We start from the raw sequence: 57671 nt of genomic DNA, 5'->3' as shown, positions 1-57671 counted from the left end.
GAATGCCGATCTCACCACCACCAGCGCGCCGAAGGGCACGGTCTATTACATCAGCCTCAATCAGAAGAACCCGAATCTCGCCAAGCCCGAGGTTCGGCAGGCCTTCAAATATCTCGTCGACTACGATGCCTTGAGCTCGACCATCCTCAAGGGCATCGGCGAGATCCACCAGACCTTCCTGCCCAAAGGCGTGCTCGGCGAACTGGACGAGAACCCGTTCAAATTCGATCTCGCCAAGGCCAAGGAACTGCTCGCCAAGGCCGGTCTCGCCGACGGTTTCAGCGTCACCATGGACGTGCGCAACACCCAGCCGGTGACCGGCATGGCGGAATCGTTCCAGCAGACGCTGGGACAGGCCGGCGTCAAGCTGGAGATCATTCCCGGCGATGGCAAGCAGACGCTGACTAAATACCGCGCCCGCAACCACGACATCTATATCGGCCAGTGGGGCCAGGATTATTTCGATCCGAACTCCAATGCCCAGACCTTCGCCAGCAACCCCGACAATTCGGATGAAGGCAAGACCAAGACACTGGCCTGGCGCAACGCCTGGGACATTCCGGACTTGAGCAAGGAGACGGAGGCGGCCCTGCTCGAGAAGGATCCGGCCAAGCGCGCCGCAATGTACCAGGATCTGCAGAAGAAGATCCTCGAAACCAGTCCCTTCATCATCGTTCACCAGCAGCTGGAAGTGGCCGGCCTGCGCAAGAACCTCAAGGGGTTCGCGCTCGGCCCGAGCTTCGACACCAACTTCGTCGGCCAGATATCCAAGGAATAATGCCGGCGGACGCGCCGCATGAGCATTGTTGAAAGCGAAGCGACGGCAGGGCGCGGCAGCGCCCGTGCTGTCGCTGTCGCGTCGTCGATCGCCCGCTTCCTGGTCATCGCGATAACCACCTATCTCGGTCTTCTCGCGGTGACCTTCTTCATCGGCCGGGTGATCCCGATCGACCCGGTGCTGGCGGTGCTCGGCGACCGGGCGCCGGCCAATGTCGTCGAGCGCACACGCCGCGAGATGGGGCTCGACCTGCCGCTGATCGAGCAGTTCTACATCTATGTGAAGAATGCCCTGAACGGCAATTTCGGCACATCGGTGCTGACCACCAATCCTGTCATGACCGACATCCGCCGCGCCTTTCCGGCGACGATCGAGCTGGCGACGCTGGGGACGCTGATCGGTTCGGTGATCGGCGTGCCGCTCGGCGTGCTGGCCGCCGTCAAGCGCGGCAGCATCATCGACCAGATCGTGCGCATCATCGGCCTGGTCGGCTACTCCGTGCCGATCTTCTGGCTGGGATTGCTGGCGCTTGTGCTGTTCTATGCCAAGCTGCAATGGGTGGCTTTTCCCGGCCGCCTCGACATCGTCTACGAATACACCTTCACGCCGATCACCGGCTTCTATCTTCTGGATGCTCTGTGGCAGCGGCAGTGGGATGTGTTTTTCGATGCCTTTCGCCACATCATCCTGCCGGCCTCGTTGCTCGGCTATTTCTCGCTTGCCTATGTCAGCCGGATGACTCGCTCGTTCATGCTGAACGAGCTTGCCCAGGAATACATCGTCGCAGCGCGCGCCAAAGGCCTGTCGGAGACACGCATCATCTGGGGGCACGCGCTGCGCAACGCGGCGGTGCCGATGGTCACCGTGATTGCGCTTTCCTATGCCGGCCTGCTCGAAGGCTCGGTGCTGACCGAGACCGTGTTTTCATGGCCGGGTATCGGCCTCTACATCACCAATTCCCTGCAGAACGCCGACATGAACGCGGTGCTCGGCGGCACCATCGTCATCGGCTCGGTCTTCATCGGCATCAATCTCCTGTCCGACCTGCTCTACCGAGTGCTCGATCCGAGGACCAAAGTGAGATGAGCGCAGAGGCGATACAAAGCCGTCGCGACTGGCTGCTCAGCGAGCGGCCGGCATCGCGCATGCAGGCAAGGCTCGGCCGCGCCTATGTGGCGTGGCGGCGCTTTTCCGCCAACCGGCTGGCGTTTCTCGGCCTGCTCATCATCATCGCTTTGCTGGTGGTCGCGGCCTTTGCCGATGTGCTGGCGCCCTATTCGCCGACAATCGGCGACCTCAAGGGCTCGCGCCTCCTGGCGCCGAGTGCCGAGCATTGGTTCGGCACCGACGACCTCGGCCGAGACATCCTTTCGCGCGTCATCTTCGGCTCGCGATGGACGCTCTACGTCGTCATTCTCGTCGCCGTCATTGCCGCCCCTATCGGCCTGCTGGTCGGCACGGTCGCCGGCTATGCCGGCGGCTGGATCGATGCGATCCTGATGCGCATCACCGACATCTTTCTGGCCTTTCCGAAGCTGATCCTGGCGCTGGCCTTTGTCGCCGCACTTGGCCCCGGCATCGAGAACGCAGTGCTCGCCATCGCCATCACCTCGTGGCCGCCTTACGCGCGCATTGCCCGCGCCGAAACGCTCACCGTGCGCAATTCGGATTACATCAAGGCGGTGCAATTGATGGGTGCCTCGCCGTTCCGCATCGTGCTTCGCCACATCATGCCGCTCTGCATCTCGTCGCTGATCATCAGGGTGACGCTCGACATGGCCGGCATCATCCTGACCGCCGCCGGTCTCGGCTTCCTCGGCCTCGGCGCGCAACCGCCGCTGCCGGAATGGGGCGCGATGATCGCGTCGGGCCGCCGCTTCGTGCTCGACCAGTGGTGGGTGGCCGGTGCGCCGGGCTTTGCCATCCTCATCGTCAGCCTCGGCTTCAACCTGCTCGGCGACGGCCTGCGCGATGCGCTCGACCCCCGGAGTGGTGATCAATGAGTAGCGACCAATGAGCACGCTGCTGGAGGTCGACGATCTGCGCGTCACCTTTCCGACGCGCACCGGCCTGATCGAGGCAGTGCGCGGCGTCTCCTTCTCGCTTGGTCGCGAGCGGCTCGGCATCGTCGGCGAGAGCGGTTCCGGCAAGTCGCAGACCGGCCGCGCCATCATGGGCCTGACCCCGCCGCAGGCCGAGGTCACTGCCAACAAACTTGCCTTCGACGGCATCGACCTGCTTGCAGCGCCGCCCCGCGACCGCCGGGCGCTGCGCGGAAAACGCATCGCCATGATCCTGCAGGATCCGAAATACTCGCTCGACCCGGTGATGAGCATCGGCCGCCAGATCGTCGAGACGCTGCGCACGCATGAGAAGGCCGGCAAGGCCGAAGCCCGCGACCGCGCGCTCGCCATGCTGGAGGCCGTGCAGATCCGTGATCCGGCCCGTGTCTTCGACCTGCATCCGCACGAGGTCTCGGGCGGCATGGGCCAGCGCGCCATGATCGCCATGATGCTGATTGCCGGGCCGGAAATGATGATCGCCGACGAGCCGACCTCGGCGCTGGACGTCACCGTGCAGCTCGACGTGCTCGGCATCCTCGACAAGCTGGTCAGCGAGCGCGGCATGGGGCTGATCTTCATCTCGCACGATCTGCGCCTGGTCTCGTCCTTCTGCGACCGGGTGATCGTCATGTATGCCGGCAAGGTGGTCGAGCAGCTGGCGGCGTCGGAGCTCGGCCGCGCCCAGCATCCCTATACGCGCGGGCTGCTCAACTGCATGCCCAAGATCGGTGCCGACCGCCACCCGCTGCCCGTGCTCGACCGCAAGCCGGAGTGGGCGGCATGACTTCGGCCCTTTCCGTCGACAGGCTGGAGGTGATCTTCGACCGTTTTCGCGCGCTGAAGGGCGTCAGCCTCGACGTGCTGTCAGGCGAATCCTTCGGCCTGGTCGGCGAATCCGGCTCCGGCAAATCGACGCTTCTCAGGGCAATCGCCGGCCTCGCACCGGCCGCTTCGGGCAGCATCACCGTCAACGGAAAAAGACTCGGCGCGCGCCGTGACAAGGCTTTCTATCGTGAGGTGCAGATGGTCTTCCAGGACCCTTACGGCTCGTTGCATCCGCGCCAGACCGTCGACCGCCTGCTGCAGGAGCCGCTCGCCATCCACGGCTTTGCGGATGGTGAGAAACGCATCCAGCGGGCGCTGGACGAAGTCGGCCTAGGGACCGGCTTCCGCTTCCGCTATTCGCATCAATTGTCGGGCGGCCAGCGCCAGCGCGTCGCCATCGCGCGGGCGCTGATCCTCGAGCCGTCGATCCTGCTGCTCGACGAGCCGACCTCTGCACTCGACGCTTCGGTGCAGGCCGAAGTGCTCAACCTGCTGGAAGAGATCCGGCGTCGGCGCAAGCTGACCTTCCTGATGGTCAGCCACGACCTCGCCATCATCACCCATATGTGCGAGCGGCTGATGGTGATGCAGAATGGCGAGGCGGTCGAACACCTCACCGCGGACGATCTCGTCCGGCGTCACGTGACGAAGGACTACACGCGCAACCTGCTCAGGGCGAGCGAAGGGTTTGTGAGGGTGTAGTTTTCTGCGTCGAGCTCCGTCGCGCCCCCCTCTGTCCTGCCGGACATCTCCCCCACAGGTGGGGAGATTGGCCGTCATCGATGGCTTCGCCTATCGTCACAGGAGTGAGCGCGGCGCCGAAACCGCAGATCTCCCTCCTTGTGGGGGAGATGTCCGGCAGGACAGAGGGGGGCGCGAAGGAACGCGACGCAATTCGCAAGCGCCCTGTCAGGCCACGCTGCCTGTAGGAACCTCGTCGCCACCGTTTGCGCTCGTGTCGTCTTCCGGCGTCGTCTTAGGCTCCTTGATCCTGAACCACGTCACATAAAGCGCCGGCAAGAACAGCAGCGTGATCGCCGTGCCGGCGATGATGCCGCCCATCATGGCATAGGCCATCGGCCCCCAGAACACTTCGCGCGCGATCGGGATCAGCGCCAGGCTGGCGGCCGCCGCCGTTAGCGCGATCGGCCGCATGCGATGCTCGGTCGCCTCGATGACGGCTGCCCAGCGGTCCTTGCCCTCGGCGACAAGTTGCTCGATCTGCACGATCAGGATGACCGAGTTGCGGATCAGGATGCCGATCAGCGCCAGCACGCCAAGGATGGCGACGAAGCCGAGCGGCGCCCCGCTCGGTACCAGTGCCGCCACCACGCCGATCAGGCCGAGCGGCGCCACCGCCACGACTAGGAACAGACGCTGGAAGCTCTGCAACTGCACCATCAGGATGGTCGCCATGACAAACAGCATCAGCGGCACCACGGCAGCGATCGGCCCCTGGCTGTTGGCGCTTTCTTCGACCGAGCCGGCGGTGGCGATCGAATAGCCCGGCGGCAATTTGGTGATGAAGGCGTCGACAGACGGCTTCAACTCGTTGACCACGGTGGCGGGCAGCACGTCGCCGACCAGACCGGCGCGCACGGTGATGGTCGGGATCCGGTCGCGGCGCCACACCGTCGGCTGTTCGAGCTCGTAGCGGAAGTTCGCCACCGCAGCGAGCGGGATCGCCTCGCCTGTCCCGGTCGGCAACTGCATGTTCTGCAGCGTGCCGATCGAACCCCGTTCGGCCTCGCGCGAGCGGGCCACCACGTTGATCAGATAGGTCGCGTCGCGCACCTGGGTGATGGTGGAGCCACCTACCGTGCTGTTCAGCGCGCTGGCAATGTCCGAAGAGGTGATGCCGAGTTGCCGTGCCTTATCCTGCAGCACGTCGACCCTCAGCACGCGCTCGGGCTCGTTCCAGTCGAAAGTGGGTGCGGCCAGCTTCGGATTGGCGGAAATGATGCCGGCGAATTCCTGCGCCAGCGTCCGTACCGTCTGGACGTCAGGACCGCCGACGCGGTACTGCACCGGCCGCCCGACCGGCGGCCCGAGCTCGAGCGGCTTGACGAAGGCGTCGGTGCCGACGAACTCGTCGCGCAGCAGCTTTTCCAGGGCCGGCTTGACCCGGTTGCGCGCCTCGATGCTCTTGGTGACGATGACGGTCTGGCCGAAATAGGGATTGCCCGGCTGCACATCATAGGTCAGCACGAAGCGAACCGCGCCCTGGCCGATATAGGAGCTGAAGCGGTCGACATCGGAATTGCCGACCAGAGCCCGCTGCTCGAAGCGCTCCATCTGGTCCCGGGTCTCGGCGATCGAGGAGTTCTGCGGCAGGTTCCAGTCGACGATCAGTTCCGGCCGGTCGGATGGTGGAAAGAACTGCTGCTGGACGAGGCCGAAGCCGGCCAGCGAAGCCCCGAACAACAGCACGGTTGCGATGATGGTCAGCCAGTGATGACGCACCGAGCCGACGAGGATGCGTCGGAACAGCGCGGTGAAGCGGCCGGGCTTTTCATGATGCTGCTTCATCGTCGCCGGCAGGATGGTGACGCCGAGCAGCGGTGCAAACAGCACCGCGACGATCCATGACACCAGCAGCGACACGGCGATGACGACGAACAGCGTGAATGTGTATTCGCCGGCGGCGCTGTTGTTGAGGCCGATCGGGATGAAGCCGGCGACCGTCACCAGCGTGCCGGTCAGCATCGGGAAAGCGGTCGAGGTGTAGACATAGGTCGCCGCCTTGCGCAGATTGTCGCCGACTTCCAGCCGCGCCACCATCATCTCCACCGCGATCATGGCGTCGTCGACCAGCAGGCCGAGCGAGATAATCAGCGCGCCGAGCGAAATGCGCTGCAGCGATATGCCGAGATAGGCCATGACCGTGAAGGTGATGGCCAGCACCAGCGGGATCGACAGCGCCACCACAAATCCGGCGCGCATGCCGAGGCTGATGAAGGACACGGCAAGCACGATGGCGACCGCCTCGAACAGGGCGCGGGTGAAGCCTGAAACCGCCTCCTCGACGATGACAGGCTGGTCGGCGACCAGATGCACGCCGACGCCGATTGGCAGGTCGGCCAGCACCTTATTCATCTCCTCGTGCAGGGCCTCGCCGAACTCCAGCAGATTGGCGTTGGGCTTCATGCCGATGGCGAGGCCGATCGCGTCCTGCCCGTTGAAGCGGAACAAGGCCGTCGGCGGGTCGACATAGCCGCGCGAAATCGTCGCCACGTCGCTCAGCCGGAAGAAGCGATCGTTGACGCGCAAATTGATGGCGCGAAGGCTCTCTTCCGAGGTGAACTGGCCGCTCACACGCACGCTGATGCGCTCCGGCCCGGACTGGATGACGCCGGACGGCGTGATCGCGTTCTGCGCCTGCAGGCTGGCCACGATCGCCTGCTGGTTGAGGCCGAGAGCCGCGATCTGGCGGGTCGAGAATTCGAGGTAGATCGCTTCGTCCCGGGCACCGACCAGATCGACCTTGCCGGCATTCGGCACGGCCAGGATCTTTGTCCTGACATCCTCGACATAGTCGCGTAACTGGCGCGGCGTCAGCCCGTCGGCGGTGAAGGCATAGATGTTGCCGTAGACGTCGCCGAAGCGGTCGTTGAAGAACGGTCCCTGCACGCCTTGCGGAAACTGCGCCCAGATGTCGTTGACCATGTTGCGCACCTGCAGCCAGGTCGGCACGACATCGCGCGCCCTGGTCGTCGGCTTCAGGTTGACGAAGATGACGGTCTTGCCGGCTGAGGTGACGGATTTGGTATAGTCGAGGCTGTCGAGCTCTTCGAGCTTCTTCTCGATGCGGTCGGTTACTTGCCGCACCGTCTCGTTGACCGATGCGCCGGGCCAGTTGGCCTGGATGACCATGGTCTTGATGGTGAAGGCGGGGTCTTCCTCTCGGCCGAGATTGAGATAGGCAAAGACGCCGGCCACGACGAAGACCAGCATGAAATACCACACCAGCGAACGATGGCTCAGCGCCCAATCGGAGAGGTTGAAGCCCTTCACGTAGCCCCTCCCTCAGGGATCTTGACCTTCTGTCCCTCGGTCAGGCTGTGGACGCCGGCGGTGACGACGCGCATGCCGGCATCGAGGCCCTCGGCGACGGTGAAGGTGGCGGCGCCCTTGGCTGCAATTTTGATGTCGCGGGCACTCACGCTCGATGTCTGCTGGTCGACGATCCAGACTTTTTGTCTGCCGTTCTTCTCCAGCAGCGCCGAAAGCGGCAACTCGATCGTCGGCGCGATCTTGGCCATGCGGGTCGCCGTCACCGTCGAGCCAAGCCTGAATGCCGGCGGCGGATCGATGAGCGTCAGCCGGATGCGGCGCGTTCGGGTCGAACCTTCGGCTTGCGGGGCGATCTCGCGCAGCCTGGCTTCGCTGCGTATCGTCGGCAGCGATTGCAGGATGATCTGGAAGGGCGTGCCGACGGCGAGATCGCCGGTCAACTGGTCGGGAATGTCGACGACTGCTTCACGCGGGTCGGAGCGCGCCACCGTGACGACGGTCTGGCCGGGCGAGACCGTCTGGCCGACCTCGGCGCCGACGGCGGTGACCACGCCATCGAAGTCCGAGAACAACCTGGTATAGCCAAGCTGCTCCTGCGATTTGGCAAGGGCCGCATTGGCCCGCTCGATGCCGGCCGCGGCGGCCTGCCTGGCTTGCTGCGCGGCGTCGAAGACGGCTTGCGAGGTGTTGGCGGCGGCAAGCAACTGGCGCTGGCGCTCCTCGCTGGCGGCGGCATTGGCAAATTGCGCCTGCGCGTTGGAGAGTTCCGCCTTCGCCGCCTGCTCGGCAAGCTCCAGCGCCGTCGGATCGAGCGCCGCGATCGTCGTGCCCTTGGTGACGATATCGCCGACCTTGACATCGCGGGCGACGACCCGGCCAAGCAGGCGGAAGGCAAGATCGGCGCTGAATTGCGGTTCGACGGACCCGGCGAAGCCGAAGGTCTCTATGGTGCGTGGCTCGACCACCACCGACAGCACCGGTCGGATGATCTCGGGCGGCTTCTCTTCCGATTGCGAGCAGGCGCCGAGCACCAGCCCAAACAGGGCAGGGACAAGCGCGGTAGCGCTGCGCAGGAACCGGTTCATTGCCCCGCTCCCGCTATCTCGACGGTCTGGCCGGGGCTGAGCAACTGGCCGCCGGCGGTGACGACGGTTTGGCCTGCCTCCAGTCCCTTGTCGATGACGACCGAGCCGGATCCAAAGGCAAGCACCTCCACCTGGGCCGTTGTCACTGCCTTGGTCGATTGATCTACGACCCAGACGGCCGGCTTGCCGTCGCTCAAGGTCAATGCCTGCCACGGCAGAATCACTGCTTTCAACGGCTGGGCGCTGACCGAGCCGATGACGGCCGCGCCCAGCGGCATGCCTGCGGGCGTGTCGGGAATGGCGACCTTGACCCGGATCGAGCCTGAAGCCGGATCGACCGCTGGCGAGATTTCGCGCACCTTGCCCATCGCCTTGATCTGCGGATCCGACAACAGTGTGATTGTCACCGCCGGTGCTGCCGGCGTCTTGGCGACCAGCGTTTCCTCTACGTTGAAGACCGCATCGCGGTCGCCGTCCTCGGCAAGGGTGAAGACGGTCTGCGCCGCCTGCACCACCTGCCCTGCTTCGACCTGGCGCACTGTGATCACGCCTGCCGCACCCGCCTTGAGTTCGGTGAAGGAAAGGTTCTCTTTTGCATTGGCGAGCGCGCTTTGAGCGGCATCGACGCTACCTCGCGCCACCTTCGACGCCTGCTCGGCCGCATCATAGTCGCGCCTGGTGGTGTAGCCCCGGGCAAGCAGTGTCTTTTGCCGTTCGAAGGCGGCGGCGGCCTGGGTCAATTGCGCCTGCGCGGCGTCGAGATCGGCTTGCGCCGAGCGCAGGTCAAATTCCTGTTCCTGTGGATCGATGCGGGCAAGCACGGCGCCTTGATCGACATGCTGGCCGACATCGACAAGCCGTTCGGCGACGCGGCCGCCGACTCGGAACGACAGATTGTTCAGCGTGCGCGCCGCGATCGCGCCGGTGAGCGAAGTCCTTGGCGCATAGTTGGCGATCGCCACCGTCTCGGTGCGCACCATGACCGGCAATTTCTTCGCCGCCGCCTCCTGCTTCTGGCAGCCGGCCAGAAGCAAAGGCAGCGTTGCCATCGCGCAGGCAAGAATTGTGGATGCAGGAAAAGACAAATGGCTGGGGGTTTTGACCGATGGCGGCGAGGCGGACGATGTCGCGTTCCTGCTCATAGCTCCCTCAACCGCGGGCTGCTCTACCGCAAGACAACGCGGACAAGGGCGAGGATAATTGATCCCCGCAAAAAGGAAACCTCTTCTCGTACGCGTATAGGCGGTTTGTTTAAGTCGCCAGTTAACGCATGGGTGGCAGGCCCAATCGCCTGCCGTCGGTGCCAACTTGAGGAAAACGTGAAATAAGGTCAGAACAGATCTTGGCACACACCAAACGAGAACGGGCGCCGGCCCGGTGAGGGACATCATGAAGAACTCTGCCATTTCCGAACGCAAGAACCAGTCGATTTCGCGCGGTGTCGGCATGACCACGCAGATCTATGCCGACCGCGCCGAAAACTCGGAAATCTGGGATGTCGAGGGCCGTCGCTATATCGACTTCTCGTCCGGTATCGCCGTCGTCAACACCGGCCATCGTCACCCAAAGGTGATCGAGGCGGTCAAGGCGCAGCTCGACCGTTTCACCCATACCTGCCACCAGGTGGTGCCCTATGAGAGCTATGTCAGACTGGCCGAACGGCTGAACGGAATGCTGCCGGGCAAGTTCGACAAGAAGACGATCTTCGTCACCACCGGCGCCGAGGCGGTAGAGAACGCCATCAAGATCGCCCGCAACGCCACCGGCCGCCCGGCGGTCATCGCCTTTGCCGGCGGCTTCCATGGCCGCACCTTCATGGGCATGGCGCTGACCGGCAAGGTCGTGCCCTACAAGGTTGGCTTCGGCGCCATGCCGGCCGATGTCTTCCACGCGCCGTTCCCGGTGGCGCTGCACGGGGTCTCGGTCGCCGATTCGCTGGCCGCGCTCGACCGGCTGTTCAAGGCCGATGTCGATCCGGCCCGTGTCGCCGCCATCATCGTCGAGCCGGTGCAGGGCGAGGGCGGCTTCTACGAGGCACCGCGCGACTTCATGACGGCACTGCGCAAGATCTGCGACCAGCACGGCATGCTGTTGATCGCCGACGAGGTGCAGACCGGCTTCGCCCGCACCGGAAAGATGTTCGCCATGGATCACCATGAGGTGGCGCCCGACATCACTACCATGGCCAAGAGCCTGGCCGGAGGCTTCCCGCTGTCGGCGGTCACTGGCCGCGCCGAGATCATGGATGCGCCGAACCCCGGCGGGCTCGGCGGCACCTATGGCGGCAGCCCGATCGGCGTCGCCGCGGCGCATGCCGTGCTCGACGTGATCGACGAGGAAAAGCTCTGCGACCGCGCCAACACGCTGGGCAACCGGCTGAAGCAGCGGCTGCAATCGATCCGCGACGACACGCCGGAGATCGTCGATATCAGAGGCCCCGGCTTCATGAACGCCGTCGAGTTCAACGATGTGAAGAAGGGCTTGCCGTCGGCCGAGATCGCCAATGCGGTCAGGCTCAAGGCGCTCGACAAGGGCCTGATCCTGCTCACCTGCGGCGTCTATGGCAATGTCATCCGCTTCCTCGCGCCGATCACCATCCAGGACGGCGTCATGAACGAAGCGCTCGACATCCTGGAAAGCTCGATCCGCGAAGTTCGCGCCGCCTGAGCGATACGACTATTCAGCGGCGCGGACAGTCTCTTCCTGCTGGAAGACGGCGAGCGCCGCCTTCAATCCGTCCGGTCCTGTCGCAACCGTCTGCGGCGTCGGCGAGAAGCCGGCGCCGAGCATCTTGCGGCCAAGCATATGGTCGCCCGGCCGGTTGACCGATTCGATGCCGAGCAGACGATTTCCAGCATAGTGGTAGATCGAGAATTTGTTCTCGTTGACGTCACCCAGCACGACATGGCTGTCGCCGCCCGAAATCAGGCCGACCATCTGCAGCTTCATGTCGCCGATGTCGGACCAGAACCATGGCACCGCCGCAAACGCGTCTGCATGGCCCAGCATGGTGCGCGCGGCAAGCCGCGCCTGATCGGTCGCATTCTGCACCGATTCCAGCCGCACATCGCCGCCGGTGAGCCAGTGCCGGTAGGAGGCGGCATCGCCGATGGCGAGGATTTCGGGCACCGAGGTGCGCATTTGCTGGTCGACGCGGATGCCGTTGGCGATGGTGATGCCTGCAGCTTGCGCCAGCTCGACGTTGGGCACGACGCCGATGCCGATTACGACCATCTGCGCCGGCAGGCGCTCGCCGTTCGAGCTGACAGCGGCCGAGACATGGCCGCTCTCACCTTCGAGCTGCGCAATGGTGGTTCCGGTGAGGATGCGCACACCAGTCGCTTCCAGCCGCTGCCGCACATGGCTCGCGATGATCGGCGCCACCGCCCGGCCAAGCAGCCGGTCGATCGCCTCGACCACGGTGACCTTGCGGCCGGCCGCTTTGAGCGTCGCGGCGATCTCCAGCCCGATGAAGCCGCCGCCTAAGATGACGACATCCTCGCTCTGCGCGCTCAATTCACGGATCAGGCGCGCGTCGGCGAGCGAGCGCAGCGACACAACGCCTGAAAAATCCGAACCCGGCAGCGGCAGGAGGCGCGGTCGCGAACCGGTCGCCAGGATGAGCCGGTCGAAAGGCAGCACGCCACCACCTGATATTTCCAGCCTGCGTCCGCCGGCATCGATGCGATCGATGCGGACACCCGGCCGGTAGTCGATCGCGCTGCCGGTATAGAAGGCCTCGCCGCGCAGCGGCTGCGGTTTGGCTTCTTGATCCTTGATGAAAGTCTTCGACAGCGGCGGCTTGTGGTAGGGCAACTCGTTCTCGTCGCTGACGAGGATCACGGGTCCGTCGTAACCGTCCTCGCGCAGGCTGGCGGCCGCTTGCACGCCCGCATGACCCGCACCGACAATGACCACACCGTTTTTCATCGCAGCCCCAATTCCTTGATCCAAGTCTAGGACGTCTCGCCAAGTGGCAATTGTCTGACGCCGCCGCAAGACCGCCTTTGCGGGTCGCACCCGGAACGGCGGTCCGCGAATAGTGCTGTTCAATGGCGGCACTATATATGCGGATAAAGTTGACACTTGCAGTTTAGAATTATTCTAAACTGTTGTTTCGATTGGCTTTTCTTTCTGAAATTGATTGACTTCCGGCGCCTTCATCGCTTTATGGAAGCTTGCGTGTCAAGCGCATCCCTTTGATGTCTGGGCCTTGAACCCTTTCGATTGGAGGCATTTCGATGTCTTTCTTCCGCGAACCGCGCTATGTCGCGGCCTGTTTTTCGCCCAATGCATGGGCTTGCCATGGCGCCGATTGCCTGCCGACGCGCCTTTGGCGCCGGCATTTCACTGAATTCCCGAGGGAGATGACAATCATGAGAGCGATGATCACGGCGCGATATGGTAGCAGGCTTGCAGCGATCGGCGCCACGGCGGCATTGACGGCGGCGATATTCGTGTTGCCTGCCAAGGCCGAGACCGATGCCAAGGCGGTCATCAAGACCTATTCCGATATTGCGCTCGCCAAATATGAGGATTCGCTGACCACGGCACAGGCGCTCGACAAGGCCGTCGACGCGCTGATCGCCAAGCCTTCGGTGGAAACGCTGACTGCCGCCCGCGAGGCCTGGAAGGCGTCGCGCGTTCCTTATCAGCAGACCGAAGTCTACCGCTTCGGCAACGCCATCGTCGACGACTGGGAAGGCAAGGTGAATGCCTGGCCGCTGGACGAAGGCCTGATCGACTATGTCGCCGCCGGCTACGGCACCGAGTCGGACGCCAATGCGCTCTACACCGCCAATGTGATCGCCAACAAGTCGATCGAGATCGACGGCAAGAAGATCGACGCCACCAATCTTACTCCGGAATTCCTCTCCTCAACGCTGCAGGAGGCCGGCGGCATCGAGGCCAATGTGGCGACCGGCTATCACGCCATCGAATTCCTGCTGTGGGGCCAGGACCTGCACGGCACCGGCCCGGGCGCCGGCGAACGGCCCTACACGGACTATGATCTCACCAACTGCACCGGCGGCAATTGCGATCGTCGCGGGCAGTACCTGAAGTCGGCCAGCGACCTTCTGGTTTCCGATCTGCAGGACATGGTCAACGACTGGAAGGAAGGCGGCGCCGCCCGCAAGAACCTTGCCGATGGCGAGCCGAAGACCGGCATCTCGACCATCCTCACCGGCATGGGCTCGCTGTCCTATGGCGAACTCGCCGGTGAGCGCATGAAGCTCGGCCTGCTGCTGCACGATCCGGAAGAGGAGCATGACTGCTTCTCCGACAACACCTATGATTCCCATCTCTACGATGCCGTCGGCATTCGCGCCGCCTATCGTGGCAGCTACACGCGCCTTGACGGCACCGTCGTCGAAGGGCCCTCGGTATCCGACATGGTCAAGGAGGCCGATCCGGCGATCGACAAGGAACTGTCGGACAAGCTGGATGTCACCGTCGCCAAGATGGAAGCCATCAAGGCGCGGGCGCTTGGCGGCGAGGCCTATGACCAGCAGATCGGAGAAGGCAACACGGAAGGCAACGCCACCGTGCAGGCGGCGATTGACGCGCTGGTGGACCAGACCAAGTCGATCGAACGCGCCGTCGGCACCCTGAAACTCAATGCCATCGCCTTCGAGGGTTCGGACAGCCTCGATGCGCCAGACAAGGTGTTCCAGTAGGTCATCGATGCCCCGAGCCCGAACCGAGGGTCCGCATAGCAAATGAAAAACGGTTTTCGGAATCAGGCTCGACCAAGAAAATAAGCCACACGGCGCCGAGCAAGCGCCGTCAGCCATACAGAGCAAACAATGCTGATCTGCCATTGCAACATCATCACCGAGAAGGAGATTGAGCAGACGATCGTCGGGCTGCTGGATCAGGATCCCTGGCAGCTTATCGTGCCGGCGAAGATCTATCATGCCATGCAGAAGCGTGGTCGCTGTTGCGGCTGCTTCCCAAATGTGGTCGAAACGATCATTCGGGTAACCGAAAATTACCACACCCGCTCGGAGGCGAGCGGCGTGGACATCGTTTCACACCTGGATCGCGTCAGAGGCCTGCGCGTCCAATACGGGAGCAGAACCCATGAAAGGCGAACAGCAGATCATAGAGCGGCTTAACGAGGCTCTATTTCTGGAACTTGGAGCAGTGAATCAGTACTGGGTGCATTTCCGGCTGCTGGAAGACTGGGGCTACGCCAAGCTGGCGAAGAAGGAACGCGCGGAATCGATCGAGGAGATGCACCATGCCGACCGGCTCGTGGCCCGCATCATCTTCCTTGAAGGTCATCCGAACCTGCAGTCGGTAGCGCCGCTGCGCATCGGACAGAATGTCAAGGAAGTGCTCGAATCCGACCTCGCCGGCGAATATGACGCGCGCACCGCCTACAAGCGTTCGCGCGAGATTTGCGAAGAAGCAGGCGACTACGTGACGATGAAGCTGTTCGAAGATCTGCTGTCCGACGAGGAAGGTCACATCGACTTCCTCGAGACGCAACTCGACCTGCTCGCCTCGATCGGCGAGGAAAAATATGGCCAGCTCAACGCCGCATCGGCCGACGAGGCGGATTAGGGACATGCGGGAATGCGGCGCCCCTTAGATTTCTTGCGCCGCTTGCGGCGGGCCGAGGATTACGGCCTGCCGTCCCAGCAAAACCCGCGATACGGATGGCTTCGCGGGCTTTCGCTCGCCGTGGTGGTCGCGCTGCCCGCCTCGGCGCTGGCCGGCGCGCCCGAACCGGCGGGCCTCGCCACCAGCCGTACCGATCTGACGCCGAAGGATCTGGCGCGCGTCATCGCCATCACCAAGCCGACATCAGATTTTTCCAAGCCTGAGCAGTTCGAGCCGATGCAGGGCGGCGCCGGCACATCGCGGAAGGATGCCAACAAGGACGCCTTCTCGCAATCCTCAACCAATATCACCTTCGAGGAAGAGGGCACCTTCAAGCTCGGCAATGCCCTTTTCCGCAAGAACTGGGTGTCGTCGCCCTCGTCGACGCAGGCATCGGACGGGCTTGGGCCGCTGTTCAACGAGCGTGCGTGCCAGAATTGCCACCTGAAGGACGGCCGCGGTCATCCGCCGGAAGGCGACACCGGCACCACCTCCATGTTCCTGCGGCTGGCGCGGCAGGCGAGCACCGAGGATGAGACGGCAGCGCTGGCCGCTCGCAAGGTGCTCAACTTCCCCGATCCGGTCTACGGCTCGCAATTGCAGGACCTGGCCGTTCCGGGGCTACGGGGCGAAGGCAGGATGCGTGTCGACTATCAGGAGCAGAAAGTCACGCTGCCGGACGGCACCGTGGTTTCGCTGCGTAAGCCGAGCTATTCGGTCGATGATCTTGCCAACGGGCCGCTCGATCCGCGCACCACGCTTTCGCCGCGCTTAACGCCGCCGATGATCGGTCTCGGCCTGGTCGAGCAGATCGCCCCGGCGGACATTCTCGCCAATGCCGATCCGGACGATCGGAATAGTGATGGCATTTCCGGCAAGCCCAACATCGTGCGCGACGGCCAGAGCGGCGAGCCGACGCTCGGCCGCTTCGGCTGGAAGGGGCAGACCCCATCGATCCGCCAGCAAGCAGCGGACGCATTCGCCGGCGACATCGGCATTTCGACGCCGGAAGTGCCGAACCACTGGGGCGATTGCAGCGCGGCCGAAAAGCCATGTCTTGCCATGCCAAACGGTGTGCAGGAGCGCCTCGGCCCGGTTGAGGCGCCGCCGCCGGTCATGGACCTCGTCACCTTCTATTCGCAAAACCTCGCCGTGCCGGCGCGGCGCGATCTCGACAAGCCCGAAGTGCTGGCCGGCAAGAAGCTGTTCTACGACATGGGCTGCATTTCCTGCCATACGCCGAAATTCGTCACCCGTCGCGGCACCCCCAATAAGGCGCAGGCCTTCCAGTTGATCTGGCCCTATTCCGACTTTCTGCTGCATGACATGGGGCCGGGGCTCGCCGACGGGCAGGCGGTGGGCGAGGCTACCGGCAGCGAATGGCGCACGCCGCCGCTGTGGGGCATCGGTCTTACCGAGACCGTCAACGGCAACAGCTTCTTCCTGCATGACGGGCGCGCGCGCACGTTGGCCGAGGCGATCCTGTGGCATGGCGGCGAGGGGCAGAAGGCGCGCGACCGCTTTGCCACCGCCGATGCGGCCGATCGCGACGCACTGGTCAAATTCCTGGAGTCGTTGTGATGTCGAAGCGTCTAAGCAGGTTCCGCAAAAGTGTCCCACGGTGTTGCGGCAAGAACCTGCGACAAACAAAAGAATCTAAGCAGGCATTCGTGGGCCAGCCCACGAATGCCTGCTTAGCGCTTGCTGTGATTCTCCCGCTGGTGCTCGCCGGCGCATTGCCGGCAACCGCCGCGGTCAAGGCCTCCGACGTGATCCAGCGGGCGATCGACGGCTTTGTCCGCCCGGCCTACGCACGCCTGCATGACCATGCGGACAGCTTGACGGAGGCAATGCGCACGCTTTGCGACGCGCCCTCGCAAGACCATCTCGATGCGGCGCGCACCGAATTCTCCGGCACCGTGGATGCCTGGTCGGTCGTGGAGATCATCCGCATCGGACCGATCACGCAGGACAACCGGCTGGAGCGCATGCTGTTCTGGCCGGACCGCAAGAGCATCGGCCTGAGGCAGGTGCAGGCGGCGCTGGCCAATAAAGATCAGACCGCCGCCGATCCGGCCCAACTGGCGACAAAGAGCGTCGCCATGCAAGGGCTCGGCGCGCTGGAATTCGTGCTTTACGGCGATGGCGCCGAGCAACTTGCCGGCAAGGACGATCCCTATCGCTGCGCTTACGGCGCCGCCGTCGCCGGCAACATCGAAACGATTGCCGCCGACGTCAGCGACGCCTGGAACAAGCCAAACGGTTTTGCAGCGCTTTGGGCCAATCCGGGCCCGCAAAACGCGCTCTACCGCGACGGCACCGAAGCGGTGACCGAACTGGTCGGCGTCTTCATCAACGAGCTGGAAATGGTCCGCGACGTGCGCCTGAAAGGCTTTCTGGGCAGCAATCCGCAAGCCGACAAGCCGAAACAGGCGATCTACTGGCGTTCGCAAAACACGGCGCGTTCGCTGACCGGCAATCTTTCGGGCATGGACGCGCTGTTCCAGGCCTCGCAGCTTGGCGATGCGCTGTCGCCTGACGCGCGCTGGATGGCGGAATCGATCCACATCCAGCTCGTCAACGGGGCCGCCGACGCCACGGCCATCAGAGGTCCGATCGACAAGGCGCTCACCGACCCGGCGCTGCGCCAGAAGCTCGATCATTTCTCGCTGGTGACATCCAGCCTGACGACCCTGATCGGCACCAGGCTGACCGCCGAATTCGGCCTGACCGCTGGCTTCTCGTCGTTGGACGGGGACTGACTCTGAAGACGCCGCTGATCGATCGTCGTGATTTCCTCAGGGCCGCAGGCGTTGGTTTTGTCGCCGCGATGGCGCCTTCCGCATGGGCGAAGACGCTTAGCACGGACGCCGTCTTCGCCACCGCCTTCGTCAAGCGCGACGGCAGCTATGGCGCGGCCATCCTGTCCGAAGCCGGCAAGGTCCTGCACGTCATCGACCTGCCCGCCCGCGGTCACGACGTCACCTTCGATCCGGTCTCGAAGCGCTCCGTGGTCTTTGCCAGGCAACCCGGCACCTTCGCGGTGGTCTTCGACCACACTGGCCGCGACGAGCCACTGACCATTGCCAGCGTCAGTGGACGGCATTTCTTCGGCCACGGCGTGTTTTCGACCGACGGTGCGCTGCTCTACGCCACCGAGAACGATTTCGACAATGCCGCCGGCGTGGTCGGCGTCTATGACGCGCGCGCGAAATTCAAGCGCATCGGTGAGTTCCCGACCTACGGCATGGGTTCGCACGAGCTTCTGCTGCTGGGCGACGGCAGGACGATCGCCGTCGCCAATGGCGGCATCGAGACCCATCCGGATTACGGCCGCGCCGAACTCAACATCGCAACGATGAAGCCTTCCTATGTGCTGGTCGACCGCCTCACCGGCGACCTCATCGAAAAGCACGAACTGCCGCCGGAGCTGCACCAACTGTCGATCCGTCACATGGATCTCGACCGATCCGGCACGGTCTGGTTCGGCTGCCAGTACAGGGGGCAGGGCACCGATCGTCCGCTGCTGGTCGGCCGCGCCGCGCGTGGCAAGGATCTGCAACTGCTCGACATGCCGCAGGACGTCCTCTCCGGCTTCCGGAACTACATCGGCTCGGTCGCCGCCAACCCCGCCGCCGGCACCGTCGCGGTGTCCTCGCCGGAAGGCAACTCGCTTGCGGTGATCGATGCGGCCAGCGGCCGGATCGTCACCACCAACGCATTGGCCGAGGTCTGCGGTTTGGCGCCCGATGGGGCGAACTTCATGGCGACGACGGGCACCGGCGAAATCGTCGAAGTGGGCGGCGCGACACGGTCTGAGCCGGACTATGTCTGGGACAATCACATGCTGCGCATCGAGCAGGCCGGATAAGCGCTTCCGGCACCGGTTCCCTAACGGTTGCGCTCGCTGGAAGTTACCGTCTTCAGGCGAGGCCGAAGCGAAGCCGTCAAACGATTTATGCATTATCCCCTTGCGGGGATGAGCCATGGCAGGCACAGGGAAATTGTTTTTCGAACCCTGTGCCCAAGCGGGTGCTCCAACCGGCCGTCTCATGAAGTTGCTTGCCATCGACTGTGCCGCCAATCTCTGCGCCGCCTGCGTCTACGACGCAGCGGCCGGGAAGGAGCTCGGCCGCTCGGTGCTCGATCTTGGCAAAGGCCATGCCGAGCATTTGATGGCCGTGATCGAAGAGGCGTTGAAGGCGGCCGGAACCGACTATGCCGGCCTCGGCGCTATCGCCGTCTCCACCGGTCCGGGCTCCTTCACCGGCCTGCGCGTCGGCGTCTCGGCGGCGCGGGGCCTAGCGCTGGCGCTGAAAATCCCGGCAATCGGGGTGACGACGCTGGAAGCGCTGGCGGCGCAAGCGAGAGCGACATTTCCCGGCCGCGCCGTGCTGGCCGCGCTCGACGCCGGCCGCGAGGAGATCCATGCAGCACTTTACGACGAAGTGTCGGTTCTGCGCTATGGTCCGGCCGTGAGCACGCTTTCGCAAGCCGCGACTATCGCGGCGGACAGTTCTCCGGTTCTGGCCGGCACAGCGGCCACGCAAATCGCCGCGTCGGCCGGGCGCGCCTTCGACATTGGCCCGACAAGTGCCACGGCCGACATTGTCGTCTATGCCCGTCTGGCCGCTGCCAACGGCGAGGGCGAAAAGCCGAAACCGCTCTATCTGCGCGGGGCGGACGCCAAGCCTCAGGCAGGGTTTATTCTATCAAGGCAAAAAAACTGATGCGCATTCCTTTCCTCCAGCCGCGCCGCAGGGACTTTGCGCTCGAACCACTGACGATTGCCGACAGCGCGGCCATGTCGGTGCTGCATCGCGAGGATTTCGTGCGGCCGTGGACCGACGACGAGTTCGCCACGCTGCTCGAGCAGGACACGGTGTTCGGTTATGCTGCGCGACAGACCGGACAGGGTGCCAAGCCGCCGGTCGGCTTCGTGCTGGCGCGCCTGGCTGCCGGTGAAGGCGAGATCCTGACTGTCGCGGTGGCGCGCTCCCATCGACGCCAGGGGCTCGGCTGGCAATTGATGGATGCGGTGCTGCGCGAACTGCACGCGCAACGCGCCGAGGCGCTTTTCCTCGAGGTCGACGAGACCAACATAGCTGCGATCGCGCTCTACCGGCGGCTCGGATTCCGCGAGGTCGGCAAACGTGCCAACTATTACAGATCGCCAGAGCACGGCCCGACCGGCGCGCTTGTCATGCGTCGCGATCTTCGCTAGCGCAGATTCAAAATTGCTAGAGCGTGCTTGTGCGCTCTAGCCAGAACTCGGGGCAGGGCCAAGAGCGGATGATCGGAAAAATCAGGATTTTCCTGGCGCTGGGCCTCGTTGTCGCCGGCTCGTTGATCCTCGTGCCGTTGCAGATCCTATCGATGAAGACCGGGCTCTGGCGCGAGACGTTCATCCTGAAGATCTGGCACCGGCTCATCATCCGGGCGCTGGGCATGCGCATCCATGTCAAGGGAACCCTGTCCAGCCAGCGCCCGCTATTGGTTGCTTCGAACCACGTCTCCTGGACCGACATCATGGTGCTGGGGTCCATGGTCGACGTGACATTCATCGCCAGGGCCGACATGGCCGGCTGGCCATTGATCGGCATGCTGTCGAAGCTGCAGCGCACGGTCTTCATCGAGCGCGAGCGCAAGCGTTCGTCGGGCGTCCAGGCGAGCGAGATCGCCAGCCGCATGGCCAAGGGCGACGCCATGGTGTTGTTTGCCGAAGGCTCGACCGGCGACGGCAACATGGTCCTGCCGTTCAAGAGCACGCTGTTCGGCGCCGCCTCGATGGCGATTTCGGAAGGGGCGGCCGAAAAGGTCTTCATCCAGCCGGTGGCGATCGTCTACACGCGCCTGCATGGCGTGCCGCTCGGCCGCAGGCACCGACCGATTGCCGCCTGGATCGGTGACGAGGATTTGATGCCGCATCTCAAGGTTCTGATGGCAGAGGGCGGGCTCGACGTCGAAGTGCATTTCGGCGAGCCGGTCGCCTTTTCCAAGGGCTCCAACCGCAAGGAAACGGCACGGCTGATGGAAAGTCGGGTGCGTGATATGGTGCACATGGCGCTCGCCGATCCGCGCCCGAGCCGATAGGTCGGAAAGGCTCACGTGCTCCATAGTTCTTTGCGCATCCAAGAGGACACGCGGCGCTAGAGCATTTTGCAGCCAAGTGGAATCACTGGGCGTCGCACAAATGCGGCTAAAACAAACAAATAGAGCGGGATGCCCCGTCCAATCCAAATGCATCCCGCTCTATGGAGCAGAATCGTCTGTTTTTTGTCTGGGAAAGGCGTTAGAAGCCGCCGGATGGAACTGAATACGATAGAACGGGACGACATAGAAAGTGCGGCCGAAAGTGCGGTCGTACCATCTGCCGCGACCAGGAAGGTCTTCGTCAAGACCTATGGCTGCCAGATGAATGTCTATGATTCGCAGCGTATGACCGACGCACTGGCCGCTGATGGCTATGCGGCGACGGATGCTATCGGCGAGGCCGATCTGGTGCTGCTCAACACCTGCCATATCCGCGAGAAAGCCGCCGAAAAGGTCTATTCCGAACTCGGCCGCATTCGTGAGATGAAGGCCGAACGGGCTCTGGCCGGCCGCGAGATGCTGGTCGGAGTCGCCGGCTGCGTGGCGCAGGCGGAAGGAGCCGAGATCATCCGTCGCTCGCCGGCCGTCGATCTGGTCATCGGCCCGCAGACCTATCACCGGCTTCCGCATGTGCTGGCACGGGTGCGCGGCGGCGAAAAGATCGTCGAGACCGACTACGCCATCGAGGACAAGTTCGAGCACCTGCCGCAGCCGAAGCGCGCCGAGATCATCAGGCGCGGCGTCACCGCGTTCCTGACCGTGCAGGAAGGCTGCGACAAGTTCTGCACCTTCTGCGTCGTGCCGTACACCAGAGGCTCGGAAGTGTCGCGGCCGGTGGCGCAGATCGTCGCCGAGGCCGAGCGGCTGGCGCAAGCCGGCGTACGCGAGGTGACGCTGCTTGGCCAGAACGTCAATGCCTGGCATGGCGAGGGCGAAAACGCCGAGGAATGGGGTCTTGGCCGCCTGCTGTTCCGGCTGGCCGAGATTCCCGGGCTGGCGCGGTTGCGCTACACCACCAGCCACCCGCGCGACATGGACGACGAATTGATCGCCGCCCACCGTGACTTGCCGGCGCTGATGCCTTATTTGCACTTACCTGTGCAATCCGGCTCCGACCGCATCCTCAAGGCGATGAACCGCAGGCATACGGCAAAGGACTATCTGACGCTGCTCGACCGGATCCGCGCCGCGCGGAGCGATATAGCGCTTTCGGGTGACTTCATCGTCGGCTTTCCCGGCGAGACGGAAGCGGATTTCGAGGCGACGATGGAACTCGTCCGCCAGGTGAACTATGCCTCGGCCTTCTCGTTCAAATATTCGCCACGCCCCGGCACGCCGGGCGCCGAGATGGCCGATCATGTGCCGGAAGCCGTCAAGGACGAACGTCTGCAGCGGCTGCAGGCACTGCTGCTAAAGCAGCAGCAGGATTTCGGTGCGAGCCTGGTCGGCAGCATCATCGACACGCTGATCGAGAAGCCCGGTCGTCAAGCTGGCCAGAAGGTCGGCCGCTCGCCATGGCTGCAGCCGGTTATTGTTGATGAAAAGTCCGGCGAAATCGGTGAGATTATCCAGGTACGAATCACGAAGACGGGTTACAACAGCCTGTTCGCCGAATTGGCCTGAAGGTCTCGGCAGATGAGGAGAGACGGTTGAGCGCTGCGGAAGTGAAGAACCTGCCCCAGAACCTACCATCGGGGGCTTCGGATATGGCGCACATCGTTCTGACTTTCGACAACAACAAGCTTGCCAGCGCCCTTTATGGCCAGTTCGACGAGAATCTGGCCAGGCTCGAGCAGAAGCTTGGCGTCGATATCCGATCCCGAGGCAACCAGCTGACCATCAAGGGCTCCGCCTCGGCCGCCGAGCAGGCGCGCCGCGCCCTGGATAATCTCTACGGCATTCTCCAGAAAGGCGCTGACATCGGCCAGTCGGACGTCGACGGCGCCGTGCGCATGGCGATCGCCGCCGACGACCAGCTGACGCTGCCGACGCTGGAGCGCAAGGGCAAGGTGTCCGCCGCCCAGATATCGACGCGTAAGAAGACGATCTATGCCCGTTCGCTCAACCAGGACGCCTATATGCGCGCGCTGGAGCGGTCCGAACTCGTCTTCGGCATCGGCCCGGCCGGCACCGGCAAGACTTATCTGGCGGTAGCGCATGCGGCGATGCTGCTCGAGCGCGGCATGGTCGAGCGCATCGTGCTGTCGCGGCCGGCCGTCGAGGCCGGCGAGCGGCTTGGCTTCCTGCCCGGCGACATGAAGGAGAAGGTCGATCCCTACCTGCGGCCGCTCTACGACGCGCTTTACGACATGATGCCGGCCGACAAGGTCGAACGGGCGATTGCCGCCGAGGTGATCGAGATCGCGCCGCTAGCCTTCATGCGCGGCCGCACGCTGGCGCACGCCGCCGTCATCCTCGACGAGGCGCAGAACACCACACCGATGCAGATGAAGATGTTCCTGACCCGGCTCGGCGAGAATTCGCGCATGATCGTCACCGGCGATCCGACCCAGATCGACCTGCCGCAAAACACCAAATCGGGTCTGGTCGAGGCGCTCCGGATCCTCGACGGCGTCACCGGCATGGTGACAGTGCGCTTCAACGAAGGCGACGTCGTCAGGCATCCGCTGGTCGCCGAGATCGTCAAGGCCTACGACCGTGACGGCAAGCTGGCCCGCGGCCTGGGCACCGAAGGCTGATGTGAAGATACGGCCATATGGCTGAGGACAAAAAGTCTGTAGGCGGGAATCTTCCGGTTCCCGTCGATATCGACATAGCGGTCGAAGCAGGCGACTGGCCGGATGCGGCCGCGCTGACGCGGCTGGTCGATCGTGCCGTTGCCGCTGCGTTTGCCGAAACCGGCGTGGCCGGCCGTTCCGAGCTCAGCATAGTCTTTTCTGACGATGCCCATATCCGCAGCCTCAATGCCGGCTGGCGCGGCAAGGACAAACCGACCAACGTCCTGTCTTTTCCGGCGTTTCCGCTCGCCAAGGGCGGTCCGCTGCCGCCCATGCTGGGCGACATCGTGCTGGCCGCCGAGACGGTCGCGCGGGAAGCCGCACTGGAAGACAAGCCTGTCGACAACCATATCACCCATCTCGTCATTCACGGCCTGCTGCATTTGCTGCGCTACGATCACGAGACCGACGCCGAGGCCGAGGAAATGGAGGCTGTCGAACGCGCAGCGCTTGCGAGGCTTGCCATTCCCGATCCCTACGCGTAACTAAAAAGATCAAATGACCGGACGACGATGAACGACAAACCAGAGACTGCCGCCCGCCCAGACGCCGGCAGTGCGACCAAGCCATCCGAACAGACGGAAGAGGGCTCTAGTCCGAGTACCACGACCGGCAGCTTCGCCAGCGAGCCATCGCCTGCCGGTCCTTCCCTGTTCGATCGCGTGCTCGGCCTGTTCAGGCAGCGCAACGGCACCAGCCTGCGTGAGGAGATCGCCGACGCGCTTGCCGAAACCGCGAGCGATGCTGGCGCCTTTTCGCCCGGCGAACGGGCCATGCTCAACAACATCCTGCGCTTGCGCGAGGTGCGCGTCGAGGACGTCATGGTGCCGCGCGCCGACATAGAGGCGGTCGAGATCACGACGAACCTTGGCGATCTTCTGGGACTGTTCGAGCAATCCGGCCATTCCCGCATGCCGGTCTATTCGGAGACGCTCGACGATCCGCGCGGCATGGTCCACATCCGCGACGTGCTCGCTCACATCACCAAGATCGCCCGCGTCAGAAAGGGCAGGACGACCAGGAAAGCCGCCGCCACCACGCTTCTCGATCTTGCCAAGGTCGATCTCGCGCGCACCATCGGCGACCTGAACCTGATCCGCCCGGTGCTTTTCGTGCCGCCGTCGATGCTCGCCTCCGATCTCATGGGGCGGATGCAGGCGATGCGCACCCAGATGGCGCTGGTCATCGATGAGTATGGCGGCACCGATGGCCTGGCCTCGCTCGAGGACATCGTCGAGATGGTGGTTGGTGACATCGAGGACGAGCATGACGAGGACGAGCCGATGATCACCCAGACCGGCGAGGGCGTGTTCGTCGTCGACGGCAAGGCCGAGATCGACGAAGTCACCAAGATGATCGGCGAGGATTTCGCCGCCGGCGAGCATGGCGAATATGTCGACACGATCGGCGGCATGATCTTCAACACGCTTGGCCGTGTTCCGGCCCGCGGCGAAGTGGTGCAGGCCATACCTGGTTTCGAATTCCTTGTGCTCGACGCCGATCCGCGCCGCGTCAAGCGCGTGCGCATCGTGGAGACCCAAAAGGGCGAGCGCCGCCGGCGCGCGGTGCGCGCCGAGCAGGCTTGAAGACGCCGCTCGACCGATGACGGTCGACGATCCGTTCAAGCACGCAACCCTGGGCTCTGATCCCGCGAACTTCTGCACGGGTGGTAAGCGGCCATTTGCCAGCCGTCTCAAAACGCTGTAGCGGAAACTTGTCCCGCGCCGTGCTATACTGACCAAGCCGACTTGCACTGCACCGCAGTTAGGGAAATGCCTCTCGGCGCGGACACCTGCGGGAGTCGCCAGTCCAGATCAGAAGATAAAATGACATGGTGGATGACATGTCCCTCGACGCCAATGATTTCGCTCAAGCAGTTGAAAAATACCACCTCGCTTTGGATGAGTTCATGAAAGGAAACCCCGCGCCTGCGAAGAAGCTCTTTTCTCAACGAGACGATGTAACACTGGGCAATCCCTTTGGCCCTTTCGCGCATGGATGGAAGCAGGTCGTTGAGACGATGGAGCAAGCGGCATCGAATTATAGGGACGGCGACGCTACCGGTTTCGAGAACATAGCGACATGTGTGACGTCTGAGCTGGCATACCTCGTCGAAGTAGAGCGGCTCAGGTCCAAGGTTGGCGGTCGCAGCGATGTCACGCCTCTTGCGTTACGCGTGACGAGCGTCTTTCGTCCAGAAGATGGTCTCTGGAAGATTGTGCATCGTCATGCCGATCCGATAACGACGGCTCAGCCGGCCAATTCGGTACTCCGCCGATAGGCGCGGTTGTGGTTTGGGGAGGCGGTCGATATCGCAAACCCTTGCTGCGGCAACGCGGCTATTCTTCATTCCGTTCTCGGCGAAGGTTGGCCCGCGTCATCGGGCTCGTAGCATCAGGCGTCCGCAAGGAGTCGTGAGCCGAATTCAATCCGGCACGTTGGCTGAAGCGGTGGCCGTTTGGAGCGCGGACCGCGGCCTGATAAATCTTGCTCCGTGATTCGCACGACTCGGAAGCATCGATGAAGCGCCTGGCCGGCCGGATAATTCTGCTGTGGGGCTGGCGCCGCGCGCTTGTGGCGTTTCTTGCCGGGGCGCTGGCGGTTCTTGCCCAGGCGCCTTACGATTTCTTCGCCGTCTGTTTCGTTTCGTTCCCGCTGCTGGTCTGGCTTCTCGACGGCGCGACCGGCGAAGCCTCCGATGGCTGGTTCCGGCGTTTGCGGCCTGCTTTCGCCATCGGCTGGTGGTTTGGCTTCGGCTATTTTCTCGCTGGCCTGTGGTGGATCGGCTCGGCACTTCTGGTCGAGGCCGACAGCTTCGCCTGGGCGCTCCCCTTCGCAGTGGTCGGAATTCCGCTGGCGCTCGCCTTTTTCTACGGCTTCGCGACAGCGGTTGCCCGGTTGCTGTGGAGCAACGACATCGGCCGCATCGCTGCCCTTGGCTTCGGCTTTGCCCTGGCGGAATGGCTGCGCGACTTTCTATTCACCGGCTTTCCCTGGAATGCCGTCGGCTACGCGGCGATGCCGGTGCCCTTGCTTATGCAGAGCGTGTCGGTGACCGGCATGGTTGGCATGAACGCGCTGACGGTCTTCGTCTTTTCATTGCCGGCCCTGCTTGCGGCGCGCCGGCATGTCCGCCTGGGGGCTGCACTGCTTGTCGTTCTCGTCTCGGCCCATGTCGGCTTCGGCTATATCAGGCTTGCTGCTCCGGAGAAGCCTGCGGAACGCAGCCTCGATGTCCGCATTGTGCAGCCGGCCGTTGACCTCAGCGAGAAGTGGGACGCTTCGGTGCCCGACCGGATCTTCGCCACGCTGATGGGACTTTCGGCCAAAGCGCCGGAGACTGGCCATGACAAGCCGCAGTTGATCCTATGGCCGGAGACCTCCGTGCCGTTCTTTTTCGCCCAGCGTCCCGATGCGCTGACCGCGCTGGGCGAGATGCTTGGCGACGGCCAGATGCTGATCGCCGGTGTTGTCCGGGAGGAGGGTGGCTCGGCGGCAAATGCCGACAGGCGGTATTACAATTCGGTGGTGGCGATCGACGACAAGGGTGAAATCGCAGATGCCGTCGACAAGGTTCATCTGGTGCCCTTTGGCGAATATCTGCCTTTTGCCGACCTGCTAGGCCGCTTCGGGCTCAAACAGCTTGTCGCCGGGCCGATGACCTACGCGGCGGGCAATGAGCGACATCCGATCGCGCTGCCCGGCGGCATCCGCGCGCTTCCGTTCATTTGCTATGAAGTCATCTTTCCCGATCTGGTGGCGGTTGACGCTACGTCAGCCGAGCTTATTGTGAACGTCACGAACGACGCGTGGTTCGGTGACACGCCGGGTCCATACCAGCATTTCAGGCAGGCGCAGATTCGCGCTGTGGAGAATGGGGTGCCCTTGTTGCGCGCAGCCAATAACGGCATCTCCGCTGTAGTCGATCCGCGCGGACGCATCCTTGACGCGCTGGCGATCGACGCACGCGGAGCCATCGATGTCCATGTGCCGATTTCCAATCAGGCCGTCGTTTCTTCCAGCCAAAGGCGCATTAACGGACTGCTGATCATGTTGCTGCTTGGCCTGGCCGCTTTCGCATTGAATGTAAGGCAAAGGCTACGGGTGAATTGACAGTCGACACATTAGAAACTCATACTGTAACCGCCTGAAATTTCTCGAAGTCGGTACGTCGTTCTGTTGGGGCACAGGCCGCCGGCTTCGTTTGGGCAGAAAAACACAAAAAGCCGGAAAAATTCGGCGAGGAAAAAATGGCAGAAGAAAACAAGAAGAAGCCGAATCCTATCGACATCCATGTCGGAAGTCGCATCAGGCTTCGCCGCAATATGTTGGGAATGAGTCAGGAGAAGCTGGGCGAGAACCTCGGCATAACGTTTCAGCAGATACAGAAATACGAGAAGGGAACCAATCGCGTCGGCGCCAGCCGTTTGCAGGCAATAGCCTCGATACTCGGTGTTCCTGTCGCTTTCTTTTTCGAGGACGCGCCGGGCCAGGAGGCCGTGGGCAACCGCGGATTTGCCGAGGATGCATCAATGACTTTTGCGGTCGAATTCTGCGGCAGTCCTGAAGGGCTTCAACTCAACCGGGCCTTCGTCAAGATTGGCGACGTCAAGATACGCCGCAAGATCATCGAGCTCGTGAAGGCCCTTTCAACCGACGAGGTCGATTGATTGGGCCGATTGAGTTGGCAGGCAGTTTAAAGCCGGAAATGGCGAGGATGTCGTAGCCGGGCACGACCTCGCTGATCGCGGAATTTACATCCTGTAGGCAGGCCGGAGAGGAAATCGATTTTGCTCGACGCCCAACGTGTTGGAACTAAGCTCGCCGGCGGCATCCTGCCGCTGGTCGCAGTGGTGCAAGATAATAGCGCGATTTTCATGCCAGAATGGCCGCGCCGCTTGACGAGCGCCGCCCGGCACAGCTAACACGTGGCGCGCCAATCGGCAGCGTGCCGATATTTTTTCAAGAGGGGACACCCGTGACGCGGCAAAACTATTTATTCACCTCGGAATCCGTTGCCGAGGGTCATCCCGACAAGGTTTGCGATCGTATCTCCGACGAGATCGTCGATCTGGTCTATCGCGAGGCCAGAAAAACCGGCATGGACCCCTGGAAGGTCCGCGTCGCCTGCGAAACGCTGGCGACCACGAATCGCGTCGTCATCGCCGGCGAGGTGCGCGTCCCCGAGACCCTGCTCAAGAAGGACAAGGCTGGCAATATCCTGATGGATGCCGCCGGTCATCCGCTCGTCAATCCGGCGAAGTTCAAGTCGGCCGCCCGCAAGGCGATCCGCGAAATCGGCTATGAACAGGCCGGTTTCCACTGGAAGACGGCAAAGATCGAGGTTCTGCTGCACGGCCAGTCGCCGGATATCGGCCAGGGCGTCGACAATGCCTCCGACCGGCAAGGCGAGGAAGGGGCCGGCGACCAGGGCATCATGTTCGGCTATGCCTGCCGCGAGACACCGGATCTGATGCCGGCGCCGATCTACTACAGCCATAAGATCCTCGAACTGCTGGCCGCCGCGCGCCATGAGGGCAACGGCGATGCCGGCCGGCTCGGGCCGGACGCCAAGAGCCAGGTCACCGTCCGCTATGTCGACGGCAAGGCGGCGGAAGTGACGCAAATCGTGCTGTCCACCCAGCATCTCGACGCCAGCTGGGATTCGAAGAAGGTCCGCAACGTCGTCGAGCCCTATATCCGCGAGGCGCTGGGCGAGCTGAAGATCGCCGACAGCTGCAACTGGTACATCAACCCGACGGGCAAGTTCGTCATCGGCGGCCCCGACGGCGACGCCGGCCTGACCGGACGCAAGATCATCGTCGATACTTACGGCGGTGCTGCGCCCCATGGCGGCGGTGCTTTTTCCGGCAAGGACACCACCAAGGTCGATCGTTCCGCGGCCTATGCGGCACGCTACCTGGCCAAGAACGTGGTGGCGGCGAAGCTCGCCGATCGCTGCACCATCCAGCTTTCCTATGCCATTGGCGTCGCCCAGCCGCTGTCGGTCTATGTCGACCTGCACGGCACCGGCAAGGTCGATGAGGCGAAGCTCGAGCAGGCGCTGCGCACCGTGATGGACCTGTCGCCGTCCGGCATTCGCCGTCACCTCGATCTCAACAAGCCGATTTATGCCAAGACGTCGTCTTATGGCCATTTCGGCCGCAAGGCCGGCCGCGACGGGTCCTTCTCCTGGGAAAAGACCGACCTCGCCAAGGCGCTCAAGGATGCACTCGCCGAAGCGCCCGCCGAAGCAGTCGCGGCCTAGCCGCGGCGTCCATAGATCCGAAAGACGTGGATCCGAAAGACCGGCCAAGCCGTGCGACCGAAGCATTTTTCGGTCGCCGGCGCGGCAAGACCATCCGTCCGCAGCAGGCGGCGGCACTGGAAAGCGGCTTCCGCACCTACCGGCTCGATCTGATGGCCGGACCGCCGGCCGAACTGCGCAGCCTGTTCGAAGCGGATGTCTGCGCCATTCATCTCGAGATTGGTTTCGGCGGCGGCGAGCACCTGCTGCATCGGGCGACGGCAGCTCCTGAGACCGGCTTTATCGGCGTCGAGCCTTTCGTCAACGGCATGGCCAAGATGATGATGGCGGTCAGGGAACGGCCGCTGGCCAATCTTCGGGTCTATGACGACGATGCCACGCGCCTGCTCGACTGGCTCCCGCAAGCCTCGCTCGACGGCATCGACCTTCTCTATCCCGATCCCTGGCCGAAAAAGAAACACTGGAAGCGCCGCTTCGTCAGTCCGGTCAATCTCGACCGTTTCGCGCGCGTCCTGAAGTCAGGCGGAAAATTCCGCTTTGCGTCCGATATCGATAGCTATGTGAACTGGACGCTGCTGCACTGCCGGGCGCATGATGCGTTTGAATGGCAGGCTGAAGAGGCAGCCGATTGGCATCGGCCCTATGAGGGTTGGCCGGGTACGCGCTACGAGGCGAAGGCCATTCGCGAAGGCCGTCGGCCTGCCTATCTCACCTTCGTCCGAAGATAGGCGACCAAGTTAAGCAGCGCCCCATCGCGCGCTTTGCCGTCGACGAGGACCAAGGACGTCCTCGTCCTGCTTCGCAGGTCTTAGAAGCGGCCGATCTTGTCGAAGGCGGCCGGATCCACGCCGAGATTGCGCAGATCATGCGCGCGCGGCTTGCGGCCGGCTTCGACGGCGTGCGAAGCGGCCACGGCGCTGCCGAACACAGTGAAGAAATCGCCGATGGCCGAGAAAACCTTGCGGTTGGTCATGATTATGCCCTTTCGCCTGCTGCAATGTGACTGAATTTGTGCAGCGCAACATAGATAGGCGCGTATTGCCTGATATCACAGGGACGTTGCCGCATGGCCGCCATGCGTCCTGTGCAACGCTGCTGCCTCCTCATGGAGACAGAAAACCGGACAACTGGTGTGCTACCTAATCCGGACAACTCATCTGCTTACGACAGACCCCGCATGCGGACTTGAAACGACGGCTGCGATCGTCTATATCAAGCTCAAATTCTTGGTCGGTATGGCGAAGAGTGGGTCCACCCGGTCCCGCTCTTTTTTGTTACCTTCCGACCGCACAATGAACCGACAGGAAACGAATGACCGCAACGGCAACCGACAGCGACGACCGCATCATCCGCGAAAGCGGCATCGATGCTCGCGTCGCGCTGATCGTTCAGCCGGTGCTGCGCGCCATCGGCTTTCGCCTTGTCAGGGTGCATCTGACGGGCCAAAACGGGCTGACGCTGCAGATCATGGCCGAACGCGAGGACGGCACCATGACCGTCGAGGATTGCGAAGAGGTCAGCCGGGCGGTGTCGCCGGCGCTCGATGTCGATGATCCGATCGAAAAGGCGTATCATCTCGAAGTGTCGTCGCCGGGTATCGATCGGCCGCTGGTCCGCAAGTCGGATTTCGCGACCTGGACGGGCCACCTGGTGAAGATGGAAACGTCGGTCCTTGTCGCCGACCGCAAGCGCTTCAAGGGCAAGATCGCCGAGAGCGATGCGGACGGCGTGCTGATCGAGCGCGACAAGGCGGCCTATGGCGAGGAGCCGACGGTGCGCGTGCCCTACGATGCGATTGCAGAAGCGCGGCTGATCCTGACCGACGACCTTATCCGCGATGCGCTGTCGAAGGACAACAGGGCGCGCAAGGAAGCCAAGAAGCGCCGCGGCGAACCCGAAGACGCGCCAGAGGGCGTAGAAGCGGGCGCGGAAGACGAAACCGAACAGGAAATGTGATTGGGCTGCCGGGCGCAAAGGCTCGGCAACAAGCTCGGGAGAAAAAAGATGGTTGTAAGCGCCAACAGGCTTGAACTGCTGCAGATCGCCGATGCGGTCGCGCGTGAAAAGTCGATCGACAAGTCGATCGTCATCGCCGCCATGGCCGATGCGATCCAGAAGGCGGCGCGATCGCGCTATGGCCAGGAAACCAACATCCGTGCCGACATCAATCCGAACACCGGCGAGATGAAGCTGCAGCGGCTGATGGAAGTGGTCGAGAAGGTCGACGACTATGCGACGCAGATCGCCATTTCCTCGGCGCGCGAGCGCAATCCCGACGCCCAGCTCGGCGACTTCATTGCCGAGCAGCTGCCGCCGATGGATTTCGGCCGCATCGCCGCCCAGTCGGCCAAGCAGGTCATCGTCCAGAAGGTGCGCGAGGCCGAGCGTGACCGCCAATATGACGAGTACAAGGACCGCATCGGCGAGATCGTCAACGGCACCGTCAAGCGCGTCGAATACGGCAATGTCATCGTCGATCTCGGCCGTGGCGAGGCGATCATCCGCCGCGACGAGCTGATCCCGCGCGAAAACTACAAATATGGCGATCGCGTCCGCGCCTATGTCTACGATGTGCGCCGCGAGCAGCGCGGTCCGCAGATATTCCTGTCGCGCACCCATCCGCAGTTCATGGCGAAGCTGTTCACCATGGAAGTGCCGGAAATCTACGACGGCATCATCGAGATCAAGTCGGTCGCCCGCGATCCGGGCTCGCGCGCCAAGATCGCCGTCATCTCGCGTGACAGTTCCATCGATCCGGTCGGCGCCTGCGTCGGCATGCGCGGCAGCCGCGTTCAGGCGGTGGTCGGCGAATTGCAGGGCGAGAAGATCGACATCATTCCGTGGTCGCCTTCGGCCGCTTCCTTCATCGTCAATGCGCTGCAGCCGGCGGAAGTCGCCAAGGTCGTGCTCGACGAGGACGCCGAACGCATCGAGGTCGTGGTGCCGGACGACCAGCTGTCGCTGGCTATCGGCCGCCGCGGCCAGAACGTCCGGCTTGCCTCGCAGCTCACCGGCTGGGATATCGACATCCTGACCGAGCAGGAAGAGAGCGAGCGCCGCCAGAAGGAGTTCGTCGAACGCTCGGCGCTATTCATGGATGCGCTCAACGTCGACGAGATGGTCGGCCAGGTGCTTGCCTCCGAGGGCTTCACCAGCGTCGAGGAAGTCGCCTATGTCGACGCCGACGAGATCGCATCGATCGACGGCTTCGACGAGGACACCGCCTCGGAAATACAGGCCCGCGCCCGCGAGTATCTGGAGAAGATCGAAGCCGAGCACGACGAGAAGCGCAAGGCGCTGGGCGTCGAGGACGAGTTGCGTGAGATCCCTGGCGTGACCACCGCCATGATGGTGACGCTCGGCGAGGATGGCGTGAAGACGATCGAGGATTTCGCCGGCTATGCGGCCGACGACCTGACCGGCTGGAAGGAACGCAAGGACGGCGAGACGAAGGTGTTTCCCGGTGTGCTCGCCAGTCACGGCGTGTCGCGCGCCGATGCCGAGCAGATGGTTCTGGCTGCCCGCCTCAAGGCCGGCTGGATCACCGAAGACGAGCTTGCAGCCGAAGACGTGCCGGCTGACGAAGCCGTTGGTGCGTGAGGTGAAACCGCATCGCACACAACCCGCCCTTGGACGAGATGAACGATCGCACTTGCATCGTCACGCGCAGACAGGCCGAACCGGATGAACTGATCCGTTTCGTCGTCGGCCCGGATTCGGCCGTCGTTCCGGATATCAAGAAAAACCTGCCCGGCCGCGGTTGCTGGGTGACGGCCGACCGCCTACATATCGACAAGGCGGCAGCGAAAAACCTGTTCGCTCGCGCCTTTAAGGCGCAGGTGATCGTGCCGACCGATCTCGGCGGCATGGTCGACGGGCTGCTTTCCAGATACGCTCTGGGCATGCTCGGTCTTGCCCGCAAGGCAGGCGCGATCGCGCTCGGCGCCACCAAGGTTGAGAGCGCGGTGCGTGGTGGGCTGGCGCTTTTCGTGTTGCATGCGACCGAGGCGTCAGATGACGGCGTCCGCAAGATCAGCCAGGCGCGACGGGCAACCGTCCACCTTGGTGGCCCCGCCATCCTTGCCTACAAACTTTTCTCCGAGGCCGAGTTGAGCTTGGCATTGGGGGGTACAAATGTGATACATGCTGCCGTTCTCGCGGGAGACGCGGGCAGGGCGGTCCAGAAGCGCATGGTTGCGCTCGACCGGTATCGGGGCGGTTCCCCGGACGATCTGGCAATGCTTGCGGCCGTTGCTGACGAAGATGATGCCGCAGAGGATATGGAATGAGCGATACGAAATCGGGCGACGACAAGACGTTGAGTGTGACGCCGAAGAAGACCTTGACGCTGAAGCGCCCCGGTACTGAACAGGGCACCGTGCGCCAAAGCTTCTCGCATGGCCGCACCAAGGCGGTCGTGGTCGAGACCAAGAAGCGCAAGTTCTCGCTGCCCGGCGACAAGCCGGAGCCGGCTGCTGCCCCTGTGTCAGTCTTCACGCCGAAGCCGCCGGTCGCGGCAGCGCCCGTTGTGCAGGAAGCGCCCAAGGCGCCGCCGCCTCCGCCGCCTGTCGAGCGCGGCGGCATGGTGCTGAACGAATTGTCGCGCAATGAGATGGAGGCGCGCCGCCGGGCCCTTGAGGGCTCGAAGGTCCGCGACGTCGAGGATCGCCAGCGCGCCATCGACGAGGCCAAGCGCCGCGCCGAGGATGAAGAGCGCCGCCGTCGCGAGCGCGAGGAATCTGCGCGCCGCCAGGCCGAGGAAGAGGCTCGGCTGCAGGCTGAGGCCGAGTCCCGCCGGCGTGCCGAGGAAGAGGCGCGTCGCCGCGCGCCGCTGGCCGCCGAACTGGCGACAGTCGACGACGAGGACATCAAGCCGAAGCGAACCGGCGCCGGTGCCCCGGTGCGCCGTCCGGTCACGCCCGAAGTGGCGCGTCCGGCCAAGCCGACCAAGGGCGAGGAAGATCGCCGCCGCGGCAAGCTGACGCTGAACGCCGCACTTTCCGATGAGGATGCGCGTGCGCGTTCGCTGTCGTCGATGCGTCGGCGCCAGGAGAAATTCAAGCGCGCGCTGCATAACGAACCGCGCGAGAAAGTCATGCGCGAAGTGATACTGCCCGAAACCATCACCATCCAAGAACTGGCGCAGCGCATGTCCGAGCGCGCCGTCGACGTGGTCAAGTTCTTCATGAAACAGGGCCAGATCCTGAAGCCTGGCGACGTCATCGACGCCGATACGGCCGAGCTGGTCGCCACCGAATTTGGCCACACGGTTCGCCGCGTCGCCGAGTCCGACATCGAAGAAGGCCTGTTCAACATCGCCGATCGCCCAGAAGATCTGGAATCGCGGCCGCCGGTGGTAACGATCATGGGCCATGTCGATCACGGCAAGACGTCGCTGCTCGATGCCATCCGCAACGCAAATGTCGTGTCCGGCGAGGCCGGCGGCATCACCCAGCATATTGGCGCATATCAGGTCGAGAAGAACGGTCACAAGATCACCTTCATCGACACGCCCGGCCACGCCGCCTTCACGGCGATGCGCGCCCGCGGCGCTCAGGCGACAGACATCGCCATCCTCGTGGTGGCAGCCGACGACAGCGTGATGCCGCAGACGATCGAATCGATCAGCCATGCCAAGGCGGCCGGCGTTCCGATCATCGTGGCGATCAACAAGATCGACAAGCATGACGCCGACCCGCAGAAGGTGCGCTCGGAGCTGCTGCGCCACGAAGTCTTCGTGGAATCGATGGGCGGCGAGGTGCTGGATGTCGAAGTGTCGGCGACCAAGGGCACCAATCTCGATAAGCTGCTCGAAGCGATCCTGCTGCAGGCCGAAATCCTCGACCTGAAGGCCAATCCGGACCGCACCGCCGAGGGTGTCGTCATCGAAGCCCAGCTCGACAAGGGCCGCGGCCCCGTCGCCACGGTGCTGGTCCAGACCGGCACGCTGATGCCCGGCGACATCCTCGTTGCTGGCAACGAATGGGGCCGGGTGCGTGCGCTGGTCAACGACCGCGGCGGGCAGATCAAGGAAGCGCCGCCGGCAATGCCGGTGGAGGTGCTTGGTCTGCAGGGAACACCGCAGGCCGGCGACCGCTTCGCCGTGGTCAACAACGAGGCCCGCGCCCGCGAGATCACCGAATACCGCCAGCGTCTGGCGCGCGAGAAGGCGGTGGCCAAGCATGCCGGCCAGCGTGGGTCGCTCGAACAGATGATGTCGCAGCTGCAGACGAGCGGGCTGAAGGAATTCCCGCTGGTCATCAAGGGCGACGTGCAGGGCTCGATCGAGGCGATCAACGCGGCGCTGGACAAGCTCGGCACCGACGAAGTGCGTGCGCGCATCGTCCATGCGGGCGCCGGCGGCATCACCGAAAGCGATGTGTCGCTGGCGGAAACCTCGGGTGCTGCGATCATCGGCTTCAACGTCCGCGCCAATGTGCAGGCGCGCGCGGCTGCCGCGGCGGCAGGCATAGAGATCCGCTACTATTCGATCATCTACAATCTCGTGGATGACGTGAAGGCTGCGCTCTCCGGCCTGCTTTCGCCGGAGCGTCGCGAGACCTTCATCGGCAATGCGGAGATCCTCGAGATCTTCGACATCACCAAGGTCGGCAAGATCGCCGGCTGCCGTGTCACCGAAGGCAAGGTCGAGCGCGGTGCGGGCGTTCGCCTGATCCGCGATAACGTCGTCATCCACGAAGGCACGCTGAAGACCCTGAAGCGCTTCAAGGACGAAGTTGCGGAAGTCCCAGGTGGCCAGGAATGCGGCATGGCCTTCCAGAACTACGAAGACATGCGCGTCGGCGACGTCATCGAGTGCTTCCGCGTCGAGATGGTGACCAGGACGCTCTGAGTTCGAGCAGCTTGAGCTCAAGCATCTACTGAGACCGGGCGGTGGTCGAAAGACCGCCGCCCAAACCATATGAGACATGCGGCGCGGTCCCATCCCGCGCTTCACGATTTCAGGATAGAGAAAAATGCCCCGTTCAACCACATCAGGCCCATCCCAGCGCATGCTTCGCGTCGGCGAGCAGGTGCGCCATGCGCTGTCGGAAACCTTGCAACGTGGCGAGATCCTCGATCCCTTGATCGAGAATGCCGTGGTGTCGGTCTCGGAAGTGCGCATGTCGCCCGATCTGAAGATCGCCACCGCCTTCGTCTCGCCGCTTGGCGCCAGTGAACCCGATGCGGTGGTCGAGGCGCTCAACAAGCATGCGAAATTCGTGCGCGGCCGCGTTTCCGGCGCTCTCCGGCAGATGAAGTACATGCCGGAATTCCGCTTCCGGCTCGACACCAGCTACGACAATTTCCAGAAGATCAACGAATTGTTGCACTCGCCCGAAGTGGCGCGCGATCTCGGCACAGATGTCCAGATTGACGACCAGAATGAAGACAACGACAAGGACGAAAAATAGTGGCGCGTCGCGGCAAGAAGAAAGGCCGGCCGATCTCCGGCTGGCTGGTGCTGGACAAGCCCGTCGGCATGGGTTCGACCGAAGCCGTCTCCAAGATCAAATGGTTGTTCCAGGCGGAAAAGGCCGGCCATGCCGGCACGCTTGACCCGCTCGCTTCCGGCATGCTGCCGATTGCGCTCGGCGAAGCGACCAAGACCGTGCCCTATGTCCAGGATGGCGCCAAGGTCTACCGCTTCACGGTTGCCTGGGGCGAGGAGCGTTCGACCGATGACCTCGAAGGGCCGGTGACGAAAAGCTCCGACCAGCGTCCGGTTGAAGCCGATGTGCTTTTGCTGATGCCGAAATACACCGGCGTCATCATGCAGACGCCGCCGCAATTTTCAGCCATCAAGATCGCAGGCGAGCGCGCCTATGACCTTGCCCGCGACGGCGCGACGGTCGACATCCCGGCGCGGGAAGTCGAGATCGGCCGTCTCGACCTGATCGAGCACAGTGCTGATCGCACCATTTTCGAGGTCGAATGCGGCAAGGGCACTTATGTGCGCTCGCTGGCCCGCGACATGGGCCGCGACCTCGGCTGTTTCGGTCACATCGCCGAACTGCGCCGGATCGAAGTCGAGCCGTTCACGCAGGAAGACTTCGTCACCATCGCCGAGCTGGAAGCAGCACGTTTCGGCGAACGCGGTAATAAGGATCTGGATACGGCCGATGATGCATCCGGCGCTCCCGATGTGCCGGTCGATTTCGACGCCATCGATGCGCTTCTGGTCGACACATCGGCCGCGCTCGACTGCCTGCCGCAGGTCGCGATCAGCGACGACGCGGCAACAAAAATCCGCCTCGGCAATCCGGTCATCATCCGTGGCCGCGACGCGCCGGTGGAAGCCGAGGAAGCCTGCGCTACGGCGCGCGGCAAGCTGGTCGCCATTGGCGCAATCGAACAAGGCATGTTCAAGCCGAAGCGGGTCTTTGCCGGGTGAGTCCCGTCGTCTAATCTCGATGAGACTTAAACATCCGAGGGGCACATGGCAAAGGCCGAGACGATCAGGAAGCGGGCGCGGGTGACAGCGCGGCGGCCGCCGGTTGGCGCATCGCCGGGCACGCTGATCGCCGACCCGGCGGCGCGGCGCAGCGAACTGCGACTGACACTGATGTCGCCCGACAAATTCGAGACGATCGAAGATGCCAGCATCGACGACGTCAACGCCAATTGCGACACATGGCCGGTCATCTGGCTCGATTGCACCGGCCTCGCCAACATCCCGCTGATCGAGGAGATCGGCCGGATTTTCAGCCTGCATCCGCTGGCGTTGGAAGATGTCGTCAACACCGGCCAACGGCCGAAGGTGGATTTCTTCGAGGACCATGCCTTCATCGTCGTCAGGATGATCGACGACGTTACCGCGCATCGTTACGAGCAGATCGCCGTCTTCTTCGGCAAGAACTTCGTCGTCACCTTCCAGGAGCGCGAAGGCGATCCGTTCGACCCCGTGCGCAAGCGCATCGAAAGCTCGATGCCCAACCGGTTGCGCGCACGCGGCGCAGACTATCTCGCCTATGCGCTGATCGACGCCATCGTCGACAGCTATTTCCCGCCGATCGAGACTGCCGGCGAATTGGTCGACAGCATCGAGGACCAGATGCTGCGCGCGGCGGACAAGCACCAGATGCGGCGGCTTCACGAGTTGCGGCGCGACGCCAATGTGCTGAAGGGGGTGCTTTGGCCGATGCGCGATGCGCTGGCCACGCTGATCCGCAACGACGTGCCCTATGTGAAGGCCGAGACCAAGGTTTTCCTGAACGACACGCTCGACCACTCGCTTCGGCTCATCGAACTGGTCGAAACCCAGCGCGACATGCTGACCGGTCTGATCGAGATGCATCTGTCGCTGAGCCAGGCGCGCACCAGCGATGTCATCAGCTATCTGACGATCGTCTCGGTGATCTTCATCCCGCTAACCTTTCTCGTTGGCGTGTGGGGCATGAACTTCGATCCAGAAAGCTCGCCATGGAACATGCCGGAGTTGAAGGCCCAATACGGCTATCCGGCGGCGCTCGTGTTCATGGCCCTTGTCGCGTTCGGGCTGATTGCCTTCTTCAGATGGAAGAAGTGGCTTTAGCCGAAGGGAAATCTTCGTTTGTGCCGCAAAAAGCCGGCTTGTGAATTGGGCTGGTGTTTTTGCCTGAATTGCACTATATGCGCCGCAGCATCGTGCAATGACACGTTGCTTGTACCGGCCCCTGCTGGACGACATCCCGGCTGAGGGCGTCCCGTTTCCTCAAACAGATAAGGAAAAACACGATGTCGATTACTGCCGAGCGCAAGAAGGAATTGATGGGTGAATTCGCAACCGCCAAGGGCGATACCGGGTCTCCGGAAGTCCAGGTGGCCATCCTTTCCGAGCGCATCAAGAACCTGACCGACCATTTCAAGGACCACAAGAAGGATAACCATTCCCGCCGTGGTCTGCTTGCTCTCGTCTCCCAGCGCCGTAGTCTGCTTGATTATCTCAAGCGCAAGGATGACGCGCGCTATCAGACGCTGATCGAGAAGCTCGGTCTGCGCCGTTGACGAATTGACCGGCGGGTTCTTTCGAGAGCCCGCCGGTCGCGCATTGGAGCATCGGATCAGTCCATTGCTCTATGAAGGAAGTAGAGCGCCGCGCATCGATCTAGACGCGCAAATAGGACGCTCTGAAAGTTTGAATTTGCGCATGATGCTTTCCGCAGGCCGCGGTTTCGGGATCATGCGCAAGGCCAGTCGGATCGATTGGCCAGACCCGGTTTCGAAATAGCACAGGGCCATTCGAAACCGCCCATGGACGGTCATGGGGCAGGATTGCAGGACGCTCGCGCGGCAATCGCGCCGGATTTACCCGAGCTTCCCGTTGTCTTGCCCGTGGCTGCCCGAGAAATGAAGCCAAGGGAAAGGGGCACTCGCGCACGGTGAAACGGCGCGGCCCTTTCCGCATATGAAGGACAAGATATGTTCAATCACCATAAAGTGGAAATCGAATGGGGCGGCCGCCCGCTCATCCTCGAAACCGGCAAGATCGCGCGCCAGGCTGACGGCGCGGTGCTCGCCACCTACGGCGAAACCAAGGTTCTCGCCACCGTCGTTTCGATGAAGGAGCCGAAGCCCGGCCTCGATTTCTTCCCGCTGACCGTCAACTACCAGGAAAAGACCTATGCCGCCGGCAAGATCCCGGGCGGCTATTTCAAGCGTGAAGGCCGTCCGAGCGAGAAGGAAACGCTGGTTTCCCGCCTCATCGATCGTCCGATCCGCCCGCTCTTCGCCGACGGCTACAAGAACGACACGCAGATCGTCGTCACCGTTGTCCAGCATGATCTCGAAAACGACCCCGACATCCTGTCGATCGTCGCCACCTCGGCGGCCTTGACGCTGTCCGGCGTCCCCTTCATGGGCCCGATCGGCGGCGCCCGCGTCGGTTACATCAACGGCGAATATGTGCTCAATCCGCATGTCGACGAGATGCAGGAATCCAAGCTTGACCTGATCGTCGCCGGCACCTCAGACGCCGTGCTGATGGTTGAGTCCGAAGCCAAGGAGCTCGGCGAGGACCTGATGCTCGGCGCCGTCATGTTCGGCCATCGCGGCTTCCAGCCGGTGATCGATGCGATCATCAAGCTGGCCGAGGTTGCCGCCAAGGACCCGCGCGATTTCACCGCGCCGGACTATTCGGCGCTTGAAGCAGAGATGCTGAAGATCGTCGAAGGCGAGCTTCGCGATGCCTACAAGATCACCGACAAGCAGAAGCGCTATGCCGCCGTCGACGCCGTCAAGGCGAAGGTCAAGGCTGCGTTCGCCCCCGCCGAAGGCGAGGAAGCAAAATACACGTCCGAGCAGATCGGCACTGTGTTCAAGGAGCTCCAGGCCAAGGTCGTGCGCTGGAACATCCTCGACACCGGCTCGCGCATCGACGGCCGCGACCTGAAGACGGTCCGCAAGATCGTCTCCGAAGTCGGCGTCCTGCCGCGCACCCACGGCTCGGCACTGTTCACCCGCGGCGAGACCCAGGCGCTGGTTGTTGCCACGCTCGGCACCGGCGAGGACGAGCAGTACGTCGATTCGCTGACCGGCATGTACAAGGAGAAGTTCCTCCTTCACTACAACTTCCCCCCCTATTCGGTCGGTGAAACCGGTCGCATGGGTTCGCCCGGCCGCCGCGAAATCGGCCACGGGAAGCTCGCCTGGCGCGCGATCCGCCCGATGCTGCCGACCGCCGATCAGTTCCCCTACACGCTGCGCGTCGTCTCGGAGATCACCGAGTCCAACGGTTCGTCGTCGATGGCCACCGTCTGTGGCACCTCGCTGGCGCTGATGGATGCCGGCGTGCCGCTGGCCAAGCCGGTTGCCGGCATTGCCATGGGTCTCATCAAGGAAGGCGAGCGCTTCGCGGTGCTCACCGATATCCTCGGCGACGAGGATCACCTCGGCGATATGGACTTCAAGGTTGCCGGCACCGCCAACGGCATCACCTCGTTGCAAATGGACATCAAGATCGAAGGCATCACCGAGGAGATCATGAAGATCGCGCTGGACCAGGCCAAGGACGGCCGCCAGCACATTCTCGGCGAAATGGGCAATGCGCTGTCCGGCGCGCGTTCCGAGCTCGGTGAGTTCGCGCCGCGCATCGAGGTCATGCATATCCCGACCGACAAGATCCGCGACGTGATCGGCTCGGGCGGCAAGGTCATCCGCGAGATCGTCGAAAAGACCGGCGCCAAGATCAACATCGAGGACGACGGCACGGTCAAGATCGCTTCGTCCAACGCCAAGGAGATCGAGGCGGCGAAGAAGTGGATCCACACCATCGTTGCCGAGCCGGAAGTCGGCGAGATCTACGAAGGCACGGTCGTCAAGACCGCCGACTTCGGCGCTTTCGTCAACTTCTTCGGTCCGCGTGACGGCCTCGTCCACATCTCGCAGCTCGCCAACGATCGCGTCGCCAAGACCTCCGACGTCGTCAAGGAAGGCGACAAGGTCTGGGTCAAGCTGATGGGCTTCGATGAGCGCGGCAAGGTCCGCCTGTCGATGAAGGTCGTCGACCAGGCCACGGGCAAGGAAATCGCCCGCGACAAGAAGGCCGAAGGCGAAGAAGACGCCGCCTGAGCGATCTGACGGTATAATCGAAGCGGGCGCGCCGACAGGTCGCGCCCGTTTTCATTTTCAAGAGATCGAAGAATGTCCGCCGAGCCGCTGAAGACACTGTTCCACCCGTTCGAGGCCGAGGCTGTCGCCATGCCGCGTAAAGGCGAGCGCGTCCTCTTTCTGGGCGCCGAGCCGGGTTTCCGCCTGCCCGAAGGCTTCGATGCAACACTGCATCTGGTGCAAGGCTTCCGCCCGCATTTTCGCGCGCTGCAGGGCGCCGGCTTCACGGTCACGCCGCATCTGGAGGGCGAAGGTTTCGATGCGGCACTGGTGCTTGCCGGCCGTCATCGCGGGCAAAACGAATTGCGCATCGCTGAGGCGATTGAGCGTGTGAGGCCGGGCGGACTGATCGCCGTCGCCGGTGGCAAGGACGATGGCATTGCCAGCCTGCGCAAGCGCATCGGCGAGCTTGTGACGCTCGACGGCCATATGCCGAAACATCACGGCATCGCCTTCTGGTTCCGTCGACCGGCCGACGCTGCGGTCGCGGCAACGCTTCGCGCTGCCAATCCAACCCTTCTGCTCGAGGCCCGGTTCCGCACCGCGCCAGGCATGTTCTCTTTTGATAAGATCGATGCAGGTTCGAGATTGCTGGTGGACAATTTGCCCGGCGACCTGCGTGGCAACATTGCCGATTTCTGCGCCGGCTGGGGCTATGTGGCGGCCGAGGTCGCCGCCCGCTCACCCGGCATCTCGGCGCTCGATCTCTACGAGGCCGAGTTCGAGGCGCTGGAGGCGGCGAAACGCAATATCGGCAATACAGCGGCGGAACCCAATTTCTTCTGGATCGATCTTTTGAGCGAGCCGGTCGAGCGCCGTTATGACGCCATCGTCATGAACCCGCCCTTCCATCGCAGCCGCGCGACCGAGCCGGAGATCGGTGCCGGCATGATCCGCGCCGCGGCGAAGGCGCTGAAGCCAGGTGGGCGGCTGTTCATGGTGGCGAACCGTCAGCTTCCCTACGAGCCGGTGCTGGCGGCCGCCTTCTCCAGCCACGCCGAGATCGCCCGCGACGGGATGTTCAAGGTTTTGGCGGCGCGCCGCTGAGCGGAGTTCACCGGACCAAGCCATTTTCTATGGGCCGAATTATTCCCGGCCGGTGTCGGCCTGCTTTAACTCGTCGAGCGCCGGCATCGAGACGATGTGGTAGCCGGAATCGACATAGTGGATTTCGCCGGTGACGCCGGACGAGAGGTCGGACAGGAGGTAGAGCGCGGAGCCACCGACTTCGTCGATGGTCACTGTACGGCGCAGCGGCGAGTTGCGCTGCTGGTAGGAAAACATATGGCGTGCGTCGGAAATCCCGGCGCCGGCCAATGTCCTCACCGGTCCCGCCGATATGCCGTTCACCCTGATGCCGCGCGGGCCGTAGTCGTTGGCGAGATAGCGGACGCTGGCTTCCAGCCCGGCCTTGGCCACGCCCATGACGTTGTAGTTCGGCATGACGCGGACAGAACCCGCATAGGTCAGCGTGATCATCGAGCCGCTGTCCTTCATCAGCACGGCGGCGTGACGGGCGACCTCGGTGAAGGAATAGCAGGAGATGACCATGGTGCGGACGAAATTGTCGCGGCTGGTGTCGGCGTAAAGGCCCTTCAGCTCGTTCTTGTCGGAAAAGCCGATTGCATGGACGACGAAGTCCAGCCCGCCCCAGGCCTTGCCCAAGGTCTCGAAGGTGGCGGCAACCGATGCGCTGTCCTCGACATCGCAAGGGACGACCAGCGAGGCGCCGAGCTTGTCGGCGAGCGGCTTGACCCGGCGCCCGAAGGCCTCGCCCTGATAGGTGAAGGCGAGTTCCGCCCCATGTTCGGAGAGTTTCCGGGCGATGCCCCAGGCGATCGAATGATCGTTGGCGACACCCATGACAAGCCCGCGCTTGCCCTTCATCAATCCGTCCATGGTCGGCAATCCTTATGCGGAATAGCGCTGGAAAATCAGCGTTGCGTTGGTGCCGCCGAAACCAAACGAATTGGACAAAACGGTGTCGATCCTGGCATCGTCGATACGCTCCCGCACGATCGGCATGCCCTCGAACTCCGGATCGAGATTCTCGATATGGGCGCTTTCACCGATGAAGCCGCCTTGCATCATCAGGATAGAGTAGATCGATTCCTGCACGCCGGCCGCACCCAGCGAATGGCCGGTCAGCGATTTGGTCGAGGTGATGAAAGGCATCTTCTCGCCGAACACTTCGCGGATCGCGCCCATTTCCTTGGAATCGCCGACCGGCGTCGAAGTGCCGTGCGTGTTGATGTAGTCGACTGGCGAAGAGGTGGTCGCCAGCGCCTGCCGCATGCAGCGCACCGCACCTTCGCCCGATGGCGCCACCATGTCGTAGCCGTCGGAGGTCGCGCCGTAGCCGACGATCTCGGCGTAGATCTTGGCGCCGCGTGCCTTGGCGTGCTCGAGCTCTTCCAGGACCAGCACGCCGGCACCGCCGGCAATGACGAAGCCGTCGCGATCGGCGTCATAGGCGCGCGAGGCGGCCGACGCCCTGTCGTTGAACTTGGACGACATGGCGCCCATCGCGTCGAACAGGTCCGACATCGTCCAATCGAGATCCTCATGGCCGCCGGCGAAGACCATGTCCTGCTTGCCCCACTGGATCAGTTCGTAGCCATTGCCGATGCAATGCGCCGAGGTCGAGCAGGCCGACGAGATCGAATAGTTGACGCCATGGATCTTGAACCAGGTGGCGAGCGTCGCTGAAGCGGTCGACGACATCGCCTTCGGCACGGCGAACGGGCCGATGCGCTTGGGGCTGCCATTCTTGAGCGTGGTTTCGGCCGCTTCGACGATGGCTCGGGTCGACGGTCCGCCCGATCCCATGACGATGCCGGTGCGCTCATTGGTGATGTCGTTCTCACCAAGTCCAGCGTCCACAATAGCCTGGTCCATGGCGACATGGTTCCAGGCCGCACCTTGCGACAGGAAGCGCATAGCGCGACGATCGATCAGGGCGGAGGGGTCGAGCGTCGGCGCTCCCCAGACCTGACAGCGGAAGCCGTGTTCGGCGAAGGAATCAGAGAAGCTGATGCCGGACTTGGCATCGTGGAGCGAGGCCTGCACCTCGTTGGCATTGTTGCCGATCGACGACACGATGCCGAGGCCTGTCACTACGACCCGTCTCATTCGCAACTCCTTCCAGCGCTTGAACCCGAAACCTGTTGGACACGGATCATGCGCAAATTAAAGTTCTACAGCTTCGTTTGCGCGTCCCAGGGACGCGCGGCGCTGTGGGGGCGCCGGTCAGGCGGCGGCCGATTGCTTGGACAGACCCACCTTGAGGTCCGTTGCTGCGTATATGGGTTCGCCATCCGCCTTCAGCCAGCCATCGGCGATACCAAGCACCAGCCGGCCGCGCATCACGCGCTTGAAGTCCACGCCATACTCCACCTTCTTGACCGACGGTGTCACCATGCCCTTGAACTTCACCTCGCCGGTCGAGAGCGCCATTCCTTTGCCCGGCTCGCCGAGCCAGCCGAGGTAGAATCCCGTCAATTGCCACATGGCGTCGAGGCCCAGGCACCCCGGCATGATTGGATTGCCGATGAAGTGGCAGGCGAAAAACCACAGGTCCGGCTTAATGTCGAACTCTGCGCGGATGAAGCCCTTGTCGAAGGCACCGCCCGTCTCGCTGATTTCGGTGATGCGGTCGAACATCAGCATCGGCGGATAGGGGAGTTGGGCGTTTCCAGGTCCGAACAGCTCGCCGCGGGCGCAGGCAAGCAGTTCTTCGTAATCGTAGCTGGATTTCGAAACCGCCATCAATCTCTTCCCCGTAATCGTCCCGGGCGGTAGAGCGCCCTTGTCGTTGGTTTCCTAACACAATCTATTTCAGGCCGGAAACCGGCGTTTGCGCTTAACCTGCCCGTCTGCCTGGGTCAATGCGCGCTATTGATCGTATTCGGCCGACAGAATATATGTCGGGAGGTGTTCAGTTTCGGGCGATGTTCGTTTTTTGCCATTCTGGGCATATCTTGGGGCGAAACTATGAGCTTGGACGGATAGATGGATCTGGGCTGCCGGAAGGAAAATGTCGCTGTGGACAAGCGGGTTCGCGAAGCTGGCCTGAGGCCGACGCGTCAGCGTATTGCGCTGGCCGATCTGCTTTTCGCCAAAGGCGACCGCCATCTGTCGGCCGAGGAACTGCACGAGGAGGCGATCGCCGCCGGCGTGCCGGTGTCGCTCGCCACCGTCTACAACGCCCTTCATCAATTCACCCAGGCGGGCCTTCTGCGCATCCTGGCCGTCGAAGGGTCGAAGACCTACTTCGACACCAACACCTCCGATCACCATCATTTCTACATTGAAGGCGAAAACAGGATCTTCGATATCGCCAGCGGTCCTGTCACGGTTTCCAACCTGCCGGAGCCGCCGGAAGGCATGGAGATCGCCAATGTCGACATCGTGGTAAGGCTGCGTCCCAAACGCTGCGATTGATCGGCGCGTCATTGGGTCCGCGAGATACCGTCTCGCCCGCTAGACCATGATCCCGAACCGACAAGGAGAGGTCAGTTTTTGACCCGTTCGCCCGGATAGGCGCCCCAGACAAGCGACTGGGCGAGCCAGCCGGTGTGGCCGTCGAAGGTCATTTCGCACCACTGGCCGTCACAGGACCTGATCGTGCCCATGGCGCCCGGCTCGATGATCGCGATGATGCTGGCATCCTTTTCCGGGTCGTTGAGAAGGTTGATTCGGGCATCCTTGCCGCGCTGCCAGGGTGCCACGATCGCCGTGCGGCGGCCTGAAAGCAGCGACTGGTTGATCCAGCCTTCCGAGCCGTCGGCATCGCGCACCCGACGCCAGGTGTCGAATTCCTGGATGATTTCCATCGGCAGGCCAGGCTTCATGTACATCCAGTCGACGGAATAGTTGACGCCTGGTCCGACGCGGGAGTTGACGCGGCCCGCTTTCAGGCTGACGAAACGCGGCAGCGGCAGGCCGCTCGGCCCAAGCGTTGCGCTCTGGGCCGGTGCTGCCGCACTCTGTGCCGCCACAAGCGGGGAATAAAGGAGAGCGCCGATAAATGCTGCGCTGAGGGTCAGGCGGAGCGACGCAAAACCAGACACTTTCGTTCCTTTCAGCGCCGGCTCATCGGCCTTGGCGCCCCTTTTTCTTTGTCTTCGGCGGAACCTCTTGTTACATGGAGAACTGGCACCGCGACCGGCCTCCAGTTTCGCCTGTCTTGGTTAAAGAGGTCTCAACGAGGGTTGGGTTTGAGGAAACAATGGCAGGCAGAAAAAGGCCCCTCGTCGTCATCACGCGCAAGCTGCCCGATCCGGTCGAGACCCGCATGCGTGAGCTGTTCGACGCCCGGCTGAACGTCGAAGACAGGCCGATGACGCAGCCGGAACTGGTCGCGGCGGTCAAGGAGGCCGACGTGCTGGTACCGACCATAACCGATCATATCGACGCGGCGCTGATCGCGCAGGCCGGCGACAACCTCAAGCTGATCGCCAATTTCGGCAACGGCGTCGACAAGATCGACGTGTCGGCGGCAGCGAAGAAGGGCATTACCGTCACCAACACGCCGAACGTGCTGACCGAAGATACGGCCGACATGACCATGGCGCTGATGCTGGCGGTGCCGCGGCGGCTGGCGGAAGGCGCCAATGTGCTGACCGGCGACAAGAAGTGGGCGGGCTGGTCGCCGACCTGGATGCTCGGCCGGCGTATCTGGGGCAAACGCCTCGGCATTGTCGGCATGGGCCGCATCGGCACCGCTGTCGCCCGGCGGGCCAAGGCTTTTGGGCTGTCGATCCACTACCACAACCGCCATCGCGTGCTGCCGGCGGTCGAGGATGAGTTGGAGGCGACCTACTGGGAAAGCCTCGATCAAATGCTTGCCCGCATGGACATCATCTCGGTCAATTGCCCGTCGACGCCGGCAACCTTCCATCTGCTCTCGGCGCGGCGGCTGGCGCTTCTGCAACCGTCCGCTTACATCGTCAACACGGCGCGCGGCGACATCATCGACGAGGACTCTCTGGTCAAGCTGATCCAGGACGGCAAGATCGCCGGCGCCGGCCTCGACGTCTACGAGCATGAGCCGGCGCTGAACAGCAAATTGCTGAAGCTCGCCGCCAAGGGCAAGGTCGTGCTGTTGCCGCATATGGGATCGGCGACGCTCGAAGGCCGTATCGATATGGGCGAGAAGGTGATCATCAACATCCGCGCCTTCTTCGATGGCCATCGCCCGCCCGACCGCGTACTGCCGCTGCGGACGTGACCGGGCGTCGTCCAATTCTTCAGCAAAGACTTTACGGTCCCCGATAGGGGATCGGGGACCCCGCCTTTAGGCGGCTGGGATGGCCCGGCATGAGCAACCATCTCGTGCGCCCGCCCCGTCTCACGCAAAGGTTTGCGGCACCGGTTGCGCGCGGTGCAGTCGCGCGGGTTACCGGATACTGCCCCGGAGCAGCTCCCATGTGGCTTTAGAAAATCATTCTACTCGCGATCGGTCTCGTCGATTGTCGATCCTTGACAATAGATGACAGTAGCATCAAGCAAAGGGCTTCCACCGCAAGAGTGCAAAAAGCTGATGACCGACCGCCGCAACGACCCCGGCCCCGAGATCGAGGGACTTATCCGCACCATCGAGCCTCGCCTCATCGAACTGCGCCGCGACATCCATGCCCATCCAGAAACCGGCTTCGACACGGTCCGCACGGCCGGCCTGGTCGCCGCCGAGCTTGGCGCGCTCGGAATCGAGGCGCGCACCGGCGTCGGCCGCACCGGCGTCGTGGCCGAGATATCCGGAGCCTTTCCCGGTCCCTGCCTGATCCTGCGGGCCGATATGGATGCCTTGCCGATCGGGGAGCAGACCGGTCTGCCTTATGCCTCGACCATTCCAGGCAGGATGCATGCCTGCGGGCACGATCTTCACACCGCCTCGCTTCTCGGCGCCGCACATGCGCTGGTCTCGCTGGCGCCGCGCCTGCGCGGCTCGGTCCGGCTGATTTTTCAGCCCGCCGAGGAGACGCAGGAGAGCGGCGCGGCGGCCATGGTGGCGGACGGTGCCGCCAAAGGTGCTGACATGGCCATCGCCTTCCACAACCGTCCGGAACTGCCGGCGGGGCAGGTTCTGTTGAACCGCGGCGCAAGCACCGCATCGAGCGACGAGTTCAAGGTGGTGGTGCGCGGCAAGTCGGGCCATGCCGCGCGGCCCCATGCCGCCATCGACCCGATCGTCGCCAGCGCCCACATCATCACCCAACTGCAGACCGTGATATCGCGCGAGATGGATCCGGCGCAGTCCGCCGTCCTGACCATCGGCCATATCGAGGGCGGCGCGACCCAGAACATCATTCCAGACAGCTGCATGTTCGAGGGCACGGTGCGTTGCCGCTCGCCGCGGTCGCGCGATCTCGCCGAGGCTGCGTTCCGGCGCATCTGCGAAGGCACGGCGCAGGCGCTCAATGCCGCCGTCGAGATCGACTATGCGCGCGGCGCGCCGCCCCTGATGAACGACGATGCGCTGGTCGATCGTGCGGTTTCCGTGCTCGGCTATCAGTTCGGCGCGACGCCCCAGGTCGAGCCGGGAACGAGCTTCGGAGCCGAGGACTTTTCCTATTTCTCCGAGCTCATGCCGTCGGTCCAGATATTCATCGGTTCGGGCCAGCCCGGCCGTGACGACCGCGTCCACAACTCCGACTACCAGCCCGATGAAGCCTGCATCGGGCAAAGCGCCATCGCGCTCACGCGCATGGCGGTCGATCTTCTTTCCTGATCCCTCAACCCTCCTCCCAAGGATGATCCAAGCATGAAAATCACCCGCAGCACCTTCCTGCGTATAGGTCTTGCCGCCATTGCCGGGCTCGCCGTTGCCCCCGCCACAGCTCTTGCCCAGGGGCGCAAAAAATATGTTTTCGCCACCGAAGGAGCCTTCCCGCCCTTCAATATGACCCGTCCGAATGGCGAGCTCTACGGCTTCGAGCTGGACATGCTGGCCGAGATCGCCAAGCGCGCCGACTTCGACTATGAGGTGATTTCGCAGGCTTGGGACGGCATGATCCAGGGCCTCATCGACGGCAAGTACAATGCGGTGGTCGACTCGGTCTCCGTCACCGAAAAACGCCTCGAAGTGGTCGATTTCTCGCTCCCCTACACCACCGGCGGCTCGACCTTTGTCGTGCTGAAGGAAAGCGGCGTCGAACTGCCGGGCACGGGCGCTTTCGTCGACCTCGACGATACGAAGGCCACCGATGCCGCCATCGCGGCGATCGCCGGGGTGCTGGACGGCAAGACCGTGGGCGTCCATGTCTCGACCATCCAGGCAGACTTCCTGAACAAGTATCTGGCCGACAAGGGCGTGACGATCCGCACCTATCAGACCGGCCCAGAAGTCTATCAGGATCTGCTGAACGGGCGGCTCGACGCCGGGATCGCCTCGGTCACCAACATCTCGGCTTTCCTCGAGAAGAACACAGAAACCGCCAAGGCCACCGGCCCGTCCTTCACGGGCGGCGTCATGGGTCGCGGCTCGGCCTTCGTCGTCCAGAAGGGCGACGCTGAGTTGGCCGGCCTTCTCAGCAAAGCGCTGAAGTCGATGTCGGACGACGGCACGCTCGTCGAGCTGTCGAAAAAATGGTTCGGCATGGTCGTGACGCCCACGCTCTGAGGGCAGGGTGCAGGCCGATCTGACACTTCTCGGCTTCGGGCCGGACGGATGGGGGCTGGCGCTCGCGCGCGCCGGCCTCATGACGCTCTATGTCTCCGTCGCGGCATTCCTGAGCGGGCTGGCCTTCGGCACGCTCATCGCCTGGGCCCGGGTGGCGGGCAACTGGCCGCTGAGCAAGCTGGCCGAGGCCTACACCACGGTCTTCCGGGGCGTGCCCGATATCCTGGTGATTTATCTGTTCTATTTCGGCGGCCGGCAGGTCGTCACGGCCATTGGCACGGGGCTCGGATTGGCGGGGCCGTTCGACATCAGCGGCTTTCTGGCCGGAGTGCTGGCGATCGGGCTGATCTCGGCCGCCAACCAGTCCGAGGTGCTGCGCGGCGCCTATCAGGCCGTGCCCTGGGGCACGATCGAGGCGGGGCGCGTGGTCGGCATGACGCGGCTGATCCTGTTTCGACGGGTCATCGCGCCGCAGGCGCTGGTCACCGCAATTCCCGGCATGGGCAACCAGTGGCAGTCGGTCATTAAGGAATCCGCCCTCGTCTCAGTGACGGGGTTGGTCGAGACCATGCGCCAGGTCGCGGTCGCAGCGGGCACCACGCAGGAGCATTTCCTGTTCTACGCCGCCGGTGCGATCGTCTATCTCATCATCACCACGCTGTCGGATCATGTCTTCCGCCTCGCCGAAAAACGCAGCCTGCGCGGCCACGAGCAAGGCGGGCTCTAAGATGGATTTCGCCTTTCTCTCGGGCATGCTCACGCAGCTCCTCAAGGGATTGCCGCTGACGCTCAACCTCGGCATCCTGGCGCTTGCGGGCGGGTTCTGCCTTTCGCTGATCCTCAACCTCATGCGCACGACGAGGGTCGGCGACGCACTGGCCTCGGCCTATGTTTTCGTCTTCCGCGGCACGCCGCTCCTCATCCAGATATTCATGATCTACTATGGGCTGGCGAGCTTCGGCTTCATCCGCCACGGCTTCCTCTGGCCCTTCCTGCGCGAGCCCTATTGGTGTGGGCTGCTGGCGCTGATCCTGAACGATGCCGCCTATACCTCCGAGATTCTGCGCGGGGGGTTGCGCGCCGTACCAAGGGGCGCGGTCGAAGCAGCGCGCGTCTCGGGCATGACGCGGCTGATGGTCATGCGCCGCATCACGCTGCCCATAGCCGTCCGTCAGGCGCTGCCTGCCTATTCCAACGAGGTGATCTCGATCCTCAAATCCACGGCGCTGGTCTCCACCATCACGCTGATGGAAGTCACCGGCATAGCCCGCGCCGCCGTCTCGGAAACCTGGCGGGCGGTCGAGATATTCCTCTGCGCGGCGGCGATCTATCTCGCCCTGTCGCTACTGGTGACGCAGCTCTCGGCCTGGGCCGAGCGGCGCCTTTCGCCCTGGCAATTCGGAGAGACGCCATGAGCCTCCCATCGACCGCGCTTTCCATCGCCGGCCTGCGCAAGAGCTTTGGCAGCAACGAGGTGCTGCGCGGCATCGACCTTGTCGCCAAGGACGGTGACGTGATCTCGTTGATCGGCGCGAGCGGCTCTGGCAAGAGCACGCTGCTGCGCTGCATCCCCATGCTGGAGATCCCCGACGCCGGAACGGTCTCGGTGGGCGAGGACAGCCTCTCCCCGACGGGCGGCCGGCTGTCGCGCGCCCAACTGGCCGTGGCGCGGCAGATGCGCGGACATCTCGGCTTCGTCTTCCAGAACTTCAATCTGTGGCCGCATCGCACCGTGCTGCAGAACGTCATCGAGGCGCCGCTGTTCGTCCAGAACCGTCCCCGCGCCGAGGCAGTGGACGAGGCCACGGCGCTCCTGGAAAAGGTAGGCCTCGCCGAAAAGCGCGATGCGTGGCCCGCGCATCTTTCGGGCGGGCAGCAGCAGCGGGTCGCGATCGCGCGCGCTCTTGCCCAGCGGCCTCGCGCCATCCTGTTCGACGAGCCCACCTCGGCGCTCGACCCGGAACTGGTGGGCGAGGTCCTGAAGGTGATCCGCGCCCTTGCCGCGGAAGGGCGCACCATGCTGATCGTCACCCACGAGATGGGCTTTGCGCGCGAGGTCTCCTCGCAGGTAGTCTTCCTGCATCAGGGCCTGATAGAAGAGGCCGGCACACCCGGGCAGGTCTTTGGCAACCCTGCATCGGAGCGCTGCCGCGCCTTTCTCAGCGGCCATTTCGACCGCAATCGCTAGGGACCCCGGACATGCGTCAGCCAATCCAGCGCAAGAGCCTTCAGGACCAGGCCACCGAGTGGCTGCGCGAAGCGATCGTGCGTGGCGATTTTGCGCCGGGCGCGGTGCTGACCGAGCTGACCTTGACCGAACGCATCGGTCTAGGCCGTGGCACGGTGCGTTCCGCGCTCTTCGCGATGGAAGCGCAGGAACTGGTGACGCGCACGCCCTATTCGAGCTGGCGCGTGGCCGTGCTCGATGCCCAGGCGATCTGGGAGATCTACACATTGCGCGCGGCGTTCGAAGGTCTGGCCGCCCGCATTCTCGCCCAACGCCGCGCCGCTCTCGGTACCGATCTGGTCGAGGCGGCCTTTGCCGCTCTACCGGCGGCGAATGACGGCGGAACGGATGTGCGGGTGGCAGCCGATCTCGGCTTCCATGCCAGTTTCGTCGAGCAGACCGGGCACCAGCATCTGATCCGTCGCCACGGGCTTCTGGCCGACAAGATGGAGTGGCTCTATCGCTGGTCCGAAGCACACTGGCCCTGCCGCCAGCCGCTGGTCAGCGATCACCAGCGCCTGTTCGACGCGCTGATGAGGGGAAGCCCCGAAGCGGCCGAACAGGCCGTCCGCGACCATATCGCCGAGTCGATAGAGCTGGACGTCGCAGGCTTCTACGAACTTCAAGGACGCGGCGCGACGACGCCGCAACAGGAGCAGGCATGAACGACATCACCATTCTCGACGGCGGCATGGGCCGCGAACTCGAGCGCATCGGCGCGCCCTTCCGCCAGCCGGAATGGTCCGCGCTGGCGCTGATGGAAGCGCCCGAGATGGTCCGCCGGGTGCACGAGGATTATATTCGCGCGGGCGCGAAGGTCATCACCACCAATTCCTATGCGCTGGTGCCCTTCCACATCGGCGAGGGGCGGTTCCGTGCGCGCGGCGCCGAGCTGGCGTCGCTGGCCGGAAGGCTGGCGCGCGAGGCGGCCGACGGCACGCCCGGCGTGAAGGTAGCTGGATCGTTGCCGCCAGTCTTCGGTTCCTATCAGCCGGAACTTTTCAAGGCCGACCTGGCGCAGGACTATCTCTCGGTTCTGGTTGAGGGCCTCGCGCCCCACGTCGATTGCTGGCTCGCCGAGACCCAGAGCAGCTTGGAGGAGGCCCACGCCGCCGCCGCGGCGGTGTACGGCAGCGGTAAGCCGCTCTGGCTGTCATTCACCCTGCGGGACGATGTCGCGCCGCAGGACGTGCCCGAGCCGCAGCTGCGGTCAGGGCAGAGTGTAGCCGATGCTGCCCGTCTCGCACAGCGTGCGGGAGCGGAAGCGCTACTCTTCAATTGCTCCATGCCCGAGGTCATGGGAGCTGCGCTCCAAGCTGCGCGCATTGCCGCCCCCGGTCTGCCGCTTGGGGTCTATGCCAACGCCTTCGGCTCCCAGGACGAGGACGGCGCGGCCAACGAGGTCATCTCGGACATCCGGGCCGATCTCGATCCGAAGTCCTATTGCAGCTGGGCCGATGGCTGGGTCGTGAAGGGTGCCTCCATCATCGGCGGCTGCTGCGGGATTGGCGCCGACCACATCCACCATCTGGCCGGGCATCTGCGCTGCGGGCATCATTGATGCCTGTGGGCCGCGCAGAGCGGCTCTTGTCACGGGCGTCAGCCGCGGCATCGGCAGGGCGCTTGCCAAGAGGGGCTGCCGAGGCAGGCTTCGTTGTCGCCATCAACGCCATCTGAACCCGGGTGGGGTATCACGAAAGACATTTGCGCATCGTGATCGAGGTCGGACGGTCGTAGCCGTTGTGCGCCGTCCGTTCGGTTTCGCGAAAGCCGAGGCGGGCAAAGGCTGCATGATTTCCGGTCAGCTCGACCCGCGTCTGAAGCTCGATCGCCGGCTTGCCGCGGTTGCGGGCAAGATCCTCGACAGCTTGCATCAGTTGGCTGCCAATCCCCTGTCCTTGAAAGCCCGGTTCGACGGCGAGCTTTCCGACGTAGAAATCGTTGGCCCGCTCCAGAACAAAAATACAGCCGATGATCCTGCCGTCCTTCAGCGCCGAAAAGCCCATCTCGCGCCGAGCCCTTGTCCCGGAGATTTTCGACCGTGAGCCGATGTGCTGAGGATGGCGGATCGATGACGCCGTCCATCGAGGCGAAGGCGCGCATGATCAGCGCCAGCACCTCGTCCCATCGGTCGAAATCGGCGGGAAGCTGCGCGATGGAAACCAGGCTGCCCAAGATCTAGTTTCTCTTGTAGCGGATCGTATCGAAGCGCGCGGTCAACGCATCGTAAAGCAGCAGCCGACCGACCAGCGGCTCGCCTATGCCGGCGATCAGCTTGATCGCCTCCATGGCCTGCAGCGTGCCGACGACGCCAGTCAGCACGCCGAGCACGCCGGCCACAGCGCAGGATGGCACCAGGCCGGGCGGCGGCGGTTCCGGAAAAAGATCGCGATAGCTTGGATATGGCTTGCCGTCCGCGCCGGTCTCGAACGGTTTCAGCACAGTCACCGAGCCGTCGAAGCGGCCGACGGCGGCATGTACCAGCGGCCGCTTTTCCGCGGCGCAGGCGTCGGCCACCGCATAGCGTGTTTCGAAATTATCGGAGCCGTCGACGACGATGTCATAGCGGGCGACGAGAGCAGGGGCGTTGTCCGCCGTCAGCCTGAGATTGTGCAGTTCCACGGCGACGTTGGGATTGATGCGGGCGATCGCCGCTTTGGCACTGTCGGTTTTCGCCATGCCGACAGTCTCGGTGCCGTGGATCACCTGTCTTTGCAGGTTTGACAGCGAGACGCTGTCGTCGTCGACGATCCCGAGCGTGCCGACGCCGGCGGCGGCAAGATATTCGAGCACCGGCGCCCCCAGCCCGCCGGCGCCGATGACCAGGACCCGCGCACGCTTCAGTCGCTGCTGGCCGGCGCCACCGATCTCGGGCAGCACGATGTGGCGGGCGTAGCGTTCAAGCTCTTCGTCGGTGAGCGCGGTGATGTTCATTGCAAGACAATATAGCTGCCGAGAAATCTTGTCAGGCGTTTTTGGTTGGCCCAACCGTGCCGTGATCGACGGTCAGGAACTGCGCGCGTCCCTTGAGACTGGAAAACAGCGCCGCATCGGTCCCGGTCATGAAAGCCTGGCAGTTCAGCTCTTCGAGGATCGAGAACAGCGCGGCGCGCCGGCCTGCGTCGAGATGGGCGGCGATCTCGTCGAGCAGCAAGATCGGCGTCATGCCCGACATCTCGCCGGTCAGCCGGGCATGCGACAGGACCATGCCGACCAGCAGCGCCTTCTGCTCGCCGGTCGAACAGAGTTCGGCCGGCATCGCCTTGGGCCGGTGCCTCACCACGAGATCCGAACGGTGCGGGCCGTCTAGCGTGCGCCCGGCGGCGCGGTCGCGATCGCGGCCTTCGGCAAGGGCGCGGCGGAACCGCTCCTCAACATCGACAGCCGCGGTGGTTCCGACTTCGCTTTCCAACGCGCCCGACAGGCCGATATCGGCTTGCGGAAACGGACCCGCGCTTGGCAGCCTGTCGATCATCGCGGCAAGCAGGCGCACCAGTTCGGCACGCGCGGCGGCAATCGCCACACCGGTTTCGGCCATTTGCGTCTCGATCGCGTCGAACCAGGCGCCGTCACGCGAGCCTTCGGCGAGCAGCCGATTGCGGCCGCGCATCGCTTTTTCGTAGTCGAGCGCGCGCTGGCCGTGGCCGGGATCGATCGCCAGCACCTGACGGTCGAGAAAGCGCCGGCGGTCTGCGGCCGGCCCGGTGAACAACGCATCCATCGCCGGTGTCAGCCAGACGACGCGCAGCCATTCCAGCAT

The 57671-nt window shown here is 63.5% G+C and carries 54 protein-coding genes and 1 pseudogene (1 of these 55 running past the window's edge); 43 read left to right on the top strand and 12 right to left on the bottom strand.

Annotated features, from left to right (window positions below; translation table 11 throughout):
* The 5 genes in view from EN885_RS23850 to EN885_RS23830 are tightly spaced (at most 18 nt apart) and all read left to right on the top strand, a layout consistent with a single transcriptional unit that may run on beyond the window.
* Positions 1-778, top strand: partial view of an ABC transporter substrate-binding protein gene (locus tag EN885_RS23850; protein ID WP_127290221.1) — the end only. 866 nt of this gene lie to the left of the window's left edge; the window shows 778 of its 1644 coding nt (coding positions 867-1644); its start codon lies off the left edge, out of view; it ends in the stop codon at positions 776-778.
* An 18-nt stretch (positions 779-796) separates the two neighbouring features.
* Positions 797-1864: an ABC transporter permease gene (locus EN885_RS23845; protein WP_128243326.1), complete on the top strand. Its 1068-nt coding sequence runs from the start codon at positions 797-799 to the stop codon at positions 1862-1864.
* The gene (nikC, locus tag EN885_RS23840) at positions 1861-2781 is read left to right on the top strand and encodes a nickel transporter permease (RefSeq protein ID WP_095487823.1); all 921 of its coding nucleotides are present in this window, start codon (positions 1861-1863) and stop codon (positions 2779-2781) included. Before EN885_RS23845 ends, nikC begins: the two co-directional genes overlap by 4 nt.
* 10 nt (positions 2782-2791) lie before the next feature.
* Positions 2792-3625, top strand: a complete 834-nt coding sequence (locus EN885_RS23835; protein ID WP_127205374.1) for an ABC transporter ATP-binding protein — start codon at positions 2792-2794, stop codon at positions 3623-3625.
* Positions 3622-4368 carry an ABC transporter ATP-binding protein gene (locus EN885_RS23830; RefSeq protein WP_127205373.1) on the top strand — a complete coding sequence of 249 codons (747 nt, stop codon included), beginning with the start codon at positions 3622-3624 and terminating at the stop codon, positions 4366-4368. The genes EN885_RS23835 and EN885_RS23830 overlap by 4 nt, the downstream gene beginning before the upstream one ends.
* A 207-nt stretch (positions 4369-4575) precedes the next feature.
* Here EN885_RS23830 and EN885_RS23820 read toward each other — a convergent pair whose 3' ends face one another.
* Genes EN885_RS23820 through EN885_RS23810 form a run of 3 tightly spaced genes read right to left on the bottom strand, consistent with a single transcriptional unit; the run spans position 4576 to position 9814 of the window.
* On the bottom strand, positions 4576-7680 hold the full coding sequence (locus EN885_RS23820; protein WP_095487826.1) for an efflux RND transporter permease subunit: 3105 nt from the start codon (positions 7678-7680) through the stop codon (positions 4576-4578).
* Positions 7677-8765, bottom strand: coding sequence for an efflux RND transporter periplasmic adaptor subunit (locus EN885_RS23815; RefSeq protein ID WP_185928202.1), 1089 nt, complete (start codon positions 8763-8765; stop codon positions 7677-7679). Before EN885_RS23815 ends, EN885_RS23820 begins: the two co-directional genes overlap by 4 nt.
* Positions 8762-9814 carry an efflux RND transporter periplasmic adaptor subunit gene (locus tag EN885_RS23810; protein ID WP_245493133.1) on the bottom strand — a complete coding sequence of 351 codons (1053 nt, stop codon included), beginning with the start codon at positions 9812-9814 and terminating at the stop codon, positions 8762-8764. The genes EN885_RS23815 and EN885_RS23810 overlap by 4 nt, the downstream gene beginning before the upstream one ends.
* Before the next feature lie 340 nt (positions 9815-10154).
* Between EN885_RS23810 and EN885_RS23805 the strand changes: the two genes are divergently transcribed.
* Positions 10155-11432 carry a 4-aminobutyrate--2-oxoglutarate transaminase gene (locus EN885_RS23805; protein WP_128243327.1) on the top strand — a complete coding sequence of 426 codons (1278 nt, stop codon included), beginning with the start codon at positions 10155-10157 and terminating at the stop codon, positions 11430-11432.
* Between the two features lie 9 nt (positions 11433-11441).
* Here the strand turns inward: EN885_RS23805 and EN885_RS23800 are convergent, their stop codons facing one another.
* Complete coding sequence (locus EN885_RS23800; RefSeq protein ID WP_128243328.1) at positions 11442-12695, bottom strand: FAD-dependent oxidoreductase; 1254 nt, start codon at positions 12693-12695, stop codon at positions 11442-11444.
* A 455-nt stretch (positions 12696-13150) separates the two neighbouring features.
* Between EN885_RS23800 and EN885_RS23795 the strand changes: the two genes are divergently transcribed.
* The 18 genes from EN885_RS23795 to trmB all read left to right on the top strand — a co-directional run bounded on the left by EN885_RS23795 (position 13151) and on the right by trmB (position 31201).
* Entirely contained in the window at positions 13151-14443 is a 1293-nt protein-coding gene (locus EN885_RS23795) for an imelysin family protein (RefSeq protein ID WP_206616845.1), read from the top strand.
* Between the two features lie 129 nt (positions 14444-14572).
* The gene (locus EN885_RS23790; RefSeq protein ID WP_126103762.1) at positions 14573-14884 is read left to right on the top strand and encodes a (2Fe-2S)-binding protein; all 312 of its coding nucleotides are present in this window, start codon (positions 14573-14575) and stop codon (positions 14882-14884) included.
* Positions 14850-15335: a bacterioferritin gene (gene bfr / locus EN885_RS23785; RefSeq protein WP_077377191.1), complete on the top strand. Its 486-nt coding sequence runs from the start codon at positions 14850-14852 to the stop codon at positions 15333-15335. The genes EN885_RS23790 and bfr overlap by 35 nt, the downstream gene beginning before the upstream one ends.
* A gap of 12 nt (positions 15336-15347) precedes the next feature.
* Positions 15348-16955 carry a di-heme oxidoredictase family protein gene (locus EN885_RS23780; protein ID WP_128335226.1) on the top strand — a complete coding sequence of 536 codons (1608 nt, stop codon included), beginning with the start codon at positions 15348-15350 and terminating at the stop codon, positions 16953-16955.
* An 89-nt stretch (positions 16956-17044) separates the two neighbouring features.
* Positions 17045-18136, top strand: a complete 1092-nt coding sequence (locus EN885_RS23775; RefSeq protein ID WP_245493132.1) for an imelysin family protein — start codon at positions 17045-17047, stop codon at positions 18134-18136.
* 2 nt (positions 18137-18138) lie between these two features.
* A complete protein-coding gene (locus EN885_RS23770; protein ID WP_128243331.1) occupies positions 18139-19245 on the top strand; it encodes a DUF1513 domain-containing protein in 1107 nt (368 codons plus the stop codon).
* A 181-nt stretch (positions 19246-19426) separates the two neighbouring features.
* A complete protein-coding gene (gene tsaB, locus EN885_RS23765; protein ID WP_126103758.1) occupies positions 19427-20104 on the top strand; it encodes a tRNA (adenosine(37)-N6)-threonylcarbamoyltransferase complex dimerization subunit type 1 TsaB in 678 nt (225 codons plus the stop codon).
* Positions 20104-20598 (top strand): ribosomal protein S18-alanine N-acetyltransferase, encoded by a 495-nt coding sequence (gene rimI, locus EN885_RS23760; protein ID WP_126103757.1) that lies wholly within the window; start codon positions 20104-20106, stop codon positions 20596-20598. The genes tsaB and rimI overlap by 1 nt, the downstream gene beginning before the upstream one ends.
* A 68-nt stretch (positions 20599-20666) precedes the next feature.
* Positions 20667-21467 carry a 1-acyl-sn-glycerol-3-phosphate acyltransferase gene (locus EN885_RS23755; protein WP_095487846.1) on the top strand — a complete coding sequence of 267 codons (801 nt, stop codon included), beginning with the start codon at positions 20667-20669 and terminating at the stop codon, positions 21465-21467.
* Between the two features lie 213 nt (positions 21468-21680).
* The gene (gene miaB, locus EN885_RS23750) at positions 21681-23090 is read left to right on the top strand and encodes a tRNA (N6-isopentenyl adenosine(37)-C2)-methylthiotransferase MiaB (protein WP_128243332.1); all 1410 of its coding nucleotides are present in this window, start codon (positions 21681-21683) and stop codon (positions 23088-23090) included.
* Between the two features lie 26 nt (positions 23091-23116).
* Entirely contained in the window at positions 23117-24166 is a 1050-nt protein-coding gene (locus tag EN885_RS23745; protein WP_095487850.1) for a PhoH family protein, read from the top strand.
* 17 nt (positions 24167-24183) lie between these two features.
* Entirely contained in the window at positions 24184-24690 is a 507-nt protein-coding gene (gene ybeY / locus EN885_RS23740; RefSeq protein ID WP_128243333.1) for an rRNA maturation RNase YbeY, read from the top strand.
* Positions 24691-24717: 27 nt separating this feature from the next.
* Positions 24718-25791, top strand: coding sequence for a hemolysin family protein (locus tag EN885_RS23735; RefSeq protein ID WP_095487854.1), 1074 nt, complete (start codon positions 24718-24720; stop codon positions 25789-25791).
* A gap of 245 nt (positions 25792-26036) precedes the next feature.
* On the top strand, positions 26037-26486 hold the full coding sequence (locus EN885_RS23730; RefSeq protein WP_245493131.1) for a nuclear transport factor 2 family protein: 450 nt from the start codon (positions 26037-26039) through the stop codon (positions 26484-26486).
* Positions 26487-26725: 239 nt separating this feature from the next.
* Positions 26726-28318, top strand: a complete 1593-nt coding sequence (gene lnt / locus EN885_RS23725) for an apolipoprotein N-acyltransferase (protein WP_128243335.1) — start codon at positions 26726-26728, stop codon at positions 28316-28318.
* Between the two features lie 137 nt (positions 28319-28455).
* Entirely contained in the window at positions 28456-28875 is a 420-nt protein-coding gene (locus EN885_RS23720) for a helix-turn-helix transcriptional regulator (protein WP_095487857.1), read from the top strand.
* Between the two features lie 308 nt (positions 28876-29183).
* Positions 29184-30473 (top strand): methionine adenosyltransferase, encoded by a 1290-nt coding sequence (gene metK, locus EN885_RS23715; protein ID WP_095488070.1) that lies wholly within the window; start codon positions 29184-29186, stop codon positions 30471-30473.
* A 26-nt stretch (positions 30474-30499) separates the two neighbouring features.
* Positions 30500-31201 (top strand): tRNA (guanosine(46)-N7)-methyltransferase TrmB, encoded by a 702-nt coding sequence (gene trmB, locus EN885_RS23710; RefSeq protein WP_095487859.1) that lies wholly within the window; start codon positions 30500-30502, stop codon positions 31199-31201.
* A gap of 80 nt (positions 31202-31281) precedes the next feature.
* On the opposite strand, the gene EN885_RS23705 is transcribed toward trmB, so the two are convergent.
* Positions 31282-31446, bottom strand: coding sequence for a hypothetical protein (locus EN885_RS23705; RefSeq protein ID WP_095487861.1), 165 nt, complete (start codon positions 31444-31446; stop codon positions 31282-31284).
* Positions 31447-31784: 338 nt separating this feature from the next.
* Between EN885_RS23705 and rimP the strand changes: the two genes are divergently transcribed.
* The 10 genes from rimP to EN885_RS23655 all read left to right on the top strand — a co-directional run bounded on the left by rimP (position 31785) and on the right by EN885_RS23655 (position 44108).
* Positions 31785-32429 carry a ribosome maturation factor RimP gene (gene rimP / locus EN885_RS23700; RefSeq protein ID WP_095487863.1) on the top strand — a complete coding sequence of 215 codons (645 nt, stop codon included), beginning with the start codon at positions 31785-31787 and terminating at the stop codon, positions 32427-32429.
* A 48-nt stretch (positions 32430-32477) separates the two neighbouring features.
* Positions 32478-34073 (top strand): transcription termination factor NusA, encoded by a 1596-nt coding sequence (nusA, locus tag EN885_RS23695; RefSeq protein ID WP_128243336.1) that lies wholly within the window; start codon positions 32478-32480, stop codon positions 34071-34073.
* A 38-nt stretch (positions 34074-34111) separates the two neighbouring features.
* Positions 34112-34762: an RNA-binding protein gene (locus EN885_RS23690; protein ID WP_095487865.1), complete on the top strand. Its 651-nt coding sequence runs from the start codon at positions 34112-34114 to the stop codon at positions 34760-34762.
* On the top strand, positions 34759-37326 hold the full coding sequence (infB, locus tag EN885_RS23685; protein WP_095487867.1) for a translation initiation factor IF-2: 2568 nt from the start codon (positions 34759-34761) through the stop codon (positions 37324-37326). Before EN885_RS23690 ends, infB begins: the two co-directional genes overlap by 4 nt.
* 124 nt (positions 37327-37450) lie before the next feature.
* Positions 37451-37888, top strand: a complete 438-nt coding sequence (rbfA, locus tag EN885_RS23680; RefSeq protein WP_128243337.1) for a 30S ribosome-binding factor RbfA — start codon at positions 37451-37453, stop codon at positions 37886-37888.
* Entirely contained in the window at positions 37888-38868 is a 981-nt protein-coding gene (truB, locus tag EN885_RS23675; protein WP_128243338.1) for a tRNA pseudouridine(55) synthase TruB, read from the top strand. Before rbfA ends, truB begins: the two co-directional genes overlap by 1 nt.
* A 45-nt stretch (positions 38869-38913) precedes the next feature.
* Positions 38914-40008 (top strand): magnesium/cobalt transporter CorA, encoded by a 1095-nt coding sequence (gene corA, locus EN885_RS23670; protein WP_128243339.1) that lies wholly within the window; start codon positions 38914-38916, stop codon positions 40006-40008.
* A gap of 140 nt (positions 40009-40148) precedes the next feature.
* On the top strand, positions 40149-40460 hold the full coding sequence (rpsO, locus tag EN885_RS23665; RefSeq protein WP_280953385.1) for a 30S ribosomal protein S15: 312 nt from the start codon (positions 40149-40151) through the stop codon (positions 40458-40460).
* Positions 40461-40874: 414 nt separating this feature from the next.
* Positions 40875-43022 (top strand): polyribonucleotide nucleotidyltransferase, encoded by a 2148-nt coding sequence (gene pnp, locus EN885_RS23660; protein ID WP_128243340.1) that lies wholly within the window; start codon positions 40875-40877, stop codon positions 43020-43022.
* A 72-nt stretch (positions 43023-43094) separates the two neighbouring features.
* On the top strand, positions 43095-44108 hold the full coding sequence (locus EN885_RS23655) for a class I SAM-dependent methyltransferase (RefSeq protein ID WP_127290259.1): 1014 nt from the start codon (positions 43095-43097) through the stop codon (positions 44106-44108).
* A 39-nt stretch (positions 44109-44147) separates the two neighbouring features.
* Here EN885_RS23655 and fabI read toward each other — a convergent pair whose 3' ends face one another.
* The 3 genes from fabI to fabA form a co-directional block, all read right to left on the bottom strand.
* Positions 44148-44960, bottom strand: coding sequence for an enoyl-ACP reductase FabI (gene fabI, locus EN885_RS23650; RefSeq protein ID WP_128243341.1), 813 nt, complete (start codon positions 44958-44960; stop codon positions 44148-44150).
* A 12-nt stretch (positions 44961-44972) separates the two neighbouring features.
* Entirely contained in the window at positions 44973-46193 is a 1221-nt protein-coding gene (fabB, locus tag EN885_RS23645) for a beta-ketoacyl-ACP synthase I (protein WP_128243342.1), read from the bottom strand.
* A gap of 117 nt (positions 46194-46310) precedes the next feature.
* The gene (gene fabA / locus EN885_RS23640; RefSeq protein WP_023802127.1) at positions 46311-46829 is read right to left on the bottom strand and encodes a 3-hydroxyacyl-[acyl-carrier-protein] dehydratase FabA; all 519 of its coding nucleotides are present in this window, start codon (positions 46827-46829) and stop codon (positions 46311-46313) included.
* A gap of 243 nt (positions 46830-47072) precedes the next feature.
* Here fabA and irrA point away from each other — a divergent pair, with 243 nt between their 5' ends.
* On the top strand, positions 47073-47504 hold the full coding sequence (irrA, locus tag EN885_RS23635) for an iron response transcriptional regulator IrrA (protein ID WP_006337949.1): 432 nt from the start codon (positions 47073-47075) through the stop codon (positions 47502-47504).
* Positions 47505-47575: 71 nt separating this feature from the next.
* Here the strand turns inward: irrA and EN885_RS23630 are convergent, their stop codons facing one another.
* Positions 47576-48133, bottom strand: coding sequence for an SH3 domain-containing protein (locus EN885_RS23630; RefSeq protein ID WP_126103748.1), 558 nt, complete (start codon positions 48131-48133; stop codon positions 47576-47578).
* Positions 48134-48291: 158 nt separating this feature from the next.
* Between EN885_RS23630 and EN885_RS23625 the strand changes: the two genes are divergently transcribed.
* The 8 genes from EN885_RS23625 (at position 48292) to EN885_RS23590 (ending at position 55472) form a co-directional block, all read left to right on the top strand.
* Positions 48292-49293 carry a D-glycerate dehydrogenase gene (locus tag EN885_RS23625; protein ID WP_128243343.1) on the top strand — a complete coding sequence of 334 codons (1002 nt, stop codon included), beginning with the start codon at positions 48292-48294 and terminating at the stop codon, positions 49291-49293.
* A 312-nt stretch (positions 49294-49605) separates the two neighbouring features.
* Positions 49606-50793 (top strand): M20 family metallopeptidase, encoded by a 1188-nt coding sequence (locus EN885_RS23620; protein WP_128243344.1) that lies wholly within the window; start codon positions 49606-49608, stop codon positions 50791-50793.
* 33 nt (positions 50794-50826) lie between these two features.
* On the top strand, positions 50827-51684 hold the full coding sequence (locus EN885_RS23615) for a transporter substrate-binding domain-containing protein (RefSeq protein WP_128243345.1): 858 nt from the start codon (positions 50827-50829) through the stop codon (positions 51682-51684).
* Positions 51685-51691: 7 nt separating this feature from the next.
* Entirely contained in the window at positions 51692-52411 is a 720-nt protein-coding gene (locus EN885_RS23610) for an ABC transporter permease subunit (protein ID WP_245493130.1), read from the top strand.
* A 1-nt stretch (position 52412) separates the two neighbouring features.
* Positions 52413-53099, top strand: a complete 687-nt coding sequence (locus tag EN885_RS23605) for an ABC transporter permease subunit (protein ID WP_128243346.1) — start codon at positions 52413-52415, stop codon at positions 53097-53099.
* The gene (locus tag EN885_RS23600; protein WP_128243347.1) at positions 53096-53872 is read left to right on the top strand and encodes an ATP-binding cassette domain-containing protein; all 777 of its coding nucleotides are present in this window, start codon (positions 53096-53098) and stop codon (positions 53870-53872) included. Before EN885_RS23605 ends, EN885_RS23600 begins: the two co-directional genes overlap by 4 nt.
* 11 nt (positions 53873-53883) lie before the next feature.
* Positions 53884-54576, top strand: a complete 693-nt coding sequence (locus tag EN885_RS23595; RefSeq protein WP_095487892.1) for a GntR family transcriptional regulator — start codon at positions 53884-53886, stop codon at positions 54574-54576.
* Positions 54573-55472, top strand: coding sequence for a homocysteine S-methyltransferase family protein (locus tag EN885_RS23590; RefSeq protein ID WP_128243348.1), 900 nt, complete (start codon positions 54573-54575; stop codon positions 55470-55472). The genes EN885_RS23595 and EN885_RS23590 overlap by 4 nt, the downstream gene beginning before the upstream one ends.
* 130 nt (positions 55473-55602) lie before the next feature.
* On the opposite strand, the pseudogene EN885_RS23585 reads toward EN885_RS23590, so the two are convergent.
* From EN885_RS23585 to recF, 3 genes and pseudogenes are all read right to left on the bottom strand, one after another.
* A pseudogene (locus EN885_RS23585) lies at positions 55603-56014 on the bottom strand (GNAT family N-acetyltransferase).
* A 75-nt stretch (positions 56015-56089) separates the two neighbouring features.
* A complete protein-coding gene (locus EN885_RS23580) occupies positions 56090-56845 on the bottom strand; it encodes a molybdopterin-synthase adenylyltransferase MoeB (protein WP_095487898.1) in 756 nt (251 codons plus the stop codon).
* A gap of 31 nt (positions 56846-56876) precedes the next feature.
* Positions 56877-57671: DNA replication/repair protein RecF (gene recF, locus EN885_RS23575; RefSeq protein ID WP_128335225.1), on the bottom strand; the 795-nt coding region annotated here is incomplete at its 5' end.

The organism is Mesorhizobium sp. M6A.T.Cr.TU.014.01.1.1 (assembly GCF_004022765.1).
In the GTDB taxonomy this organism is placed as follows: Bacteria; Pseudomonadota; Alphaproteobacteria; order Rhizobiales; family Rhizobiaceae; genus Mesorhizobium; species Mesorhizobium mediterraneum.
This window is presented reverse-complemented; position numbering and strand designations above follow the sequence as displayed.

What these genes read in the sequence shown, in the direction of transcription:
- EN885_RS23845 (WP_128243326.1), top strand. Translation starts at nt 797, where the DNA reads ATGAGCATTGTTGAAAGCGAAGCGACGGCAGGGCGCGGCAGCGCCCGT.
- nikC (WP_095487823.1), top strand. Translation starts at nt 1,861, where the DNA reads ATGAGCGCAGAGGCGATACAAAGCCGTCGCGACTGGCTGCTCAGCGAG.
- EN885_RS23835 (WP_127205374.1), top strand. Translation starts at nt 2,792, where the DNA reads ATGAGCACGCTGCTGGAGGTCGACGATCTGCGCGTCACCTTTCCGACG.
- EN885_RS23830 (WP_127205373.1), top strand. Translation starts at nt 3,622, where the DNA reads ATGACTTCGGCCCTTTCCGTCGACAGGCTGGAGGTGATCTTCGACCGT.
- EN885_RS23815 (WP_185928202.1), bottom strand. Translation starts at nt 8,765, where the DNA reads ATGAACCGGTTCCTGCGCAGCGCTACCGCGCTTGTCCCTGCCCTGTTT.
- EN885_RS23810 (WP_245493133.1), bottom strand. Translation starts at nt 9,814, where the DNA reads ATGGCAACGCTGCCTTTGCTTCTGGCCGGCTGCCAGAAGCAGGAGGCG.
- EN885_RS23805 (WP_128243327.1), top strand. Translation starts at nt 10,155, where the DNA reads ATGAAGAACTCTGCCATTTCCGAACGCAAGAACCAGTCGATTTCGCGC.
- EN885_RS23800 (WP_128243328.1), bottom strand. Translation starts at nt 12,695, where the DNA reads ATGAAAAACGGTGTGGTCATTGTCGGTGCGGGTCATGCGGGCGTGCAA.
- EN885_RS23795 (WP_206616845.1), top strand. Translation starts at nt 13,151, where the DNA reads ATGATCACGGCGCGATATGGTAGCAGGCTTGCAGCGATCGGCGCCACG.
- EN885_RS23790 (WP_126103762.1), top strand. Translation starts at nt 14,573, where the DNA reads ATGCTGATCTGCCATTGCAACATCATCACCGAGAAGGAGATTGAGCAG.
- bfr (WP_077377191.1), top strand. Translation starts at nt 14,850, where the DNA reads ATGAAAGGCGAACAGCAGATCATAGAGCGGCTTAACGAGGCTCTATTT.
- EN885_RS23780 (WP_128335226.1), top strand. Translation starts at nt 15,348, where the DNA reads ATGCGGCGCCCCTTAGATTTCTTGCGCCGCTTGCGGCGGGCCGAGGAT.
- tsaB (WP_126103758.1), top strand. Translation starts at nt 19,427, where the DNA reads ATGAAGTTGCTTGCCATCGACTGTGCCGCCAATCTCTGCGCCGCCTGC.
- rimI (WP_126103757.1), top strand. Translation starts at nt 20,104, where the DNA reads ATGCGCATTCCTTTCCTCCAGCCGCGCCGCAGGGACTTTGCGCTCGAA.
- EN885_RS23755 (WP_095487846.1), top strand. Translation starts at nt 20,667, where the DNA reads ATGATCGGAAAAATCAGGATTTTCCTGGCGCTGGGCCTCGTTGTCGCC.
- miaB (WP_128243332.1), top strand. Translation starts at nt 21,681, where the DNA reads ATGGAACTGAATACGATAGAACGGGACGACATAGAAAGTGCGGCCGAA.
- ybeY (WP_128243333.1), top strand. Translation starts at nt 24,184, where the DNA reads ATGGCTGAGGACAAAAAGTCTGTAGGCGGGAATCTTCCGGTTCCCGTC.
- EN885_RS23735 (WP_095487854.1), top strand. Translation starts at nt 24,718, where the DNA reads ATGAACGACAAACCAGAGACTGCCGCCCGCCCAGACGCCGGCAGTGCG.
- EN885_RS23730 (WP_245493131.1), top strand. Translation starts at nt 26,037, where the DNA reads ATGGTGGATGACATGTCCCTCGACGCCAATGATTTCGCTCAAGCAGTT.
- lnt (WP_128243335.1), top strand. Translation starts at nt 26,726, where the DNA reads ATGAAGCGCCTGGCCGGCCGGATAATTCTGCTGTGGGGCTGGCGCCGC.
- EN885_RS23720 (WP_095487857.1), top strand. Translation starts at nt 28,456, where the DNA reads ATGGCAGAAGAAAACAAGAAGAAGCCGAATCCTATCGACATCCATGTC.
- EN885_RS23705 (WP_095487861.1), bottom strand. Translation starts at nt 31,446, where the DNA reads ATGACCAACCGCAAGGTTTTCTCGGCCATCGGCGATTTCTTCACTGTG.
- rimP (WP_095487863.1), top strand. Translation starts at nt 31,785, where the DNA reads ATGACCGCAACGGCAACCGACAGCGACGACCGCATCATCCGCGAAAGC.
- nusA (WP_128243336.1), top strand. Translation starts at nt 32,478, where the DNA reads ATGGTTGTAAGCGCCAACAGGCTTGAACTGCTGCAGATCGCCGATGCG.
- EN885_RS23690 (WP_095487865.1), top strand. Translation starts at nt 34,112, where the DNA reads ATGAACGATCGCACTTGCATCGTCACGCGCAGACAGGCCGAACCGGAT.
- infB (WP_095487867.1), top strand. Translation starts at nt 34,759, where the DNA reads ATGAGCGATACGAAATCGGGCGACGACAAGACGTTGAGTGTGACGCCG.
- rbfA (WP_128243337.1), top strand. Translation starts at nt 37,451, where the DNA reads ATGCCCCGTTCAACCACATCAGGCCCATCCCAGCGCATGCTTCGCGTC.
- corA (WP_128243339.1), top strand. Translation starts at nt 38,914, where the DNA reads ATGGCAAAGGCCGAGACGATCAGGAAGCGGGCGCGGGTGACAGCGCGG.
- pnp (WP_128243340.1), top strand. Translation starts at nt 40,875, where the DNA reads ATGTTCAATCACCATAAAGTGGAAATCGAATGGGGCGGCCGCCCGCTC.
- EN885_RS23655 (WP_127290259.1), top strand. Translation starts at nt 43,095, where the DNA reads ATGTCCGCCGAGCCGCTGAAGACACTGTTCCACCCGTTCGAGGCCGAG.
- fabI (WP_128243341.1), bottom strand. Translation starts at nt 44,960, where the DNA reads ATGGACGGATTGATGAAGGGCAAGCGCGGGCTTGTCATGGGTGTCGCC.
- fabB (WP_128243342.1), bottom strand. Translation starts at nt 46,193, where the DNA reads ATGAGACGGGTCGTAGTGACAGGCCTCGGCATCGTGTCGTCGATCGGC.
- fabA (WP_023802127.1), bottom strand. Translation starts at nt 46,829, where the DNA reads ATGGCGGTTTCGAAATCCAGCTACGATTACGAAGAACTGCTTGCCTGC.
- irrA (WP_006337949.1), top strand. Translation starts at nt 47,073, where the DNA reads ATGGATCTGGGCTGCCGGAAGGAAAATGTCGCTGTGGACAAGCGGGTT.
- EN885_RS23625 (WP_128243343.1), top strand. Translation starts at nt 48,292, where the DNA reads ATGGCAGGCAGAAAAAGGCCCCTCGTCGTCATCACGCGCAAGCTGCCC.
- EN885_RS23620 (WP_128243344.1), top strand. Translation starts at nt 49,606, where the DNA reads ATGACCGACCGCCGCAACGACCCCGGCCCCGAGATCGAGGGACTTATC.
- EN885_RS23615 (WP_128243345.1), top strand. Translation starts at nt 50,827, where the DNA reads ATGAAAATCACCCGCAGCACCTTCCTGCGTATAGGTCTTGCCGCCATT.
- EN885_RS23605 (WP_128243346.1), top strand. Translation starts at nt 52,413, where the DNA reads ATGGATTTCGCCTTTCTCTCGGGCATGCTCACGCAGCTCCTCAAGGGA.
- EN885_RS23600 (WP_128243347.1), top strand. Translation starts at nt 53,096, where the DNA reads ATGAGCCTCCCATCGACCGCGCTTTCCATCGCCGGCCTGCGCAAGAGC.
- EN885_RS23595 (WP_095487892.1), top strand. Translation starts at nt 53,884, where the DNA reads ATGCGTCAGCCAATCCAGCGCAAGAGCCTTCAGGACCAGGCCACCGAG.
- EN885_RS23590 (WP_128243348.1), top strand. Translation starts at nt 54,573, where the DNA reads ATGAACGACATCACCATTCTCGACGGCGGCATGGGCCGCGAACTCGAG.
- EN885_RS23580 (WP_095487898.1), bottom strand. Translation starts at nt 56,845, where the DNA reads ATGAACATCACCGCGCTCACCGACGAAGAGCTTGAACGCTACGCCCGC.